We start from the raw sequence: 53,802 nt of genomic DNA, 5'->3' as shown, positions 1-53,802 counted from the left end.
GCCACGGGGGTCGGTCCGGTGCGGGCCGGTAGCGCGGCATCGACGAAGACCGAGCCGGTCACCCGACGGTCGAGCGCTGCGCGGATCGACGGGAGGAAGAGTCCCGCGTTGCTGTGTGCCACCAGAATGAGCGGTTGATCCCCCGGGATGCTCCCGACGCCGTCGCGGACGGCATCGGCGATCCGGGGCCAGAACGGCGGTTCGCCGGCGCCCACTTCCAGCAGGGACGGCACGCGCACCTGGTATCCCGCGGCGATCAGCTCTTCGGCTACCGGGTGCCAGGTGGAGGGTCCCACCGACGGACTGTGTACGAGAACGAAGATCGGCTGCACAGGCGGCACAGGTTGCATCGGCTCCATGCGAGCATCCTGTCCCCGCACCACCGGCGGTCGCGACCGCGTCGGCTGACGGCGAACACCACGGGGGCAGCTCGTCCGCGGGGACCGGCCCGTGATGATTGCGTGCGCTACTCGACCCGGCGGCGGATTGCCGAGAGGAGGCGCCGCATGCCGACCGCGTGGCCGCCGGTCCCGATGACGAGCCTTCGGTAGATGCCGCCGGCCAGGCCGGGAGAGACGGCTCGGCTCTCGGCGCGTAGCCGTGATCGACCCGGATCGATGTGTTCGAGGCGGAAGACCAGGGTGTACGACGAGAAGAAATGGCGCCCTTCGAGGGCCGGCTCACGTCCCGGGACCGCGGCGACCACGCGGAACCCGGGAAACGTCGAGCCCGTGGCAAGGGCCGCGGCCCGGGTGCCGTGCAGGAGGGGGATCCGACCAGTCTCGCTCAGCCGGCCGTACCAGGACGTGAGAACGACCGGTCCAGTGTTTCGCCCAGACTGCGCCAGACGTCGTCGGCCCCCGCCGCAACGACCGTCACGTGCTCATCGATGTACGGCAACGAAGCGCTCTGCATCACAGCCTCCCTGAGGTCCGATCGCGGTCGTCTATGGCACGACGGCAAGGGCGAGGGACGCAACAGCCAGACCCAGATAGCCGCCAGGAAACCCGATGTTGTGGTAGACGCGAGTACGGATATGTGCGGCGACCGCACCGATGAAGAACAGCACGAGTCCCGCCGCGGCGGCAACGCCGATGGCCGTGACACCCAGGAGCCCTAGCAGGAGTCCGGCGGCTCCTGCGGCCTTGAGCGCGGCGAGCCACGGGAGCCAGTTCTGTGGGAGACCCACTTCGGTCGAGTTGGCGACGACGAACTCGGCCCGCAGGAAGTCCGCCACGGCGATCCCGGCGTTGGCCAGGATCGTGATGACGGTGATGATCAGGTAGGCGGTGAACATGTGCCGCTCCTTCCGTTCTTCCAGCCGAGCGCGTCGTGCGGTCGGCGATCCCCGCGCGCTCGCTGCGGTATGCCTTGAGCCTTCCTCAGCCGCGGAATGACTTCCAATACCTGCGTCTATAACCTGGCGGCATGGATGTGGACACTCGGCTGCTGCGCTATTTCGTCGCCGTCGCGGAGGAGGGGTCCCTCACCCGCGCCGCGGAGCGACTCTTCGTGTCCCAGCCGGCGCTCACGAAACAGATCAAACAGCTGGAGGCCCAGCTGGGAGTGCGGCTGTTCACGCGGTCCCGCACCGGCATGGCTCTCACCGAACCGGGCCGGGCCCTGGGAGAGCGGGTGCCCACCCTGCTGGCCGGGTGGGACCGGGTGCTGCGGGAGACCAGGAGCGCCGCCGACCGCGCGGCCCGCGTGCTGCGGGTCGGCTTCATGGCCAGTGCCGCCAACGAGGCGACTCCGCGCATCATCGCGGAGTTCGCCCGCCGCCGACCGGGCTGGCGGGTGGACATGCGGCAGGCCGCCTGGTCACGTCCGAGCGCCGGGCTGGCCGACGCGGACGTCGATGTCGCCCTGCTGCGACTGCCCTTCCCCGGCCAGGACGCCCTGCGGACGAAAGTGCTGTTCACCGAGCCACGCTGGGTCGCCCTCCCCGCCGGACATCCTTTCGCCGCACGTGAGGTGATCCCCTTCCGGGATCTGTGGGACGAGCCGTTCGTGGCCGCCCCGCCCGAATCGGGCCCGTGGCGCGAGTACTGGCTGGCCACCGACGAACGCGACGGCCGGCCGGTCCGCATCGGCGCTGTCACCGACCGGCCGGACGACTGGCTCAGCGCAATCGCCAATGGCTACGGCATGGCCCTGGCCCCCGCATCCGCCGCCCGTTTCTACGCCCGCCCGGGGATCGTCTACCGCCCCGTCAGCGGCGTCAGCCCCAGCCAGGTCGGCGTCGTCTGGGCCTGCGCCGACGACACCGATCCCGTCGTCCAGGACTTCGTCCGCTGCTGCGTCGACAACGTCCCGCGGCCGGAGGAAACCGCCATTTGATCCCCCGCAACGCGTGATCGCGGCAGACGGCAGTTCGACGACCGGGCCTAGAAGTCGATCCGCATCACCGTGCGCCGGACAGTGGGGCGGGCGACCTCCGTCAGTCCGGCCTCCTCGAAGACCTGCTGGGCGCCCACATGGAGTTCGCCCCAGGTGATCTGCTTGCCGGGGTGGGTGATCATCGGGTAGGCCTCAAGAGCCCGAGCGCCGCGGTCGCGGGCGTGAGCGATGGCGGCCTGGGCGAGGGGGTAGGTCAGACCTCTGCCCCGGTAGCCCTTGCGGACCACGAGACAGGTCACCGCCCAGACCCCGTCGTCGTCCTTGTCCTCGTCCCGTCCGGCCCACACCACGCGCGAGGTGCGCAGTTTGGGGTAGGCGGTACGGGGCTGAACCGCGGCCCAGCCTGCGGGGTCGTCGTCGACGTACGCCACCAGGCCCGAGGTGTCAGCGGCGTCCGGGATGCCGCAGGCCGTCTGGGCCCCGAGCATCTCGGTTCGCTCCTGCTGGGTGGTGTCACGCCAGATCCAGCCGACGACTTTGAACCGCTGACACTGGCAGCGGCCCGCGTCGGTGGTGCCGAATACGGCGGCGATGTCGTCCCAGGAGGCCTCGTTGGCCGGGACGATGGTCAACTGCTCAGGCGATACGGGTACTTGGGACGTCACCGTGAACTCCTCGGATCCTGCGGCGGGTCCCGTGGCGAGCAGATCGGGCCGGTTGCCCTGGCCCGCTCCGGCCCGGCGGACCAGGTGCCGCAAAAATCCGCCGGGGCGATCATGCCTGGCTCCGGCGCCGCCGCACAATCCGGTTCGGCTCAGGGCCCCGCACCGGTTCCCACCGTGGGGTGTTGCCGTGCGGCGGTCAGCCGAGCCAGCGGCCGTCGCGCATGAGGGCGCGTCCCGGCAACTCGTTCGCCTCCCGCCAGGCGTGGATGCGCCGCGGCCGGATCAGGAAGTACTGGTAGGGCTCGTCGAGCTCGCGCGGGTCGAAACCGGTCCTGGTCGCGAATGCGTCGCCCCTCTCCGGGCCGAGGCCGGCGGTGTCCACCGGCTCGGCGGTGCCGTCGATGACGACGACGTCGCGTGTCGGCCCGAGGCCGAGTCGCACCCGGCCGTCCGCCAGCAGGTTGCGGCCGGTGACCGAGGCGCGTGGCGTCGCGATGAGGAACGCGGTCCCGTCCCAGAGGTACGAGAGCGGGATGAGGTGGGCGCCGCCCGGGAAGCCCGATGTCGCGACCCAGATGTCGACATCGCTCTCCAGTTTCGCCCGGGTCTCCCGCAGCCTCTCCTCAAGTCCACGCGGCGGCGCGCCCGTCATCGCGTGGGCACCGGCGATGCGGCCTCCCACGCAAACCCGTCCGGGTCGGTGAAGGGGCCGGCGTCGCCGCCGATCACGAGCCCGTGCGATCCGGTGCCGTCGGGGGAGACGCCGACATCCTTGGCAAGGGCACGGCGCCTGTACAGCGCCAGCTTGACGGGGCTCGCCCCGGCGGCGAACTCGACGTACACGCGGCTGAAGCTCTTCGCCACGGCAAGACCCTGGCCGACGTAGAACCGCTTGCTCGCGACCACGTCCTCGACTCCCAGCAGGAGCACGATCTCGTCGATCTGCCGGGTGGCGGGGCCGGTGTCCTTCTTCGCCGAGGTCGCGACCTTCCAGATCGTCCCGTCCGGGGCTTGTACGACGCCGCCGTAGCCCCAGAAAGACTTCGCGGCGGGCTTCAGCGACGTGGCGCCTGCGTCGAGGGCGGCGCCGATGAGGCTGTCGACGGTGCTCGGCTGGGACACCGTGAGCGCGAGCGTGAACCCACGGAAGCCGGTTGTGGCCGCCTCCGAGGCCCGCAGGCGCACCTGGGCGTCCAGGCCGAAGGCGGTGGTGCAGAAGTGGTGGGCGGCCGTGGGGTCGGCCACCTCCAGGGTGACGGTTTCGATGGATGCCATGTCCGTCACGCTAGTTGCGGCCCGGCGACCGGTGCTTCTCGATTCCTGATCGGTCCTGCCACCTGTTCCGCCGCACCCGACGGCGTGCCGATCACGCCGAGCCGCTGCCGAACGGCTCAGCGAAGTTCCTGGATGCGGACCAGGTTGCCCGCGGGGTCGCGGAAGGCGCAGTCGCGGATGCCGTACGGCTGCTCGGTCGGCTCCTGGACGACCTCGGCGCCGCCGGCCTGCACCTGGCCGAAGGTGCCGTCGAGGTCCCGGGTGGCCAGCAGGATCCAGCCGTAGGTGCCCTTGGCCATCATCTCGGCGATGGTGCGGCGCTCGTCCTCGGTGACCCCGGGGTCGGAGACCGGCGGTGCCAGAAGGATGGACGTGCTGGGCTGACCGGCCGGGCCGACCGTGATCCAGCGCATCTTGCCCTGCCCGACATCGCTGCGGACCTCGAAGCCGAGGACGTCGCGGTAGAAGACCAGGGACGCGTCCGGGTCGTCGTGCGGGAGGAAACTCGTGTGAATGGTGATGTCCATAACGATCATGCTAGGCGCGGTCCCGCGACCCGCACTTCGCGCGACCCGCTCGGCAATTGCGCCCCCGACCCCTTGACCTCAAGTTGACTTGAGGTCCCAGAGTGATCTCCATGAACACCGAAACCGCGGACATCAAAGCCATCGAGCACGTCGTGGCCACCGTCGAACGCGCTCAGCGCGCCAAGGACGTCGAGGGGTTCCTCGCGCTCTTCCATCCCGATGCCCTCTGGACGACCGCCCACGGCAAGGTCCTCATCGGCTTCGACGCAATCGCCGAATTCACCCGTACCGTCCTTCCCGCCGCGAGCTGGGCCGGCGAGGTGACGTACGAGGCAGTGCACATACAGTTCCTGCGGCCCGATGTGGCGGCCGTCAAGATCCGGCAGGTCTACCACTCGGCGGAAAACGACACGGAGAGCGACGCGGAGGGCTCCCCGCTGTACGTCATGACCAAGCAGGGGGACGGTACCTGGCTGCTGCACGCCGGCCAGAACACCGAAGTGCGGGCCGTCTGAGGGTCCGTCCGAGTGACCGTGTGCGGGGCTGGACGTACGCGAACGCGCTCCGGAGCAGGGAGGCGCTGCCGGGGGTTTCGCGGTCGGCGGTCTTGCGGTCGGAGGCGTTGTGGTCGAACAGGGCGAGGGCGGCGGTGATTCCGGCACCGGCGGCGGAGCCGGTGTGCCCGAGGCCGGTTCCGGCACGGGCTCAGGCATTCGGGCCGCATCGGGCCCGGTGTCGGGGTCGGGGTCGGGGTCCTTGACCGGCAAGGCCGTGACGAGGTCGCCCAAAGCGGCGGGAACACCGGCCCGCACCCGGCCCGGCGGCTCCGGGACGGTGTTCAGGTGTGCGGCCATCAGCGCGACCGGGTCGGTGGACCGGAAAGGAGCGCTTCTGGTGAGGAGCTCGGCGGTGGACACCTCGGGTACGCGATCGGCCATCCACGACGATCGGCCGATCCGGTGGGCCGTCCGTCAGCAGGGACGCCGCTCTCGCCCGGCTTGAGGCCACCACCGGTGGTGAACCAGCGGATGGAGCCGTCCGCCTCGTTCCGGGCAGAGCACAGCAGCAGACGATCAGCGCTGTCCAGCACCACCACGCGGGCCCTCGGGCGCGGGCGGCGACTGCGCAGGGTTCTCGGTCAGCAGGGGGAACAGTCTGGTGACCGCGGCCACGGCCATGGTGCCTGCCGGGCGCGCGGCGGGGCGCTGGTCCCGTTCGCGGTATCCGGCCAGCAGGAGGCGGACGGAGGCGGCGAGTTCGGTCATCTCCGCCGGCGTGAGGTGGACGACGGCGCTGAAGGATTCGTCGTGCTGCCACTCGGCCGGCGCCTGGTCCCGGTGGGCCAGCCAGTGCTGGTAGCTCTCGTCCTCCAGCCCGCGTGCGAGCGCGTCGAACTGCTCCGGCGCTTCCTGATCGGACGGCTGGGGGGACTCCCAACGGAGCCGCCACGGTCGTGCCCGGCCGCCTTTGTGCGGTGCTTCTTCGATGAGGCCGTGCCGGGCGAGCTGGCGCAGGTGAAATGAGCAGAGGCCGGAGCTGTGGCCGAGACGGGCGGCGGCCTGCGTGGACGTGACGGTGCCGACCTCGGCGAGGAGGTCCAGCAGGGCGACGCGTACGGGATGGTCCGGGAGTGACTGCCGGGCACGTTGCGACGGCGGTCCCGCGGATGCTGTTTGACGGTTTTCATCGCTCACTTTGCAAAGGGTGCTACTTTGCAAAGCGTTCGGTCAAGCCGGGCCGCCGCCGGCCGGGGGTCGGCCCCGGTCGGCTCAGGCATGTGCGGAAGGCGTTGACAATCCATGGCTGTTCGGTTCGGTGACACCTCTCACGACCGCCGGGTACGTGTGCAGGGCGAACCCGTCGAGTCCTATCCGCGGCTCGCGCCGGAGGTGGAACGGGGTGCGGTGCGCCGTATCACCGTCGTCGGGGAGGAGATTCTGCGCCGCCGGTGCCGGGAGGTCACCCGGTTCGGTACGCCGGAGCTCTCGCGGCTGATCGACGACATGTTCGCCACGAACCAGGTGGCGGAGGGCGCGGGTCTGGCCGCCAACCAGGTCGACGTGGATCTGCAGTTGTTCGTGTGGGACATCACGGACGATTGGGGAGTGCGTCATGTCGGGCACCTCGCCAATCCCGTCCTGGACGAGGTGCCGGCCGAGCATCGCAGGCTGGTCGAAGAATCCGAAGGGTGTCTGTCCGTTCCCGGCCCGTACCGTGTGGTGCCCCGCCTCGACCGTGCCGTCGTACGGGGCCGCGACAAGGACGGCGTGCCACTGGTGATCGAGGGCAGGGGCTACTTCGCCCGGTGCCTCCAGCACGAGACGGACCACCTGCGCGGTCATCTCTATCTGGACCGGCTTGCCCAGCGGGAACGGAAAGCGGCCCTGCGCGAGATGGCCGAGTCCAAGGACGAGACGTTCGCCCGGCGTGCCGCCCTGGCCACGAAGCTGGGCAAGTGACTCCCCCGCCGGCCACCTCCGTACGGTCCGATCACGACTCGACGACGCGGTCCCCCATGCGCACCTGGCGTACATAAGCGCAGGTCGGAGGGGCGCACTTGTGCATGCATGATCGGCCATCAGCGCATGACGGCCAGTCGTCCCGTACGGCGTCCCCGAGGGCCCATGGTTGGTTCACGGCGCCCCGCACTGCACGGTTCCCGCGGCTCGTCCCGGGACCGCTGGAGTCCGGGAAGACGCTCCGGGCTCCCGGGGCATGCCGGCTTCACCGACCCTCGAAGGAGTGACCACCCATGTCTGCGACCTCTCCCCTGCGTGCCCGTGCCGCTGTCATCGGCCTGAGTGCCATGGCCCTGGTGACCATTGCCGCCGCCACCGCCCCGAGCGGTCAGGCGGCTCCCGCGGCCGGCAGCCGTCCGGCTGCCGGCGCCGCCGTCACCACCCTGAAGTTCGTACGGAACGCCGGTGACCCTCAGAACTCGCGTCTGATGGTGGTACGCAACAACAAGACGCAGGCCGTCTTCCGCGCCGGCTCCGGGCTCGGCCGCGATCACGCCAAGGGACGCGACGAGTGCGCCTCGGGCAAGGGATGGCTGCCCGCCGGCACGTACACCGTCGGTGCCCGCCAGACCCGCTACAACGGCAACTTCATCAAGGGCTACGCCATCCCCCTGAGCAACAAGACGTGCAAGAACGGCCGGACCACGCGTACGGAACTCTTCATCCACAGCGAGATGACCCGCACCGGAGAGCAGGGCAGCACCGAGAGCCGGCGCTGGGACGGCGTGGGCGACTACAAGTCCGCGGGCTGCATCAAGCTCGCCCCGCAGGACATCAAGAAGCTGTTCCGCAACCTCAGCCGGGGCTCCGCCCCCAACCGTCTCGTCGTCGTCTGACACCGGGAGCGGTGGTGCCCCGGGCCACGGCTCGGGGCACCACCCGGGGCACGGCCGCCACACCGGTCCTCCCTGCCGGGGCGGGCGTTCACTCGTCGGCTGTCGGCGCCCCGGCCGCGTCTCCCGCAGGCGGTCGAAGACGATGTCGCAGTGCACTGCACCGCACCCGCACCCGCACCCGCCTCCGGCGCACGAGCAGCGCGCCGTGCGGCCGTTGGTCGTAGTGCGATGTCGCCGTGCGGGGGAGCCGGTTCCGCCCGCCGGGTGATGGCCGGTGCCCGGCGGCCGGGATCTTCGGATCCGTGCCGCTCGGCGGGCGGCCCACGAGCCCGTCGCCGGGGCGTACCCCGTCGCCGGCATCGGGGCCTCGGTCGTCGTTCTCGTAGCCGCCGTTCTGTTCCCCGTCTCCGAGATCAGGGGCACCACGATCGAGGGCGGTGACCTGCCGGCCGGTTCCCCGAGCCTGGCCGAGGGCTGGGAGGTCGCCTGGTACTACGCCTGCCACGTACCGGGGAGACCCAGGTCACTTCCGCCCGTGTCACAGAGGGTCGGGCTGCCTCGTCATAGGGGTGTAGCCACTGACGACCACGGAGGAGCACACCATGGACGCGCGACTGAACTACTTCGCCAGCCCGACCGCCGGCAAGGCCTTCAAGCACCTCATGTCGGCGGGCAAGGCGATCAAGGACTCACCGCTGCCAGCCGCGACGCAGGAGCTGGTGGCGTTGCGCGTGAGCCAGATCAACGGCTGCGCCTTCTGCATCGACATGCACACCAAGGACGCCGCCGCGGCCGGCGAGACCTCGGTGCGGCTGCACCTGGTGGCGGCGTGGCGGGAGGCCACGGTCTTCACCGAGGCCGAGCGTGCCGCGCTGGAGCTCGCGGAGCAGGGGACCCGGATCGCGGACGGGGCCGGCGGGGTCAGCGACGAGGTGTGGGCCTCTGCCGCCAAGCACTACGACGAGGAGCAGCTCACCGCCCTGGTGGTCCTGGTCTCCTTCATGAACACGGCGAACCGGCTCAACGTCATCGCCCAGCAGCCGGCCGGCAGCTACGAACCCGGGCAGTTCCACTGAGCGGCGTCAGCCACCGGCCCGGGGCCCGGCTGCGGGCCACCGGGCCCTGGGTTCGCGGGCATTACTCTGAGCTGCCGGTGGTCCGGCCGGTCACCGGACCCGGTCACGGAAAGCTGCCTGCGCCGACGAGCACGGCCCAAGTGGGAGAGCATCAGGGGGAGCTGAGTCGGTGTGAGCAAGGTCGAGGACTTCGAGGAGCTGCGGCCGCTGCTGTTTTCGATCGCCTACCGGATTCTGGGCAGCGTGAGCGAGGCCGAGGACGCGGTGCAGGAGACTTGGCTGCGCTTCGACGGTTCGACGACCCGGCCCACGTCGACCAAGGCCTTTCTGTCGGCCGCGGTGACCCGGATCTCGATCGATGTGCTGCGCTCCGCGCGGGTGCGGCGGGAGGAATACGTCGGGCCGTGGTTCCCTGAGCCGTTGCTGAGCGATCCGTATCAGGATCCGGCGCGGTCGGTGGAGCTGGCCGACTCGGTGTCGATGGCGGCGCTGTTGCTGCTGGAGCGGCTCAGTCCGTTGGAGCGGGCGGTTTTCCTGCTGCGGGAGGTGTTCGCCTTCGGGTTCGACGAGGTCGCCGCGGCGGTGGGACGTTCCGAGGCGGCGTGCCGGCAGCTGCTGGTGCGGGCGCGGCGGCATATGGAGGCCGGGCGACCGCGGTTCGCGGCGGACTCCCAGGAGCGGCGGGAGCTGGCGACGCGGTTCTTCGACGCGCTGAAGAACGGCGACGTGGGCGGGCTGCAGAATCTGCTGGCCGCCGACGTGCAGCTGGTCGGGGACGGCGGGGGCAAGGCCCCGCAGCTGGCGAAGGCCGTCATGGGCGCGGAGAACGTGGCCCGGGTGCTGGGCACGGCCTTCCCCTGGCTGCTCCGGATCGACGTGACGTTCGAGCCGCACGAGGTCAACGGCCAGCCCGGTGCGATCTTCCGCGACCGGGACGGCAAGATCCTGCACGCCATGGTCCTCGAAGTGCTCGACGGGAGGATTCAGACCGTCCGCGGGGTGATCAACCCCGACAAGCTCGGCCACCTCGGGCCGGTCGCCGACGCCTGGGCCGTCGACCGCGAGGTGAAGCGGGCCCGTCGACAGATGAACTGACCTCGACTGCGGCAGCGGCAGCGGCAGCGGCAGCGGCAGCGGCAGCGAACGAAGCCATCCGGCGTCCGCCGCCCGGCGTCCCCGCGCAATCAGCATTCGCACACAAGAATGTTCATTCGAACTCAAGCATGGTAGAAATTGAGGCATGGGTGTCGCCAATCGTTTGGACCTGACCCTGCGATTGGTGCAGGGCTCCGACCGGGTCTCCGTGTCGGAGCTCTCCCATCGCCTGGGCGTCTCGGAGATGACCGTGCGCAGGGACCTCGACGCGCTGGAGCAACAGGGCCTGGTGCGCAGGGTGCACGGTGGCGCCGTCGCCACCCGCCCGCGCGACGAGGACACGGGCTTCGCCGCGCGGGAGCCGTGGCAGGCAGCCACCAAGGACCGTCTGGGTGCGGCCGTGGCCGCGCTGGTGGAGCCGGGATCGCGTGTACTGCTCGACGCCGGGACCACGACCGTGCACGTCGCCGAGCACCTCGCCGCCCGTGCCCCGTTGACGGTCGCCGTGCTCAGCCTGCAGGCAGCGCTGAGCCTGGCCGACCGGCCCGGGATCGACCTGCTGGTGGTCGGCGGCCGCTCCCGTCCCGCCGAGCGCTCCCTCGTCGGCCCGCTGGCGCTGCGCACCCTGGAGTCCCTGGCCTTCGACTGCTTCGTGATGTCCATCGGCGGTGTGCACGCCGAGCACGGCTGGTCGGAGTTCTCGCTGGACGACGCGGCCGTCAAGCAGGTCGGACTCACCCGGGCCACCCGCACCGTCGCGGTGGCGGACGCGACCAAGCTGGGGGTCCGCGCGTTCAGCCGGGTCGCCCCGCTCGGCGCGGTACACCGCTTCGTCACCGACAAGGCAGCCGAGGACGCCGCCACACACCCCGGCGGCCCGGAGACCCTGGACGCCCTGCGGGACGCGGGCGTCGACAGCCTCCTGGTCTGAATCCGCCCATGCCCATGCCCATGCCCAAGGAGTCAACGGTCATGACCAGCGTTCCACGCGCACAGATGATTCTCGTCGCGGGCCCCTACCGGTCGGGCACCGGCGACGACCCCCGCGAACTCGAAGCCAACGTACGGGCGATGAACGAAGCCGCGCTCGTCCTGTTCCGCGCCGGGCACCTGCCCGTCACCGGCGAGGCGCTCGCCCTGCCGCTCCTGGAGACAGCCGGCAGCACGAGTCCTGGCGACACTCTCTTCCAGGAGATCTTCCACCCCGTCGCCGAGCGGCTGCTCTCCCGCTGCGACGCGGTCCTGCGGATCGGCGGCCCCTCCGAGGGGGCGGACCGGATGGTCGACCAGGCCCGTGCGCAGGGCAAGGACGTCTACGCCGGCCTCGCCGCCGTGCCGGCCGCCCGATGACCGCCGGCCTCGACACCCCCGACCGGCGCGGCCGCACCGGCCTGGACCAGCACGGCCTCGACCTCACCGGCAACCCGCGCGTGCGGATCCGCGAGGTGGAGCTGCTCTCCAGCGACTGGTACGTCCTGCGGAAGACCACCTTCGACTACCAACACAGTGACGGACACTGGAGCCGCGAGCAGCGCGAGACCTACGACCGCGGTGACGGGGCGACCATCCTGCTCCACAACACCGACCGGCGCACCGTGCTGCTGACCCGTCAGTTCCGCCTCCCCGCCTATGTCAACGAGCACCCCGACGGCATGCTGCTCGAAACCGCTGCCGGGCTCCTGGACGGCGACAGCCCGGAGGAAGCCATCCGCCGGGAGGCCGCCGAGGAGACCGGACACACCGTCGGCACCGTCGAGCACGTCTTCGACGTCTATATGAGCCCCGGCTCGGTCACCGAGCGCCTGCATTTCTTCGCCGCCCCCTACGACACGGCCGGCACCCCCGCCTCCGCCGGTGGAATCGCCGCCGAGGGCGAAGACATCACCACCGTGGAACTTCCGTTCACCGAGGCGCTCGACCGGATCCGCAACGGCACGATCGCCGACGCCAAGACCATCATGCTGCTCCAATGGGCCGCCCTCGACGGGCCGTTCGCATAATGAGGGCGAGGGTACGGACGCGCCGCCGTCGGAGTATCGTCCGGACAGCGGGCCGACCTGGTCGTGCGCGGCTTCGAAGCGGGGTCGGGCTTCACGGCCCCCGGGTGCGGGCGGCATGCTGCTGGCCTACGTACCGAACGCTCGTCACGTACCCAAGGATGAGGTATCCGTGTTCACTCTGCCGCTCGGCGACACTGCTCAGCTCCGCCCCCTGGAGCCTTGGCACGCTCAGGAGTTCCTCGCCCATATCGACCGCGCGCGGCCCTATGTGGACCCTTGGATACCCTGGGCGACGTTCAGTACCGACCTCGCCTCCGCCACGGCCGTCCTCCGGCGTTACGCCGACAAACAGGCCGAGGACACCGCCCGGATCTACGGGATCTGGCTGGACGGCACACTGGTCGGCGGCGTCATGTTCACGCGCTTCGACAGCGCCTCCGGAGTGTGTGAGATCGGCTGCTGGCTGGAGGCCGCCGGGGAAGGCCGGGGGCTGGTGACCCGGGCCTGCCGGGCGTTGATCGACTGGGCTTTCGCGGAGCGCGGGATGCACCGGGTCGAGTGGTGGGTCGCGGCGGGCAACACCCGCAGCATCGAGGTCGCGCGCCGGCTCGGGATGACCCATGACGGTGTGCTGCGGCAGCGCTCCGCGTACCGGGGCGTGCGGCGCGACAGCGAGGTCTGGTCGGTCCTCTCCGGGGAGTGGCCACCCGTGAGCGAAGTGCCTGCGGGCGAAGCGTCGGTGTCCGACGTCGAGGCCGAGCTCGACCGGCTGATGCGCGCCTTCCTGGGCGCGTTCGCCAACACCGGCGGCAGCGGGCCGAACCTCGACGTCGTCCGTGAGGTGTTCATCCCGCAAGGGATGATCATCTCGAACGTCGGGGACGAGCCCGTGATCTACGACCTCGACTCATTCATCGAGCCCCGGGAGAAAGTGCTCACCGACGGGACGCTGACAGAGTTCTCCGAATGGGAGGTCGCCGCGCGGACCGAGGTCTTCGGGGCCATCGCGCACCGGTTCAGCGAGTACCGGAAGTCCGGTGTCCTCGACGGCGAGTGGTTCGAGGGCGCGGGCCGCAAGACCACCCAGTTCGTACGGACGCCCGGCGGCTGGCGGATGAGCTCGATGGCCTGGGACGACGAGTAGGAGCGCCCGGCCCCGCCGACCGCCCCGGATGCTGCGGGCGGCCGGTGGGCGGAGCGACGGGCGAGCGAGGTCCCGTCGCGCAGCCAGGGCGTTCGGATCACACGGCGGGGAGCGCGTAGAGCCGCTTCCCGTGCATCACGGCCAGCCGGTCGCCCGCCGCCGCCACGTACCACTGCTGGATGTCGCCGGTTCTGTCGTTGTAGGTCCAGCGCAGCTTTCCGGTCGCCGCGTCGAAGGCGTGCACGCCGCCGTCCTCGTCGAACTCGGTCGCGCCGTACAAGGTGCCGTTCACCTTGGCGAACTGCCACGCCTGCGTAGCCGAGTCCCGCAGGTCGTCGTTGTGCCAGATCTGCTTGCCCGTACCGGGGTCCACCGCCCACATGCCGCGCGCACTGTCGGCCGCGTAGAGCACCCCGTCCAGGACATGCGGGTCGTTGAACGAGCTGAACTCCTCCGTCCGAAGCGACCAGCGTTCCTTGCCGTCGGCCAGGTCGAACGCGCGCAGCCGCCGGCCGTCCGCCACGATCACCAGGCCCTCGTGCACGGCGAAGCGTCGGTTGTTGGACCGGCTGATCTTCTTCGTCCACAGCTGTCGGCCGGTCGTCGTGTCCCGGACCGTCACGTTCTCCCGGTAGTCCGTGTAGACCAGGCGTCCGCCGACGGCCGCGGCGGTGATGCCGTACTCCTCTGTCCCCGCATCGCGCTGTTCACGCCAGGCGATCTTGCCCGAGGTGGTGTCGATCGCGGCGATCACGTTGTTCGGCGTCGTGTAGTCCTTCTCCAGGATTCCGGCGAGGACATACACATGGCGTTCGTCGGCCGCGATCGGGCGCGGCTGCTCGTACTTCTTGCCCAGGCGGCTGCGCCAGGTCTCCTTGCCCGTGGCCGGATCCAGACCCACCACGTCACCGTCGTACTCGGCGCTGGCGAGGTAGAGCGTGCCGCCGCCGACGATCAGTTTGGCGCCGGGCGTGGTGACGCCCTTGCGCGACCACTTCTCCTTACCGCTGACCGTGTCCCGTCCCACCAGCGGATCGCCCGACACCAGGGCCACGTCCCCGATCACCGCGAGCGCGTCGATGCCGGCCAGGCTGGTGTTCGCGGCAGCCGCCTTCCACAGCGGCTCGGGCGCGGTGCCCGGCGGCGGGGTGGTGAAAGTGTCACCGTTCTTCTCCCCGCCCGGCTTCGCGCTGCCGCCCGGTGCGACCGCCTCCTCCTCGGGGCCGCACCCCACGACCCCGGCCCCGAACACGGCCAGCCCCAGTCCCGTCCCGGCCAGCCTGAATATTTGCCTGCGCGACACCATGTGCCCGACACGACCGCCCATGCCTGTTTCCCACTTCCGTCCGACTGTTCCGACGTCCCCCAGGGACACCTTGAGCGCCGCCAGGCTAACCAGCGATTTTCGGCCGACCGCCGGATGGCACACAGTCGGGACATGGCCGTGAAGATCCCGTCACAGGGCAACCGTCGCGACCACCCGCTCGGGCCGGGGGCGCTCCGAGGTCTGTGCGGATGCGAATTCCGGGCCACTGCGCGGAGTTGGCCGTCCAGGGGAAGCGCGGGATCAGGTGTCCGAGCTCGGGGACGCTGAGCGGGACGGGTTCGGAGCGGCTGGTCGGGCACCCGGCGCGTGAGCACGCCGAGCACCGCCCCTGGCACCGGGCCGACCGCCGGCACCGGGTCCTGACCCGCCGCCACGTCACCCGGCCCAAGGAGATTGCCTCCTACATCGCATACGCACCGGCTCACCGCGCCGGGGTGCGAAGGTCATGCCGTGGTCCGCCGCAGCCCCGTCGCCCAGCCCGTGAGTGTGCCGAAGTCGTCCGGCCGCAGCCCGACGCGCGCGCTCACCCGGTGCAGAAGGGCGGGAGCGCCGTGGTGGCCGGCGATCCATTCCCTGTCCTGGGGCCCCAGTTCGTCGTCCACCCAGGCGAACGGGCGCCCGGCGGCGTACTCGGCCAGGGTGCGCGTTTTCCAGTGCAGCCCGGATTCGCCCTGCTGGGCGGTGGTCGGCCAGTTGACGACGGGGAGCTTCGGCAGACCCAGGTGAGGGCCTATCCAGTCGTTCGCCTCGTCCTGCCAGGTAGTGGCCCACACCAGGTCGTACGGAAGAGCGAGCAGCTGGTCGCCATGGCCGTGGTTGAGCCAGACCCGCAACGGCTTGTTCCACGGGTGGTCCCAGCCCGTCGGTCGCATGCGGTGGGTGCTGTACCCCTCGGGGCGTTTGTGCGGGGGCGCGTCATAAGGGTTCAGTGGGCCGTCCACGTCGAGGAAGAGCAAAGGGCGTCGGGTCTCGCTGTCCGGCATGATCCCTCTCGTCCTGGCAGTCGCCTGCAAGGGTCGTTGTTCATCAGTCGGGTCAGGGCTTGTTCAGGTAGGTGAGGACGGCGAGCACTCGGCGGTTGTTGTCGTCGCCATCGGTGATGCCCAGTTTGCCGAACATGGAGGTCGTGTACTTGCTGATGGCGCTTTCGCTGAGGAAGAGCCGCCGGCCGATGGCCTGGTTGGACATTCCCTCGGCCATGAGGCCGAGCACGGAGTGTTCGCGTTCGGTGAGCTGCTCCAACCGCCGGTTCGAGGAGCCGCTGGACAGCAGTTTGGCGATGACGGCCGGATCCATGGCGGTCCCGCCGCCGGCGACGCGCTCCAGCGCGTCGATGAACTGGTCGGCGTCGAACACGCTCTCCTTGAGGAAATAGCCGATGCCACCGGAACCGTCGGCCAAGAGCTCGCGGGCGTACAGCTGTTCAACGTACTGGGAGAGAATCAGGACCGGCAGTCCGGGCAGTTCGCCGCGCGCGGCCAGGGCCGCCCGCAGGCCCTCGTCCGACTGGGTCGGCGGCATGCGGACGTCGACGACGGCTACGTCCGGCCGCCACTTCAGCAGCGCATCGAGCGTCTCGGGTCCGGTGGTCGCCGTGGCCACCACCTGGTGTCCGTACGCCTCGATGAGGCGGACCATCCCGTCGCGCAGGAGGTAGAGATCTTCGGCTACAACGATTCGCATGGCACCACTATCCTCGCGCGGGTCGGGCCGCCTGCCGGGCTGGTGATCTCCAGGGTGCCGTCGAAGGCCGCGAGGCGGCGGCGCAGCCCCGCGAGTCCGCCGTCGGCGCGCACGCGGGCTCCGCCCCGGCCGTCGTCCTCGACGTCGACGACGAGGCCGGTGTCGTCCCGGGTCAGGGTGATCCGCGCCCGGGTCGCGCGGGCGTGCTTGACCGCGTTGGTCACCAGTTCGACGATCCCGAAGTAGACGGCGGACTCGACCGGCGGGTCCAGGCGCAGCTGGAGGTCGGTGGTGACGGCCGCTTCGAGCGGGCTGTCCAGGGCGAAGGCGCGAACGGCTTCGACGAGCCCCCGGTCGTTCAGCACCGGCGGGTTGATTCCCCTGACCAGGTCGCGGAGTTCGGTCAGTGAGGTGGCGGCACCGGCCCGTGCTTCCCGCATCAGGGCCTTGGCCCGCTCGGGGTCGGTTTCCATCAGCTTCTCCGCCGTGGCCAGGGAAAGTCCGAGCACGACCAGGCGGGCCTGCGCCCCGTCGTGGAGGTCCCGCTCGATCCGGCGGATCTCGGCGGCCTGCGCGACCGTCGTGTCCGCGCGCTGGGCCGTCAGCTCGTCCACCTGGTCCGCCAGCGCCATCGCGGGCGACGCCCGCAGAAAGCGGACGGCCACCGGCTCGACGGTCCGCCAGGCGTACGGGGCGCCGGCGACGGCCACGACCAGGCCGAGCACCCCGGCGGCGCGCGCGACGGGCCCCGACTCCCCGAGCCCGAGGACCGCCGCGGCCACCCCGGCCGGCGGGAGGGACGCGACCACGCCCGCGGTGAACGGCGCGATGGCCGTGAACCGCAGGTCACGCCAGTTGGCGGGGTCCTTCCACCGAACTCGCCACTTCTGGTCCATGAGGGCGTCGCGGCTGGTGCGTTCGTAGCTGAAGCCGTTCCACCAGTACCCGGTGGACATCCGCGTCACCGGCCCGGCCTGCCGGTATCCGGCGGGGATGAAGGTGGCGGTCCACCTCGCGACAAGGAAGCGGACCATCCGGCAGACCGGGCGGGAGAGGGCGAGCGTACCCACGCACACCAGCACGAACGGCGCCACCCACGACCACGGGTTTCCCGCCCCCCACCGGATCCCCAGCGCCACCGCAGCGGCCCACACCGCCGGAACCAGCACGCTGACGACCACCACAACGCACGCCCGTACGAACCCCACGCAGGCGCTTGCCACCCACGGCACCAGCTGTCGCATGACCGTCCCTTCTCACTTCGTGACTCCGGCCGCGGCACTCGCGTGTCCTGCACTGCGCGCCGATCCGGCCGGTACGGCTCGGTGTCTCACTCTGCACGGTACGGAGCCCGGTTCCCGCCGGATCGGCACCGGAGTAGGTCTGGCCCCACCCACCCGTACGGCCAGGCCCATACCGCGCCACCCGTGCGCTTCCTGACGTCGGCACCGCACCAGGAAGCACAGGAGAAGGAAGCGACAGGGAAAATCGCGCTGAGCGGGCTGCCGCCCGTGCGACCGGAGGCTGACACCGGTAGGTCTCACGGTTGAGGTGAGCGCGTCGGGGATTACGGATCGCGGCTGATGGGCCGGAGGGGACGGCCATGAAGGATGGACCACGTCACGACGGACCACCAACTCCCAGGAGAACACGGTGATTTCACTGTCCCCCCGCAAGACGATGGCCGTACTCGTCGCGCTCGCCGCCTGCCTGCCCCTCAGCGGCGCCTCGGTCGCTTCTGCCTCTCCTCCCTCGCCTGCCTCCTCCCCCTCTTCTCCCTTGTCCGCCTCGTCCGCCTCGTCCGCCTCGTCCGCATCTTCTGCCGGGCAGCGTGCGGGGAAGCCGGCGTACGCAAGTGTCACCGGAAGCGCGGAGTTCGTCCTGCCCTACTACAAGGACGACGACATCCGCTCGTTCAGCTTCGACGCGCACGCTGCCCCGTACAGCCGACCACTGCCCGGGATACCCACGGGTCTGCCGACCGATGCCCGGGGAACGATCAAGGTCTCCCACTACTCGGCCGAGCGGAACACCACCTACACGTCCGAAGGGCGGGTGGACTGCCTGGTCACGGGCCCCCGCACGGCGACGCTGACGGCGATCATCACCAAGGTCGGCCCCGGTGGGCCGCCCGACGTCGGGCGTCGGCTCGGATTCAGCGTCTACGACGGCGGCAGGGACCAGGGGCACTCCGACGACCGCGTGGGCTTCTCCTGGAACGGCGTGAATTTGATGCCGAACGGCGATGCCGCTCCCGAGGATGCCCCGGTCGGCACCTGCATGGCGCCCGCGCCGTACGCCCCGGTGACCAAGGGCGGCTACACGGTCGAGCACGCCGAACTGCCGCCGGTACCGAAGTCCTGAGGTCCCGTGCGGGACGCAGGCCGTGCGGCCGAACCAGGACCGGCGGGGCAACAGTTGGTGGTTGGCCCGCCGGTCGTTGTGTTGTTGAACGAGTGCTTCAGCCGACGGGGCATCCCGGATGCTTCATACGTGGAGAACTTGTTCCGCCATGTCCCGGATGGCGTTGGCCAGTGTGTCAGGAGCGGTGAGGTGGGCGATGTGTCCCTGGTCGGCGAGCGTGACGGTCCGCGCGTTCGGCAGGGTTGCCGCCAGATCGGCCAGGCGCTCGCGCAAGTGGGCGGGGCTGAGGTCTCCCTCGATCAGGCTCGTCGGCGTTTCGATGTTCGCGAAGCGATCGATACCGACGCCGAGTGCGTCGATTGCCTCGTCGTCCGCGATCTGGGCCGGCGCGTAGGCGGCGAACGCCGCTTGCACTTGCCGGTCGGCGAACATCGCATCGACCGTGTTCGCAGGCATGCGGACGATGTCGCGCATGTGGATACGCATCGCCTCGACCGGGTCGCCCGCGTCGAGCGCGGCACGCGCACGTGCTCCCGCCTCCCCGGCGAGCAACTCCCGGGTGGGCATGGGAGGTTCATAGAGGAACAGTCCGGCGAACGCCGTCGGGGCGAGCAACGCTGCTTCCAGCGCGGCGACGGCGCCCGAGGAATGCCCCACGAGAAGCACCGGTGAGTCGAGGAGTTCCGCGACCGCGACGATGTCGGCTGCCTCGACGGCCATCGAGTGGGGTAGTGCGATCTCTGCTCCGGGAGCGTAGATCCGTCGGTGGATCCTGACGACGCGATAGTCGTCGGCCAGGTGGCGGGTGACACTGTTCCAGGTGGTCGCGTCCCCACCACCCGGGTGGACCACCAGCAGGTTCGGCCCGGATCCGTCGTCGAAAGCGGTGATGGGGCGGAGGTCATCGGACGATGCGAGAAGCTCAGTCATGCGCACAAGCGTGCACCTGTCTGCCGACACAGCACCGACAGGCTGCCGACGCCCCGTGCTGCCGACGCCCCGTGCTGCCGACAGCGGTCGGCCGCCCCGGCGGCTGCCTTTCTCGCTGCGGCCGGCCGGATCCGGTGGCGGCCTGCCGGATCCGGTGGCGGCCTGCCGGGCGGCGTTGTCAGTCCGGTTTCCGGGCGAAGTCGACGGCGGGCTCGGTGGCGTAACGGCTCATCACCTGAATGCTCGCCTGTGGGGTCGGCGCCCGGCCACCGGCGAACATCTCCTGCAGGTCCCGGAAGTACTGCACGTACAGGTCCGGCGTGAAGGTGCTCAGCATGACGGCCGGCTGGTCGGTCGTGTTGGCGAAGGTGTGCGGGGCTCCGGGCGGGACCATCACGAGCGTGCCCGCGGTCGCGTCGTAGTCCTTGTCGCCGACCGTGAAGCGCACCGTGCCGGAGATGATGTAGAAGCCCTCGTCGTGCTGGGCGTGGCGGTGCTGGGGTGGTCCGGGCGTGTGCGGCGCGAGGACGGACTCGGCGAGGCCGAGACGGTGCCCGGTGTTGCTGCCGTCTTCCAGGACACGCATGCGCGTGCTGCCCAGGAGGATCGTCTCGCCGTCGCCCGGACCGACCACCGATACGGCGGGGTCGGCCATCGGCTCGCTGGTCTTCGGTTCGTCAGTCATGCGTCGATTCCACCGCCGGGGCAACCCGGAAGTCCAAGACCCATTCCGTGGAGTCGATACCGTACGGGTATCGTCGCACCATGGAGCTACGCACGCTGCGCTACTTCGTCGCGGTCGCCGAGGAGCTCCACTTCGGCCGGGCCGCCGCCCGGCTGCACATGAGCCAGCCGCCGCTGAGCCGGGCGATCAAGCAGTTGGAGACCGAAGTCGGCGCCGTGCTGTTCGACCGATCGTCCGCCGGTGTCACGCTGACTCCGGTGGGGGCGGTACTGCTCGATGAGGCGCGCTCCCTGCTCGACCAGGCCGACCGGGTACGCGTACGCGTGGCCGCGGCGGCCGGCGCCGCGACCCTCACCGTCGGCTTCCTGGGCGACAGCACCGACCCGGGCGCATCCCGGCTGGCCCGCGCCTACCACCGGCTGCACCCGCACGTTGAGGTCCGCATCCGCGAGGCCGATCTGACCGATCCCACCTGCGGGCTGCACGCGGGACTGGTCGACGTCGCCCTGACCCGCGGCCCCTTCGACGAGACCGGCCTGACCGTGCACGCGCTGCGCGCCGACCCGGTGGGAGCACTGCTGCGCGCCGACGATCCGCTGGCCCGCCGCGGCAGCTTGAAGCCGGCCGACCTGGCCGATCGCCGCTGGTTCCTGTTTCCGGAGGGCACCGACCCCATCTGGCAGTCGTACTGGAACGGCGGGGAACCTCGCGAGGGCCCGGTGGTGCGTACCGTCCAGGAGTGTCGGCAAGCCGTTCTCTGGAACGGCACGGTCGGCATGACCCTCCTGAACCACGAGCCGACAGCGGGGCTCACCGTGGTGCCACTGATCGACATGCCGCCAAGCCGCGTGGTTGCGGCATGGAACGAGGACGACAGGAATCCCCTGATCCGCTCGTTCGTCCAGACCGCAATCGCCGCCTACCACGGCTGAGATCCTCACCGCCGGTACCGAACACAACCTGTACGACACGCCCCGATCCCCAGGCCCAGGGCGCTACGGGCTCATAGGAACCTCCGCTGCCGAGCAGGTCGAAAGACCGGACCGTGCCCCATTTTCGCTACGGTCTGCCGCACGCCTTTACCGCCGCCGGCCTCGCGGGGCCGCCTGGGCATAGGAATCGTGGCCGTGGCGCCTCCAGGACTGCCTGGCCCTGTTTCCCCCTCGGGACGTCGTCCTCGTCGGTGTGCGTTGCCCCCTGCCGGAGCTGGAGCGCCGGGAGCGGGCGCGCGGTGATCGTCCGGCGGGGCTGGCTGCCCGCCAGTTCGACCGGGTCCATGCGCACGGCGTCTATGACATCGAGTGCGACACCGGCGAATCGAGCCCGGCCGAGTGTGCCCGGGACATCGAGGAGTTCCTTCGCCGGCGGACGACCCCCACCGCGTTCGAACGCATGAGACCGGAAGGCCCGGAAGCCGGAGGGGAGTGGTGCGGAAGGGCGTTGAGCGGAAGGCCGTAGGTGCGGTGCCTGAACTGCCCGCTCGGCCCAGGCCGCCTGGTCCGGTACGTACGCCCCCGCTCCGTACGCAAGTCGGCAGTGTGGCGGGCCGGAGAGCTGCCGGACATCTCACAAGAAGGTGCGGCCCGGCCGGTGGCAGGATTCCGTGCATGCGCGATGTCCAGGAAGTGACCTGCCCCCCGTTCCGGAAACGCCCCTTGTGGTTCCTTGTCGGGCTCGGGGGTGCCGGGGCGTGCCTGGCCGTGGTGCGCCTGGCGTACCGGGGCGGGCTCCTGGACGTGTGGCTGAGCGTCGGTCTGCTGCCCGCGCTGTTGGGTGTCCTGGCGCTGAGCATGGTCACCACCCGGGTGAGCGCCGACGCGTACGGCGTGCACACCCGGACGCTGCTGCGCCGCCGGAGTGTGCCGTGGCGCGACATCGCCGGTCTGCGGATCCTCCTGAAGCACGAGAACAACTCCCGGGTGCCGGAATCCCGGCGCGTCGGTCTGGCGCTGCGCGACGGGCGCAGGCGGCTCCTGCCCCTGCCGCAGAGCTGGTCGCCCGACGACCGTGCGGAGTTCGACGCGGAGCTGGAGGCGCTCCGCGCGCTGCACGCTCGCCATGGCGCCCCGGAGTCGGACCACATCCCCGTCATCTCGCGCCGCACTGCCGGGCGCCCTTCGGCCGGTCCGCTGAGCCTGTGCGTGCTGCTGCTCGCGGTGGCGGCCGCGACCGCGTGGTTCCTGCCGAACACCTCCTCGTACGCACGGGCGTGGCAGTCGGCCGTCCCGTGCACGACCGCCGGGACGACCGCAGGAGCGACCGCGACGGAGCGCCGCGACTGTCTGACCACCGTGCCCGCCGTGATCGCGAGGACCGAGGTCCGCCGGCCCAAGAGGCCCAGCTGGCTGTACTTCGCCGACCGCCGCCCACTGGAGCGGCTCGCGGTCTCGCAGGAGGGCGCCCAGGGCTTCGGGCCGGGCGACAGCGTCGAGGTCACCCTCTGGCGCGGCGAGGTGATGAAGGTCGCCGGAGAGCATCACGAATGGCGCGAGCACGTGACCGCCGCCGGGGATACAGCCGCCCTCGTGGCCGCGTTGGCCCTGGCCGCGGGCTACCCCGGGGCCAGGGTGCTGCTGCGGCTGCGCGGGCGCCGGCTGCCCGACGACGAGGTGCTTCCCTCGGCGCTTCCCTTCGCGGGCGTGCTCGTCGGTACGGCCCTGTGGCTGCTGCCGCTCTGCTACCGGTACCCCACGAACCTGCTCACCTCCCCTGCGGCGGTCACCTGGGCGGTCGTGGGGTCGGCGGGCACGCTGGGTCTGTTCGCCCTGGCCTGGCGGGCCACCCGGGTGCGTACGCCCCGAGCGGCGGCGGGATCCGCCGCGGCGGAGGGGAAGGAGAGGGAGGCGGGGGAGGTGTTCGTGCCCGCCCGTTTCCTGGAGCAGACCGACTACAACCCGCACCTCTTCGGTACCCACATCGTCCTCGGTGACGGCCCGCCCGCGGTGACGCCCCACCCCGGCCCCGGCCGCTTCGCGGCGAAACCGATCCCGGTGGACCGGCTCACCGTCAAGGGTGTGCGGCGGGTCCGGGGCGGCGACGGCGACACCGTCCCCGGCAGCTGGCACATCGCCGAACTCGACGACGGGGGCAGACCGGTCCGCCTCGCGGCCGCGCCGGCCGACCTGACCCGCATCATCCGCGAGCTGCGCCCCGCGGCGGGGTGAGGTCCGGGGGCGGCGCCTCGGTGGACGGTGCCTCGGTGGGGAACAGGATCGGGCTGAGCAGGTGTCGGGTGCGTTCCGGTGACGGGGCATGGCTCATCCGGGCCACGATCACCTCGCGCAACTCGCCGATCATCTCGATGAGTTCGTCGCGACTGAGCCAGAGCGTGTGCTGGCGGAAGCCCACCAGGTCGGCGGTCGGATCGGCGTCCTCGCGGTCGAGGTACGCGTTGAATTCGGCCAGCAGGGTGGCCATGGCCACGGCGAAGCCCCGGCGGTAGTCCTCCGGCGACATCGCCGCGATCGTGCCGGGGTCGATCACCGCCCGGGTGCGGTGCAGCCGGTACCGGCGCTCGACCGAGCCACGCACCCGCTGCTCCCCCTCCACCGCGAGCAGCCCCCCGTCGGCCAGCAGGCCGACATGCCGGTAGACGGTGGCCTTCGAGACGTCGGGCAGCAGGGCGCAGAGTTCGGTGGTCGTACGCGTCCGCCCGTCGTGCATGGCGTGCACAAGGCGCATCCGCACCGGGTGCAGAAGCAGATCAACCGTATCCATGGACGAATGTTCTCACCTTCGATACTTTTCTCAAAGATGAGAACAGTGAGAGTGAGGACACCGGTCATGCCCCATCCGTCGCCCGAAGTCGGCTCGGCCGGCCCCGAGGAAACGTGCTCCCGGCCCCCGCTGGGTCGCCTGTACGCCGCTGCCGGACGGAAGTTGATGCTGCACCGCTCCGGCAGCGGGGGCCCGGCCGTGGTGTTCCTGCCGGGAGCCGGGCAGGTCGGCCTGGACTATCTCAACACCCACGACCGGGTGGCGGAGTCGACCACCAGCGTGCTCTACGACCGTGCCGGTACCGGCTGGAGCGAGCCGGCCGACCTGCCCCGCACCGCCGCCGAGGTCGCCGGCGAGCTCCACGATCTGCTGCACGCCGCCGACGTACCCGCCCCGTATCTGCTGGTGGGCCATTCACTGGGCGGCGCCTACGCGCGTCGCTACGCGCAGCTCTTCCCCGACGAGGTGTCCGGGCTGCTCCTGCTGGACCCCTTCCACGAGGATCTCCACGCGCACGGACCTGAGGAAGCGCGGGAGAAGCTGGCGCGGCTGCACAGCCGGGACATACCGGAGCTGACACAGGAACAGCTCCGGCAGGCCCGCGACCAGGCCGCGCCGCTCTTCGCGAACTGGCCGGAACCCGTACGCGAGCCGCTCGTCGAACACCACGCCACCACCGCGTGGCGGGCCGGTCTGCACGAGGACCGCAACCTCTACGACGTGGTCGCAGACGAGCTCCGCACCGGACCGGAGCTCCCGGACGTCCCGCTGATCGTCCTCACCGTCCTGGGCCACGACGACGTGCAGGCCCAGCTGTGGTCCGCGGCGGTGCTGCGGCGGATCAACGACGCCAAGACCGCGCTGCACGCCGGGCTGGCCGCTTCGGTCCGGGACGGTGAGCACCGGATCCTGGCTGACGCCGGGCACGGCTGGCTGCACGAGGAGCGCCAGGACGCCGTGCTCCGGGCGATCGACGACCTGCTCCGCAAGGCGGACCGACACCCCCGGCGGAGCCGGGAACCCGCCTTCAGGGACCGGTCGGTGGCCGTGCCGCCGTGACCAGTCCGCTCTCGTACGCGACGATCACCAACTGGGCGCGATCACGGCAGCCGAGCTTGGTGAGCAGATGGCTGACGTGGGTCTTCACGGTGGCGATGCCGAGGTACAGCCGTTCGGCGATCTCGGTGTTGGACAGGCCCCGGGCGATGAGCGCGAGGACTTCGCGCTCGCGTCCGGTCACACCGTCCAGGGTGCGCGACAGCGGTTGCGAGGGCTCCGGGCGGTGGGCGAACTCCGCGATCAGCCGCCGCGTCACGGCCGGTGCCAGCAGCGCATCGCCTCCGGCGACGATCCGTATCGCCGCGATCAGCTCGGCGGGCGGTGTGTCCTTGAGCAGGAAGCCACTGGCGCCGGCCCGCAGCGCGGCGTAGACGTACTCGTCCAGGTCGAACATCGTCAGGATCAGCACCTTGACGTTCGCGGTGCCGGGAGAGCCGCAGATCTGCCGGGTCGCCTCGATGCCGTCCGTTCCCGGCATCCGTACGTCCATCAGGACCACGTCCGGCGGGTCCTGCCGGGCGCAGCGCACCGCCTCCGTGCCGTTCGCCGCCTCCGACGTGGTCACCAGGCCGGGCTCGGCATCGACGAGCACCCGAAGGCTGCCGCGCAGCAGCGCCTGGTCGTCGGCGATGAGGACCCGGACCGGATCGCCGGAGTCGGTGGGCGGGATCATGTGCTCTCCTCGTAGGGCAGGGACGCGTGCACCGCGAAGCCGCCCTCCGGACGCGGTCCGGCGGTGAAGGTGCCGCCGTACAGGGCGACGCGTTCGCGCATGCCGACGATGCCATGACCGCCGGTCGTCTCCGTCGGGGGTACCCGGCCGCCGCCGTCGTCGGTGATGTCGATCCGGACGTCGCGGCCGTTCGCGGCGACCTCCACCCGGCAACGAGGTTCCGGGCCGGCGTGCTTGGCGACGTTGGTGAGCCCCTCCTGAACTATCCGGTAGACGGCCAGCGCGACTCCTTCGGGCAGGTTCTCGACACCGCGCGCCGTCAGCTGCGCACCGGCCTGCCCGACGAGTTCGGGAAGTGCGACCGCGCCGGGAACCGGTCCGAGCGACGCCGGCTGCCGCTCGCCGTCGGGGGTGCGCAGCACACCGAGCATCCGGCGCATGTCGTTCAGCGCGGTGCGGCTCGTGCGTTCGATGACCTGCAGAGCGTCGTGCGCCTCCTGCGGCCTGACGTGCAGGACGTGGTTGGCGACGCCGGCCTTGACCGCGATCAGGCCCATGCTGTGGGTGACGACGTCGTGCAGTTCGCGGGCGACCCGCAGGCGTTCCTCCGTGACGGCCCGCTGAGCGAGCTGCTCCGCCGCCCGGACGGCGAACGCCCGCCGCTGCCGCGCGGAGCGCCCCAGTTGCCAGGCGCCGAGCAGCGCGGTGGAGCCGAGCAGCAGCAGCCCCGGGCCGCCGCGCCACCAGTACGCGTCGCCCGCGTGCGTCGCTCCGGCGGCGCCGGCCAGGGCCAGGGCCGCCAACGACAGTCCGGGCAGCCATCGTTGCCACCAACGGTGCGACGGCATCGTGAGGGCGACGGTGTACATGGCGTACGCCGCCGACAGGAACGGATCCCACGTGGCGTCCCGTACGACGGCGACGACGGTCACCGCCAGCACGGACAGGAACACGGGCAACGGCCGGATCCTTCGTACGGCGACGGGCACGGTGGCCGCGGCGATGAGCACGAGCCGCTCCCACGGCACCGGGGCCGGGGTGGCCGTCGCGGACGACGGCGCGTCGGCTGTCGATCCGGTCAGCAGCAGCGCGACCGCGTAGCCGAACACGAACGCACAGTCCAGGCCGATCAGTTGGCGTCGGCTCAGCCGCCGGGCCAGGATCGGATGATCGTCCGCGTCCACCTCAGTACCTGCTCGCACCGCTCGACCCTATCCAGGCGCACGGCGCGCCACCTCCGTCCGGCGGTTGTCCCGGGCGCTCCCCCCGTGGTCGGACGCGCGGCCTCCTGCGACGGCCCGTCTCCACCCGTGGGTGGAGAAAGAGCGGTCGGCCCCGGGCCTGATGCGGCGGGGGCTTCGCGTCGCGGACCATCGCCGACATGATCGAAGTGACCAACCTGACCAAGCGCTACGGGAACACCACCGCGGTGGAAGGGCTCGGCTTCCGGGTACGGCCCGGTCTGGTGACCGGGTTCCTGGGCCCCAACGGCGCCGGAAAGTCGACCACGATGCGGATGATGCTGGGCCTGGACCGGCCGACGGCCGGCGAAGTGCGCATCGACGGCGCACCGTACCGGCGGCTGCGTGATCCGCTGCGTACGGTGGGCGCGCTGCTCGACGCCGGGGCCGTGCATCCCGGCCGGACCGCGCTCAACCACCTGCGGTGCCTGGCCCGGAGCAACCGGATCCCGGCCCGCCGGGTCCATGAGGTGATCGAGCTGGCCGGGCTGGCGGGCGCCGCGCACCGGCGGACGGGGACGTTCTCGCTGGGCATGGGCCAACGGCTGGGAATCGCCGCGGCGTTGCTCGGCGACCCGGCCGTCCTGGTGCTCGACGAGCCGGTCAACGGGCTCGATCCGGAAGGTGTCCGGTGGATCCGGCACCTCCTGCGGGACCTGGCGGCCGAGGGGCGCACCGTCCTGATCTCCAGTCACCTGATGAGCGAGGCGGCACTCACCGTGGACCACCTCGTCGTGATCGGCCGCGGCCGGCTCCTCGCGGACACCGGAATGGCCGCGTTCATCGACAGGCACACGGAAGCGGGGGTGCGGGTGCGCACGCCGGAACCGCAGCGGCTGCGCGAGGTGCTGGCCGGTGCGGGGATCGAGGTCACCGACTGCGCCGACGGGACCCTGAGCGCGGCCGCCGGCGCGGAGCGGATCGGCGCGCTCGTCGCGGCACACGCGGTGCCGGTGCACGAGGTGACACGGAGCACCACGTCTCTGGAGGAGGCGTTCATGCGGCTGACCGCCGACGCGGTGGAGTACCGGGCGGAGCAGCCGGGAGGAGCACAGCGATGAGCAGCAACTCGCCCCGGGCGGTTCTCGCCGCCGAATGGACCAAGGTGTGGACCGTGCGCTCGACCGGTTTCACCCTGCTGCTGGCCTTCGTGCTCAGCACCGGTATCGGCACCCTCGTCGCGTTCAACTGGCGCGGCGACATCGAGCATGTCGCCAACTTCGATCCGCTGGTCGCCGCCCTGTACAGCGTGACGCTCGGGCAGCTCGCCCTCGTCGTGCTCGGCGCCCTGCTCGTCGGTTCCGAGTACGCGTCCGGATCGATCCGGACCTCGCTGTCCGCGGTGCCGGGGCGCGGTCTGCTCTACTGCGGCAAGGTGCTGGCCGGCACGGTGACCGCCCTCGCCGGCTCGACGGTGACCGTCCTCGCCACCTTCCTCGCGGCACAGGCGGCGCTCGGCCCGTACGGCACGAAGCTCACCGCGGACGGAGTCCCGGCCGCGCTCGCCGGGGCGGTGGTCTATCTGACGTTGATCTGTACCTTCTCCATGGGCATCGCGACCGTCGTGCGCAGTTCGGCGATCTCGATGGGCATTCTGCTGCCGCTGCTGTTCCTCGGCTCCCAGGGGCTCGGCAACGTCCCCGCGCTGAAGCCCGTCCTGCGGTATCTGCCCGACCAGGCCGGTCTGCAACTGATGCACATCGCCGGGCCGTCCGGCGACGGACGCTTCGGCCCCGGCTACGGGACCGGGGCGGCTCTCGCCATTCTGCTGGCCTGGACGGCCGCCGCCCTGATCGGCGGCTATCTGGTCCTGCGCGGGCGGGACGCCTGACGGCCGGGTCAGGCCGTCGAGTGCGGCGAGTACGTGCGTCAGCGGTACGTCAGCCGGACGTCATCGGAACGACAGCGCGGAGGTCAAAGCTATGAGCGGACCGGCTACCGCACCCGGCGGCAGGCACCGACCGCATCGCACACGGGAAGCCCCACCTGCGTACCGCCATCCGCCGCCCCACGGGGCGAGTCGGCACACAGGCAGCAGCGCCCCGGAACACTCCCCCGTTTCCGGGGCGCTGCGACATCGTGAGCGGCGTCAGGTCCGCGGCGCCGGCATGCCGCCGCCCGTCCGGGGACGGTACGTCCTGCGGGGCCGGAAGGGCCCGTCCCAGGCGGGCGAGCGGGACTGGGCCATCAGGGCGACGGCACCGCCCGACCTGGTGGCGGCACTCGACGTGGATCCCGGGGCCGGGAAGGCATTCGAGGCTCTCGGCAGGTCGGAGCGCTACCAGCTGATCCTGCCGTTGCTGCAGGCGCTCACCCCGGAGACCCGGAAGGCCCGGCTCGACAAGGTCCTGCACCGGCTCGTCGGCGGCGACCCGGCGGGATGAGCCGAGGGCGGTGTCCGGTCGCGGAGCGGCGTCGCGGATGATGGCGGGATGTTGGTCCGGACAGAGGCGGTGCGGCAGGCCCCGTCGGGGCCCGCGACGGTCCGGGTGCGCTCCGCGGTGGGCACCGCCGTCGTGCTCTGGCACGGCGCCCCCGAGGAAGTGGGCCACGAACACCATGTCGAGTGGACCGTCGACGAGGACATCGCCTGGTCGCGGAACACCTGGCCGGCCGCTTCCGCCACCCCGGGATTCCGGGAGGACGGCGACCGCATCGTCTTCCGGGGGCGGCTGGGTCTCACCGGGGACGGCATGGCGCTGCTGGACGTGGGCGGCGCGCCGCTCCTGTTCGAACTCGGGGTTCCGCCACCGCCGGACAGCGCCGATGCGATCTGGGTCGAGGTCCGCGTCGGAGGGGAGAGCGTCGGTGTGTGGCCCTGTCGGCTCTGAGGTGATCCGGCGCGACCGGGGCGAAACCCGGTGTCCATGGCCAGGGCGAAACTCGGTGTCCATGGCCGGCCCGTCGGCGTTAGCGTGCGCCGCATGACTGAAACCGATCTTCCGCCGCGTCTGACCCGGCTCACATTCCACGGCCCCTTGTCCGAGGCGCGGGCCGCGCGGATCGTCGACCGGCTCGGCCGGGCCGCCCCGGCACGTGTTCTGGACATCGGTTGTGGCTGGGGGGAGTTGATGCTCCGCGTCCTCGACGCGGTGCCGGGAGCGACCGGGACCGGAATCGACCTCAACGGCGAGGACATCGCCCGGGGACGCGTGAACGCCGAGGCCCGTGCGCTGACCGGACGCGTGAAGTTCGTCGAGGGGGCCGCCGAGGAGGCGTCGCACGGGTCCGCCGACCTCGTCCTGTGTCTCGGGGCCAGTCACGCCCTCAGCGACGCGGAACCGCCCGAGCACAGTGCGGGCGCGCTGCGTGCGCTGCGCCGGATCGTCGCGCCCGGCGGGCGGGTCCTGCTCGCCGAGGGCTTCTGGCAGCGCTCCCCCACCTCCGCCGAACTGGCCGCGATGTGGCCGGACGCCCGCGCCGACGAATTCCATGACCTGGCAGGACTCGTCGACGTCGCGGTGTCCGCCGGGTTCCGGCCCGTCTGGATCGAGACGGCCGGCGACGACGAGTGGGAGGACTTCGAGTCCGGCTATCAGTCGGACGTGGAGGAGTGGCTGGCCACTCACCCGGACCACCCGCTGGCAGAGGAGACACGCGAGCGCGTCGACCGGCACCGGTCGAGCTGGCTGAAGGGCTACCGGGGAGTGCTCGGGATGGCCTACCTCACGCTCGTTCCTGTGGGCTGAACGACTCCGGAGCACCTGCCGCCCCGACGGCAGCGCGCGATCACTCCCATCTCGCGGACTCCGGGTCGACGCCTCGCGCCCCGGCGTTCGCGAGGATCACCTCGCGCAGCCAGACGGTCAGGCCCGGCGCGAGGGCGTCGTAGTGCTCGGCGTACCCGGGCTCGTCGACGTACATCCGCCCGATGCACACATGCATCGCGGGTGTGCAGTCGAAGTGCGCCGAGATCATGGCACGGTGCCGCTCCGCGAGGGCGTTCGCCGCAGCGGAGCCCGGTGCGACTCCGGCACGCCTCGCGGCGGCGAGGTCGGCGTCCAGGGCCTCGGTCGCGGACGCGGTCTCCTTCCAGTCCTCCGGTGTCATCGCGGCGGCCCGCTCCGCGTACTGGGCCCACTGTTCGCTGTCGCCCCAGCGGTCCTCGGCCTCCTCGACCCAGGCGGGCCGCCAGTCGGCGCCGAAGATCTCGACCTGTTCCTCGGGCGTCAGCCGCATCCCGGGTTTCGACGCCTCCATCATGCGGTCGACGGCGCCCACCATCCTCTGGAGACGGGCGATGCGTTCCACGAGCTGTGACCGCTGCCGGCGCAGGTGGTCGTGCGCGTCGACGTCCGGGGCGTCGAGGATCCGGCCGATCTCGGCGAGCGGGAAGCCGAGCTCCTTGTAGACGAGGACGCGGTGGATCCGGGCGATGTCGTCGCCCGAGTACACCCGGTGCCCGGCCCAGGTGCGTCCGCCGGGGCGCGCGAGACCGATGGCGTCCCAGTGGTGCAGCGTCTTCACGCTGACTCCGACGAGCGCGGCCGCCCGTCCGACGGCAAGGCCGCCGGCGCCGGGCGCCCCGGCTCCCGCCTCGGTGGTGGCCGGTTCCTGCTCGGGAACGTCACTGGTCATCCGCCCAGTGTCGCCGAGCTCGCCGGGGCGGGGGCTTCGGGGCCCGCTGTTCCGGGAGGCCCCTCGGTCGCCGCCCCGGTGGGCACGCCCGCGTTCGCGAGGATGTCGTGCGCGGGCAGCGCGGTGCTCCGGGCCGCGGTCAGGCCGGAGGCCGCCAGGTGGGCATCGACGATCCGGAGACCGGCCGCGTATCCGGCGAAGTCCGGCAGTCCGACGGGCTGCTGCCCCATCAGTCGCGCGGTGGCGTCGCCGTACACGTACGCGGGCAGGTTCTGCATCCCCGCCACGTCGATCCCGGCCACGATCTTCCTGTGGGCATCGTCCAGTTCCGTGCCGGACAGCGCCGTCGCCCAGGGCCCCATGGCCCGCTCACCCGCCAGTTCCCGTACGAACGCCTCGGCCAGGCCTTCGGCCACGACCTGCTCGCCGACCGTGACCGTCATGGGGTTCCAGGCCACATTGGCGTAGCGCACGTTGTGGTGGAGCTCGTGCGCGGCGGCGTGGCCGATCTTCGCCAGGCTGGTCCCGGTGGGCCACATCGTCAGCTGGATCGCGCCCGGGATTCCGCCCATGCCGAAGTAGCCGGCGTTGCGGACCGTCAGGTGGTCGTCGTCGGGGTCGCCGAGCACCAGGACGACATGGACGGTCCCGGCGCTCCTGGCTTCGGGCACGGCACCGCTCAGCCGCTCCCACGCGGCGGCGAGGCAGTGCTCGATCCGGTCCCACACTCCCGCGTCCCGCATCTGTCGCAGGGCTGTCAGATAGCGCGGGTCCTCACGGTCGATCCGGAAGCCACTGCCCGTCGTGTGCATCTGGAACGTGTCGATATCACCCACCGTGGACATCACGCTCTGCAGCGGGCCGAGCATGTCCCGCAGGGCGTCGGGCCGTTCCTCCAACGGGCTGTGCAGGAGATCGAACATGGCGGACGCCGTGTCATGAACAACAATCTTCATGCCATGGGAACGTAGGACCTCCTGTTGCAGGAGGGGCAAGCCGTGCGGCGGCGGAACGCACGTCTACGCGGCGAAGCCGATGTTGGTGACGTACTCGTACTGCCCCCACTGCGACCCCAGGTCGACGATCGTGTCCTCCCAGGCGTCGTCCAGGCCCTGTTGGTCGCCGGACGCCCAGGCCTCGACGATGCGGTCCCAGCGGCGGACGTTCATCGTGCGGTACTCCACCACCCGCTGGAGCGGGCGCGGTACCTGCGACTGGTTCAGCGGGTGGATCTCGACCCGCGTGCCGCCGCGGGCATTCAGGCGTCGCAGGAGATGCCGGGCGACGTTCTGGCGGCGCACCTGGCGATAGGCGGCGTCGATGCGCTCCAGGTTGGCCTTCGACGGTCGGCGCCTCTCCTCCAGCCACGCCTTCAGCGTACGGTCGGTCACCGTCAGCCCGGCGTCCCTGGCCGCCCTGCGGCTGTGGTCCGTCCTGGTCAGGTAGTGCAGGCGCGCCATCAGACCACGCTTCACGGTCACCGGAGTGACGATGCCGCCCGACAGCTCGTCGAGTTTGCGTGCGACGGCGTCGCTGCCCTTGATGCCCCGGGCGCCGAACTTCCCGAAGTCGATGGTCCTCTCGGGCATCTACTCCTCCTCCCCCGACATGTCCTCGGTGTCGCCGCTGCCCGCGGTGTAGGTGTCCTTCATCTTGACCTCGGTCACGCCACGGCCTTCGGGAAAGACACGGTGCCAGTCGCCGATGACGTGGAGCTCGTCGGTGCCCATCGCGCGTACGACGGTGAGGCCCTCGTCGTGGGCCTTGAGGGCTTTCATCCAGAGGTTGGCGAACGCCTGGCTGCGGATGATGTGCATCCAGTCCGGGCGGTAGAGCTCCCGGTTGTAGTTCGACTCCCCCATCGTGGAGACGAACTTCGAGTACATCGCCTTCACGTACTCCAGGGTCACCTCGTCGTCCTCGGTGATCGCCGTGTCCCGGGCGTCCTTGAGGGCGACGCGGAACTTCTCCAGCAGGTTCTCCGTCGCGCCGGACGTGTAGGACTCATGGATCTCCGGGGGTGCGCACAGGGCGTGCTTCGGGCCGGAGAGGCGCAGCAGGAGGCGCAGGGTCGGCTCGGTGACCCACAGCGGGCCGGGCTCGTCCCGGTTGCCGATCGGGTTGGGCAGCACCGCCCCGTGTTCCCATTCGGGCGGGGTGATCAGGTGGACACCGGCGCGGCGGCGGTCATGGGCGAAGCCCGTGGTGTGTTCCAGCTGGCCGAGCGGAAGGTGGGTCTTCAGGGCAGAGAGGTAGGCGCCGTTGACATCGAGCGCGGTCACCTCGTGGCGGCCGGGCGGCAGTTCGTGACGGGTCCACTTCGGACGCGCCTCCCAGATTTGGTCCGCGCCCTTGGAGGTCTGCTTGCGCAGGATGTCCGGGATCCACGGGTGCGCCACGATGTCGTACCGCGCCCCCTTGCGGGTCTCGTCCAGCAGCCGCATCGCGTCCGGGATCGCCCGCTTCAGCAGGGCCGCGAGGGCCGCGTCGACGTCGCCCCGGTGCTCGGCGAGCGCCGCCCGGACCGTCCGGCCGATCAGGTCCCCGGGCCCGGACTCCTCCTGGAACGCCCGCTTGGCCGGGCCCCGGGAGCGCTGCGCGGGGCGCGCGGCGGCCCGGGACGGCGCCGCCCCGGGGGCCGGGGGCTCGGGGGTCCGAGAGGCCGGGGGCTCGGGCGACGTGGCGGTGGGTGACGTGGCGGTGGGCAGTGTGGCGGTGGCGGGTCGGCAGTCGACCGGGTCCAGGTGCTGGGCGAAGCCCGCCACCCGGTGGCCGGCCGGTGATCCGCACAGCACGCACGGCTCGGGGGCGGCGAGGAACTCCACCTCGTCCCCGGCGTCGTCCGCCGTGTCGTCCCCGATCTCGTCCCCGGCGTCATCCCCGGCCTCGTTCTCCCCGGTCACCGGAGACGGCGGGGAGACATCGGGCGCCGAGGACGCCGAGGACGCCCCTTCCCGCTCCGTCCCGGTGGTGAACTTGGCGGCCAGCCCGTCCAGCAGATACGCGTACTTGGCGCGGATCTCGTCCGCCGGGTCGCGGCCGCTCTCCCACCCGCCGACCGTGCTGGGACTCACGCCGAGCGTACGGGCCACCTGGGCCTTGGAGAGCCTGGCCCGCTCCCGCAGCTCCCGGCGGACGTCCGCCGGCGGGAGTGCGGCCTGCGGGCCGACGGCCGCGAGCAGCGCGTCGATGGCGTCGAAGTCACTCACCGGAGCGCTCCCTTCGCGGTGTCGCCGCGGCCTGTTTGGACACGCGGGGCGGCTGGAGTGTCATGAGGCCCGTCAGATGTAGGTGACGGGGTTACGGGACAGATGCGGGCTCCTGGTGGGGCGGCCGACGCGGGGGTCGTCACGCAGGAGTTCGCCTTCGAGAGCGTAACGGTCACCGTGCTTGGAGATGCCGATGATCCTCGCGACCGCGAGAACCGTGCCTTCGGTGTTGATGATCTGCACCTCGTCCTGCGACAGGGCCCGGTCGGCGTTGAACTTCCAGATGCCGCGGCCTGCTTCCCATGCCTCGTCCTCGCTCATGCCCCGGCGCCACCCGAGGGTGGTCCGCATCAGGCGGTCGTCCGCGTCCGCCGCGCGCTCGGGGCCGATCTGGATCTGCAGCACCCGTCCACCTCCCGGGGAGTACTGTCCAACTTGTTGCGAAGTTACCACTCGCATAACTTCGCAACAAGTTGGACAGTATCCGGTCCGCCGGGGGGACCCCGGGGCGACCGCGTCGGTGATGCCCCGTCAGGGAGCCACGGGCACGCCGTCGGAGTGGGGCGCGGCGGGCTGCGGTGAGCCCTTCGGCGCGTCACGAAGGAGCCGGACCACCACCCGGAGAAACTCTCACCATGACCGACGCACCGAAAGTAGTACTCGAAGGCGGCCCGGACGATCTCCCCGACCGGATCGTCCCCCTCACCGCACCTGGGCCCGACATCAAGATCTCGTTCCGTGGCGGGTACGAACACTTCAGGGCCACGTCGCGCCACCAGGAGACAGCCGAGGGGACGTTGCCCGTCTACGAATGGTGGGAGCGTACGGAAGTCCCCGGGTGAAGACGTTCCCGCCCCGGTTCTCCCGCCCTGCAGTTCTTCGACACGGCCTTCGCCCGGCCCCGCGCTCCGGCCGGCGAGGCACTTGACCCAGGCGAGACCACTCGGCGAGACCACCCGGCGACATCGCGGTGGTCGAGTCGGCCGAAGGCCCGCTCGACCACTCGACGCCACCCGACGCCACGGGATGCCCCGGTGGCACCAGAGCCCCACCCAGATGGCGCCACGATGACATCGCATGGCGCCACCCCAAGCCGCGCCCCCATTCGAGCGGCGCCAAGTCGCACCAGAATTTCAGAGAAGTCCCAGCTCAGAGGCGTATGCGCCACGAAAGAGCCAACATGGCTCGTCATGGCGCCATTCGTGTGCCATGATGGCGTCATGGACCTCACGCCCTACGTCGACAACCTCCGCCAAGAACTCGCCGTCGCGGCGGACGCCGGCGGTGACGAAGCCCGCGCCCTGGCCGAGCGGCTCACCGCCCCCCTGGAGTCCGCCACCCGGCTCACCTTGCTCAACGCGCTGTCCGCAGCCATGGGCGAGGTCACCCGGGAGCTGGCGCCCGGCTCGGTCGATGTGCGGCTGCGCGGGCTCGACCCCGAGTTCGTGGTGACGCCGCCGCCCGCGCCCGAGCCGTTCCAGGAGACGCAGACGTCGGCCACGGCCCCCGTCGCACCCACGCCGCCCGCGGACACCGACGACGGCGCGATGGCGCGGATCAATTTCCGCCTCCCCGCCCACCTCAAGGGCCGCGCCGAGAACGCCGCGGCGGCGGAGGGCCTGTCGGTCAACGCCTGGCTGGTGCGGGCCGTGTCCACCGCCCTCGTCGGCGGGGAGCGCGCAACCCCGCCGGGCCGCGGCAAGGACTCGGGCGGGCGGGGCTTCACCGGCTGGGTCCGCTAGGGCCTTCCGTTCGGACCAGGCCGGATCAGGGTCGTACAGACCTTGGGGCCCCGGCCCGGCCCACCCCACTTTCACCGGCGGATCGCCGATCCGGCCGACGTAACTCTTCACCCGCCCCACCGGCGGGATCACTCAACCAAGCCACGAGGACGGGACAGCCATGCCTGCTTTCGAGACCCCCGAACCGATCTCCGCCACCTTCGAACTGGAGGTCGGCACCGCCCGCATCACCGCGGGCAAGCGCACCGACACGGTCGTGGAGGTGCTGCCGCGCAACGGATCCGACGACAACGACGTACGCGCCGTGCAGCAGACCCAGGTCACCTGCTCGGGCGGCCGTCTCACGGTCAGGACACCCAAGAAGCGGTCCCTGTTCGGCAAGCCGGGCGCCATCGAGGTGAGCGTCGAACTGCCCGCGGGGTCGGATCTGCGGGGCACCACGGCCATGGGCGGCTTCTTCTGCGATGGCCGCTTCGGGGAGGTCACGCTCAAGACCTCGCTCGGCGACCTCCAGGTGGACCAGGTGGCGGGCGCCGACCTCAAGACCGACCACGGCGACATCCGCCTGGCCCGCTCGACCGGGGACGTCGAGGTCATCGGCTCGGGCCGGATCGAGGTCGGCACGGTGGCCGGCGCGGCGACCGTCAAGAACGGCAACGGCGCGACCGAGATCGACGAGGTCACCGGCGGCCTGAAGACCAACGCGGCCAACGGCGACATCTCCGTGGGCATCGCGCACGGCAGCGTCGCCGCCAAGTCCGCGAACGGCCGGATCGAGGTCGGCGTCGCCCACGCCGGGGTCGACGCGATGTCCTCCAACGGCCGCATCCGCGTCGGCGACGTGACCCGCGGCCGCATCGATCTGCGCACCTCCGTCGGCGACCTCGAAGTGGGCATCCACGAGGGCACCGCCGCCTGGCTCGACCTGAACGCCAAGTACGGCACCGTACGCAGTTCGCTCGACTCCGCCGCCGGCCCCGAGGGCTCCGACGAGACCGTCGAGGTGCACGCCCGTACGTCGGTCGGCGACATCGTCATCCACCGTGCCTGACCCCGCTTACCCCCAACTCCCCGCCCTCGAAAGGAAAGCGGCATGACCACCACCCAGACATCCGCGCCGACCGCCAAGAACGCGACGGCGTCGGCGATCACCGCCACCGGACTGCGCAAGTCCTACGGCGACAAGGTCGTACTCGACGGCATCGACCTGAACATCGCCGAGGGCACCGTTTTCGCCCTGCTCGGGCCCAACGGCGCCGGCAAGACCACCACCGTGGAGATCCTCTCCACGCTCATCGACGCCGACGCGGGCGAGGCCCGGGTCGCGGGTCACCATCTGACCGGCGCCGCCGACGCGGTGCGCTCCGTGATCGGCGTCACCGGCCAGTTCTCGGCCGTCGACAATCTGCTGACCGCCGAGGAGAACCTGCTCCTCATGGCGGATCTGCACCACCTCGACCGGCGCGAGGGCAAACGGCGGGCCAAGGAACTGCTGCGCCGCTTCGACCTGACCGAGGTGGCGGGCAAGACCGCCGTCACCTTCTCCGGCGGCATGCGGCGCAAGCTGGATCTGTCGATGACCCTGGTCGGCGATCCGCGGGTCATCTTCCTCGACGAGCCCACCACCGGACTCGACCCGCGCAGCCGACGCACCATGTGGGAGATCATCCGGAGCCTCGTCGCCGACGACGGCGTGACCATCTTCCTGACCACCCAGTACCTCGACGAGGCCGACCAACTCGCCGACCGCATAGCCGTGTTGGACCACGGCAGACTGATCGCCGAAGGCACCCCCGACGAGCTGAAGCAGCGCATCCCCGGCGGCTACATCCGACTGCGGTTCGCCGACGCCCAGGAGCTGGACACCGCCGCGGAGATCTTCGGCATCGCCACGCGCGACGAGGAATCCCTCACCCTGCAGGTCCCCAGCGACGGTTCCGTCCCCACCCTGCGTGCCGTCCTCGACACCCTGGAGTCCACCGACGTCCGGGCCGAGTCGCTCACCGTGCACACCCCCGACCTCGACGACGTCTTCCTGACCCTCACCGGTCAGCCCCGCCCCGCCGACACCACCGCATCGCCCGAGGAGAACGTCTGATGGCCACCATGTCCTACGCCGCCAGGGACTCCCGGACGATGCTGCGGCGCAACCTCAAGAAGGCCCTGCGCTACCCGTCCCTGACGCTCACCGTCGTCATCATGCCCATCATGATGCTGCTGCTGTTCAACTACGTGTTCGGCCGCGCCCTGGGCACCGGCATCAGCGGACTGCCCACCGGCAGCGGCGAGTACATCGACTACCTGGCGCCCGGCATCATCCTGATGGCCGCCACCTCCGGCGCCCTGACCTCCGCGATCAGCGTGTGCGTCGACAAGACCGAGGGCATCGTCAATCGCTTCCGCACGATGCCGATCTCCCCGGCCTCGTTCCTGACCGGCCATGTCGTCGGGGGCGTGATCCAGACGATGACCAGCATCGCGCTCGTCATCGGCGTCGCCCTCCTGATGGGCTTCCGCCCCAGCGCGACACCCGTCGAGTGGGTCGCCGCCATCGGTCTGCTCGCCCTGCTCACGCTCGGACTCACCTGGCTGTCCGCGGGCATCGGTCTGATCGCCAAGAACGTGGAGAGCGCCAGCAACATCCCGATGCCGTTGACGTTCCTGCCGTTCCTCGGCAGCGCCATCGTACCGACGGACTCCATGCCCACCGGCCTGCGCTGGTTCGCCGAGTACCAGCCCTTCACTCCGATCATCGAGACGCTGCGCGGCCTGTGGCTCGGCACCGAGACCGGCTCCAGCGCGATCATCGGCCTCGCCTGGTGCGTGGGGCTCTCCCTGGTCGGTTACGTGTGGGCGCGCCGCGCCTTCAGGACCATCGGCAAGCGGTAGCCTCCGCTCCTTCGAAGCCCGACGCCGAGCGGTAACCCCCGCTCCTCTCAGGCCACTTCACCGATCCGCCCCAGCCGCACCTCGCCCCACGACCACGGAAGGACCCCATGTCGTACGACCCGACGGCCGCCGGCACCACCGCCGACGACATCACCGCCGAAGAGCCGCCCACCCTGCCCACCGACCGGCGCACCGGCTGCCCCTTCGACCCGCCCGCCGAACTCACCGCCCTGAGCGACGAGCCGATGCGCCGCATGCGCTACGCCGACGGACACGTGGGCCGGCTGGTCACCGGCCATGCCGCGGCCCGCGCGATCCTGGCCGACCCGCGCTTCAGCTCACGCTACGAACTCCTGCACCTGCCGATGCCGATAACGGGCGTGACGGGCGAGCTGCCGCCGGCGCCGGTCGGCGACATCATCGGCCTCGACGCCCCCGAGCACACCCGCTACCGGCGCCTGCTCACCGGCAAGTTCACCGTCCGCAGGATGCGCCGACTCACCGAGCGCGTCGAGCAGTTAACGATCGAGTGTCTGGACGCCATGGAGCAGGCCGGGCCCGCGGTCGACCTGGTGGAGGCGTTCGCGCAGCCCCTGCCCGCGCTCATGATCTGCGAGCTGCTCGGCGTGCCGTACACCGACCGGAAGCGCTTCCAGAGCCATGTGGCGACCCTCTTCGACCAGACGGCGGATGTCGAGTCGAAGGGCGAGGCCTATATGGCGCTGCTCCAGTTCCTGGGAGAACTGGTCCTCGCCAAGCGCGCCGAGCCCACCGACGACCTGCTCAGCGATCTGACCACCTCCGACCTCACCGACGAGGAGCTGGCCGGAATCGGCGGGCTGCTCCTCGCCGCCGGACTCGACACCACCGCGAACATGCTCGCCCTCGGCACCTTCGCCCTGCTCAGCAATCCCGACCAGCTGGACGCGCTGCGAGCCGACCCGGGCCTCGCCGAGCAGACCGTGGAGGAGCTGCTGCGCTACCTCAGCGTGGCCGACCCGCTGCTGCGGTCGGCGCTCGACGACATCGAGGTGGAGGGCCAACTCATCGGAGCGGGCGAGACGGTGACCGTTTCCGTGCAGGCCGCCAACCGCGACCCGGACAAGTTCCCCGACCCCGACCGGCTCGACATCCACCGCAAGGCCACCGGACACCTGGCCTTCGGCCACGGCGTCCACCAATGCCTGGGCCAGCAGCTCGCCCGCGTCGAGATGACCGTCGCGCTCCCGGCGCTCTTCGCCCGCTTCCCCACCCTGCGCCTCGCGGTGCCGCCGCAGGAGGTGCCGCTGCGCGACCGCTCCAACATCTACGGTGTGATCAGCCTGCCCGTCACCTGGGACAAGGAGTAGACCCATGAGCGACCCACGAGATCTGTTGCGTCTCAGCGTCGACCGTGACCGCTGCGCCGGTGCCGGTATGTGCGCCCTGACCGCTCCCGAGGTCTTCGACCAGGACGACGAGGAAGGCCTGGTGGTGCTCCTGCACCCCGCGCCGGCCCCCGAGCACCGGGCCGCCGCCCGGATGGCCGTCGGCCTCTGCCCCGCCGGAGCCATCACCCTCGACGCCCCGGACTCCACGGGCTCGTAGCGACCGTGGCACCGCCCGGACCGGGAACCCCGGCCGAGACCCCGGACCGAGAACCCCGCACCGCGCACCGGTGGGGGGCTCTCGCGTGTGCGGACCCGTCGTTCGGGAGCAGATACCGATGGACACCTGCGCCACCGCCGGACGGTCAGTTCGGGACACCGGCCCATCCGCGGCCCTGCAGTCTCAGGCAGTGCGCCAGGCAGCCCAGGGCGGCGGTGCACAGCAGGGTGCGCATGATGTTGGTCGTTTCCCAGACCCCCTTGAACTTGTCGACGAGCGACAGGTCGCGGGCCTTCGCCGGATCACCGATCGCGGCGAGCTCGTTGTTCAGGGGGATGTTGACGGAGAACGTGACCAGCAGCGCCACCACGTAGAGCGCGGCGGCGACACCCGCCCACAGGGCGACCGTACGGCGTCCCTTGCGGTACTCGATGACGGCAACGGCCACCGTCACGGCGAGCGCGCCGAGGAAGATCAGCACGAACAGGCCGCTGGTGTCTATCACCTGGTTGAAGTTCTGCATGGCCTCCGCGTACAGGCGGTCGTCGGTACGGGCGAGGCCGGGCATGACCGACACGTCGAAGGCGAAGAACAGACCGGCCATCAGACCGACGGTGATGACGGACATCACCAGCAGAATGCCCGCGGCTCTGCTCGGCCGGGACGACGGCGCCTGCGGCGTGTGCGACGCGTGCGGCACATGGAGGCCGGGAGCGCTGTGGGAATGGAGGGAATCGGTGGTCATCGGAGCGTCCTCACTGTGAAATTCGGTCGTTCGCCCGGCGCGCGAGCGCGGGAATCATGGCGGGAATCATGGGTGGCTGCCGACCGGAGCGGTCCGGCTCGTTCGGCTCGTTCAGCTCGTCCGGCGAGGTGTGACGCGTGCGGCCCGGACCGTCAGCCGCCCAGCACCACCGTCCGGGACGGTGTCGCCGGGGGCAGGACGATCTGCGAGGCGCCGCTCCTCCGGTACTCCTGCGGACTGACTCCCCGCACCCTCTTGAAGGCCGAACTCAGCGCGAACGCACTGCTGTAGCCGACCTGGTGGGCGACCGCGGCCACCGTGGCGTCCGGTTCACGCAGCAGGTCGGCGGCCAGGGTGAGACGCCAGGTGGCCAGGTAGGTCATCGGCGGCTCCCCCACGACCTCGGCGAAGCGGCGGGCGAGGCCCGCCCGGGAGACGCCGACCTTGCGGGCCAGCGACTCCACCGTCCACGCGTGGGCCGGATGTTCGTGCAGAAGACGCAGTGCGGGCCCCACCCTGGGGTCGGACCGGGCGCGGTACCAGGCCGGCGCGCCGGCGTCCGGCTCGGCGAGCCAGGCGCGCAGCACACTGACGAAAAGCAGGTCGAGAAGGCGGTCGAGGACCAGTTCCTGGCCCGGCTCGTCGCGGTCGATCTCCTCGGCCAGCAGAGGTACGAGCGGGGAGTCGCCGAGGGCGGCGGGCCGCACCAGGAGGGCGGGCAGGGCACCCAGCAGACGGCGGCCGATCTCGCCGGGCCCCTGGTACGTGCCGCTGAGCATGACGGACGAGCCCTGGCCGATCGGGTCCCCCCAGGTGCGCACCCCCAGAGCCATGCTGTCGGTGACGTCCTCGCCGTCGTCGGTGCCGCAGCGCTGATCCGGGCCGACGGTGATCTGGACGGGGGTGTCCTGCGCGTCGGCGATCGTGTACGGGTCGGGGCCCCGCAGTACGGCGACGTCGCCGGGGCCTATGCGGGCCGGGACTCCGCGGTCGGGCATCACCCAGGCCTCGCCGTGGACCATGGTGGCCAGGGAGATCGGGGCGCGGTCCTCGACGCGGAGCGACCAGGGCGGGTTGAAGACGGACTTGAGCAGGAAGGCGCCACGCGCCTTGGGCCCGTCCAGGAGCCCGGTGAGCACGTCCATGTGGTGATCCCCATTCGGCTAGAGGGCGTGGTGCCGGGTCGAATCCGTATCAGAAGTCCCCGGACGTCCCCCGACGTCCCTCAGACGCTGTCAGACGTTGCCGGGCGTTGTCAGACGTTCCAGATGCCGGTGGCGGCGGCATCCTTGGCGAAGGCGGAGAAGTCACGCGGCTCGCGGCCGAGGGCCTCCTCCACACCGTGGACGACGCGGGCGTTGCGCCCGTCGAGGATCAGGCCGAACAGGTCGGCGAACTCGACCGGCAGCCCGTTCTCCCGCAGGACCGCCCGGTAGTCGTCGAGGGTGACCGGGATGTACGTGATCTCCCGGCCGGTGACCTGCGACAGCTCGGCGGCCACATCGCGGAAGCTGAGCGACCGGGGCCCGGACAGCTCGTAGGTCCTGCCGATGTGCTTGTCGTCGGTGAGGGCCGCGGTGACGACGTCGGCGATGTCGTCGGCGTCCACGAACGGCTCCACGGCCTCGGCGGTCGGCAGCGCGAGCTCACCGGCCAGGACCGGCTCCAGGAAGAAGCTCTCGTTGAAGTTCTGGTTGAACCAGCTGGCCCGTACGACGGTCCAGTCGGCGCCCGACTCCTTGAGCCTGTTCTCGCTGATGACCGCTCCCGGTTCACCGCGTCCGGAAAGCAGCACCAGGCGGCGGGCGCCCTTCTTCACGGCGAGCTCGGAGAAGGCCCCGACGGCCTCGGCGGCCCCCGGGAACCCGAGGTCGGGGTAGTAGGTGACGTAGACGGCTCCGATGCCCTCGACCGCCGCCTCCCAGGTGCTGGGGTCCTCCCACACGAAGGGCGGTTCGCCGCTGCGGGATCCCACACGCACCGGCAGCCCCTGTGCGGTGAGCCGCTCGGCCACACGGCGCCCGGTCTTGCCGGTACCACCGATCACCAGGGTCGTCCTCGTTCCGTTCTGCTGAACGTTCGGCTGGTTGTTCTGCTGGTTGTTCTGCTGGTTGTTCTGCTGGCTGTTCTGCTGGCTGTTCTGTGTGTTCGTCATGCCGATCAGTCAACTGCCGCCCGGCGAGACGAACCATAGCCACAACGCTCAACTCCATACGCGTGCGTCTACCGGAGGATCGGGCTGCTGCGCGATCAGGCGTCTTCCCTGAGCCGGTCGCGCTGGATCCGGTGTGCGAGGGCGCGGCGCGCGGAGGCCGATGCGGTGGCGGTGGCGGTGGTCTTCGGGGGGACGTCGAGGCCGCGGCTGATCCTGTCGTACGCGTCCTGGTAGCCGGCGGGCATCGTCGCCCGGTGCAGCCTCAGGTCCTCCTCGACGAGGCGGCGCAACTCGTCGACGTTCTCGGGCGTGAAGCGCTTCCTCCCCCGGGCGATGGCGTCGACGCAGCGGGTGCAGCGGGCGGTGTCGCGGAGGGTCTCCGAGATCTCCTCGGCAAGGGCCCACAGTCGTCCTTCGAGCCACGGGACGTCCTGCTGGTCCAGGGAGAGCTCCATCGGAGGCGGCGGGTCGTCCATCCGGTACTTCGCCACCTGCTTGGACACGGCGGGCTGACTCATGGCCGCGAGCCGGGCAATCCTCTCCTGTGTCCAGCCGAGGCCGATGAACAGCTTGATCATTTCGGCGCGCAGCCTCCGCATCTCCTCACCTGCGCGGATGACTTCGTTCATGCCGGCGAGCATCCGCCCGGCCTGTTCCTCGGTCAGCGCTTCGGCCGGCTCCTCGCCGATCCGGTGCGCGCTCTCTTCGCCTGCCATGAATCGGTTATATACCTCCGGGCCCTGTCAGTCATAACCAGGTTGTACAACCCAGTTATGACTGACAGGATGCATGCCATGCCCACCTTCTTCGCACCTGACGGAACCCGGCTCGCCTACCGCGTACACGGCGACGGGGACGGCGACCCGCTCGTCTGCGTCCCCGGAGGCCCTGCGGACTCCCGCTACCTCGGTGACCTCGGCGGCCTGTCGGCGCACCGCCGGCTGATCGTCCTGGACCTTCGCGGCACCGGGCGGTCCGCGATCCCCGAGGACGCCTCCTCCTACCGCTGCGACCGCCTCGTCGAGGATGTCGAGGCCTTGCGCACACACCTCGGACTCCCCCGGATCGACCTGCTCGGCCACTCCGCCGGAGCGAACCTCGCGACGCAGTACGCGGCGCGTCACCCGAAGAACGTCGGCAGGCTCGCCCTGATCGCCCCCGGCACCCGGGCCCTCGGAATCGCGATCACCGGGGAGATGCGACGTGAGCTCGCACAGCTCCGCAGGAACGAGCCGTGGTTCCCGGCGGCGTTCGCCGCCCTGGAGGCGATCACCGAGGGCACCGGCAGCGACTGGGAGGCCATCAGCCCCTTCTTCTGCGGCCGTTGGGATGCCACGGCGCAGCAGCACCGAGCGGCGAGCCGACCGGACAACGAGGAGGCTGCCGCCCTCTTCGCGGCCGAAGGGGCCTTCACGCCGGATGCCACTCGTGCGGCGCTCGCGGGCTTCGAGGCCCCCGTCCTGCTGCTCGCCGGTGCGTTCGACGTGAACAGCCCCCCTCGGTCGGTGGCCGAGGCCGCCGAACTGTTCCCCGATGCCGTACTCACCGTTCAGCCAGGGGCCGGTCACTGCCCCTGGGTCGACGACGCGGACCGGTTCGTGGCAACCGTTGGCGCGTTCCTGGGGTGAAGCCCGTACTGCTGCGTCCCACGGCTTCGCGAAGCTACTGCCGCGCGAAGCGCTCGAACGCCGCGTACACCGCCGCGCTCATGGCGGCACTGCCCTTGTGTCCCGAGTCCTCGATGACCACGAGTTCCGCGCCGGGCCAGGCGTGGGCGAGTTCCCAGGCCGTGCCGAGCGGTCCGCTGATGTCGAGGCGGCCGTGGATCAGGACGCCGGGGATGCCTGCCAGGCGTCCCGCATCGCGGATCAGCCGGCCCTCCTCCAGCCAGGCCCCATGGGCGAAGTAGTGCGAGCAGATCCGTACGAACCCCAGCATGGCCCGGGGCGGCCTGTCGCCGTACGGGTTGGGCGAGCCGTTCGGCTCCGCGGAGAGGACCGCGTCCTCCCAGGCGCACCAGTCGGTCGCGGCCTTGGCCCGTACGTCCGGGTCGGGGTGCTCCATGAGGCGCGCGTACGCCCCGACGAGGTCGCCGTCCCGGTCCGCCTCGGGGACACCGTCCCGGAATCGCTCCCATGCTTCCGGGAAGAACCGGCCCGCGCCCCGGTAGAGCCAGTCGATCTCGTAGCGACGGGTGCTGGTGACCGCGGCGAGAACGATCTCGGACACCCGCTCCGGGTACCGCTCGGCGTACGCGAGGCTGAGCGTGGAGCCCCAGGAGCCGCCGAACAGCAACCATCGGTCGACACCGAGGTGTTCGCGCAGTCGCTCCATGTCGGCGATCAGATGCTCGGTGGTGTTGAGCTTCATGTCGGTGGTGGGGTCGGCGGCATGGGGCGTACTCCGGCCGCATCCGCGCTGGTCGAAGAGGATGATCCGGTAGCGCTCCGGGTCGAAGGACTTGCGCGGGCCCGTCGAGCAGCCCGAACCGGGGCCGCCGTGGACGACGAGAGCGGGCTTGCCGTCGGGGTTTCCGCAGGTCTCCCAGTAGATGAGGTTTCCGTCGCCGGTGTCGAGCATGCCGTGGTCGTAGGGATCGATCGGCGGGTACGGGGCTGCCATGTCCGGTTCTCCTTCATCGAGTTCGTCTCAGGCACAGGCCGAACACCCTACGCGCGGATCGCATGCGTCACCTGTCTGACCGGTGACGTCAGCGGTGCGACGCTCGTATCGGCCCAGCGCCACGGCGCGATCCGCGACCGACAAACCATCAAGCGGAGGTTGACCGTGAGCATCAAGAACACCGTCAACATCGAGAACGCCTAGAACGCCGAGAAGACGACGGACAGTGCCGCAGCGGCCCGGCACGAGCGGTTCGGGAAGCTGCCGAGCGCGTCCCCTACCAGGACATGGTCGAGGTGAAGCCCGCCTCGCCGAAGGAGTCCGCAAGGGACGCATACGCCCCGGAGGGCTCGTGGATGTCCTTCTCCTGCCCGGCCGCCGACCTCGGCCTGTAGGGCCTTTCCGACTCTGATCCGCCTAACAGGCCCCGGGGCCTGTTAGGCTCGCGAAAGCATTGATCACATATCGAGTCGATCATGCATTGAGGAGACCAGACATGGTGGGTGACGACGACATCTCGGGGTGATACCCCGATCTGTCAGGCCACCGGCGGATGCCCAGGAGCATCGCCGTCGTGGCCGTTCCGTCGTCCCCTTCTTCCATGCCCCGGGCACCAGTCTCTGTCTGCCCGTATCTCATTCGAGGTCTCTCCATGTCCGACGCCTCCGTCATCTGCTCCAACCTGTCCTTCGCCTGGCCCGACGACACCCCGGTCTTCGAGGACCTGTCCTTCACGCTGGGCAGCGGCCGGACGGGCCTGGTCGCGCCCAACGGCTCCGGCAAGAGCACCCTGCTCAAGCTGATCGCCGGTGAGCTGCGGCCCGGCACCGGGTCCGTGTCCGTGGGCGGCACGCTCGGCCATCTCCCGCAGACCCTTCCCCTGACCGGTGATCTCTCGGTGGCCGAGGTCCTGGGCGTCGCCGCGGTGATCCGGGCCCTGGACGCCGTGGAGTCCGGGGACGTGAGCGAGGAACACTTCACGGCCATCGGTGACGACTGGGACATCGAGGAACGCACCCGGGCCCAGCTGGACCGGCTCGGCCTCGCCGATCTCACCCTCGACCGGAGCCTGAGCACGCTCAGCGGCGGCCAGGTCATCTCGCTCGGTCTGGCGGCCCAGCTGCTGAAGCGGCCCGACGTACTGCTGCTCGACGAGCCGACCAACAACCTCGACCTCGACGCCCGTCACAAGCTCTACGACGTACTGGAGGACTTCAGCGGCTGCCTCCTGCTGGTCAGCCACGACCGGGCGCTGCTCGACCGCATGGAACGCATCGCCGAGCTCGAACGCGGCGAACTGCGCTTCTACGGCGGCAACTTCACCGAGTACGAAGAGGCCGTGCAGGCCGAGCAGGAGGTCGCCGAGAAGAACATCCGCAACGCCGAACAGGAACTGAAGCGGGAGAAGCGGGAGATGCAGCAGGCCCGCGAACGCGCCGAGCGCCGCGCGAGCAATGCCGCTCGCAACCTCAAGAGCGCGGGCCTGCCACGCATCTTCGCCGGGAACATGAAGCGAGGCGCCCAGGAGTCCGCGGGCCGGTCGGGGCAGCTGCACGCCTCCCGGGTCAGCGAGGCCAGGGCCCGGCTGGACGAGGCGGGGCGCGCCCTGCGCGACGAGCAGCGCATCACGCTGGATCTGCCGGACACCGATGTGCCCGCCGGACGCACGCTCGTCCTCGGCGAACACATGCAGGTCCGCCACGGCGGACGGGCCGTGTTCGCCGAGCCGGGCGTCGACCTGACCGTCCGGGGCCCCGAACGCATCGCGCTGACCGGTCCCAACGGCTCCGGCAAGACCACACTGCTGCGGCTGCTCAACGGCGAACTCGGCCTGGACAGCGGGCAGATCAAGCGGGCCGACGGTCGGATCGCCTACCTCTCGCAGCGGCTGGACCTGCTGGACCCGGACCGTACCGTCGCCGAGAACTTCACCGCGTTCGCGCCGCACCGGCCGGAGGCGGAGCGGATGAACCTGCTCGCCCGCTTCCTCTTCCGGGGTCCCCGGGCCCATCTGCCCGTCGAGGTGCTGTCCGGCGGCGAGCGGCTGCGCGCCACCCTGGCCTGTGTTCTGTGCGCCGAACCCGCTCCGCAGCTGCTGCTCCTGGACGAGCCGACGAACAACCTCGACCTGGTCGGCGCGGGCCAGCTGGAGAGCGCGCTGGGCTCGTACCGGGGGGCGTTCGTGGTGGTCAGCCACGACGAGCGTTTTCTGGCCCGGATCGGTGTGGCCCGGTGGCTGCGGCTGGCCGGCGGTGAGCTGGCGGAGACGGGGGCGCCCGAGGTGTGAGCCGCTGACGTGCCGACCGGGCCCGCGCCCGAGGTGGGTCACCACCCGGCGGGCCGAACACTGATCACGTCAGGTGGACCACCATGTCTCGACCGGCCCTGCTCGCATCCGACCTCGTCCGCACCCTGGGGAGCAAACGGGTCCTCGACGGCGTCTCCCTCACTGCCTCCCCCGGCCACCGCATCGGGCTGATCGGGGAGAACGGCGTCGGCAAGTCGACGCTGCTGCGCCTGCTCGCCGGCGTGGACGAACCCGATGCCGGGACCGTCACGCGCCCGGCCGACCTGGGCTTCCTGCACCAGGAGATGCCGTTCGACGACACGTCGACGATCGCCGACGTGCTGGACGAAGCGCTGCGCGAGGCCCGCGACGATCTGGCCGAGCTCGAACGTCTCACCGAGCGGCTCGCCCACGTCCCGCAGGACTCCCCCGGCTACGCCGAGCTGCTCGACGCGTACGGCCGGCGGCTCGAACAGGCCCAGGAGCGGGAGGTCTGGGACGCGGACCGGCGTGCCGCGATCGTGCTCGACGGGCTCGGCCTCGGTGCGTTCCGGCACGACCGGGCGCTCGGTTCTCTCTCCGGCGGGCAGCGCGGTCGCCTGGCGCTGGCCGCTCTGCTGGTCCGGCGCCCTTCGGCACTGCTGCTGGACGAGCCGACCAACCATCTCGACGACGGCGCCGCCGCGTTCCTGGAGGAGCAGGTGCGCGGCCTGCCCGGGGTCGTCGTGGTGGCCAGCCACGACCGGGCCTTCCTCGACGCCGTGTGCACGGATCTGATCGACCTCGATCCGGCCATGGACGGCCCGGTCCGCCACGGCGGCAACTACAGCGCCTACCTGGCCGAGAAGCGCGCCGAGCGGGAACGCTGGGAACGGCGGTACGCCGAGGAGCAGGAGGAGCTGGCGGCGCTGCGCCACTCGGCCGGGGTGACCGCGCACCGCGTAGCGCCCGACCGGGAGCGGCGCGACAACGAGAAGATGGGATATGGCCACCGGGGCGGCCGGGTGCAGAGCCAGATCTCCCGGCGGGTGCGCAATGTCACCCGCAGGCTGGACGGACTGGAGCGCAGGCGGGTCGGTGAGCCGCCGCAGCCGCTGCGTTTCCACGGCACCGTGCTGGCCGTCACCGCGCTCGGCGGGAAGCCGCTCAACGGGGAGCCGGTGGGCGGGGAGCCGGTGGACGACGCTCTCGTCTCCCTGCGCGATGTGCGGGTGCCGGGCCGGCTGGCCGTCGCGTGCCTGGACGTACCGGCGACCGAGCGCCTCCTCGTCACGGGAGGCAACGGTGCGGGCAAATCGACCCTGCTGTCCGTGCTCGCCGGGCGGCTCGCGGCCGAGGGCGACGTAAGGCGGCGGCCGGGGCTGACGGTGGGTCTGCTGGCCCAGGACACCGTGTTCGGCCGGCCCGACCGGACCGGGCGCGAGACCTACGCGCGCTCGCTCGGCGCCGAGCGGGCGGAGGCGGTCCCACTGGGCTCGCTGGGTCTGCTGCACGAGGCGGATCTGGACAAGCCGGTCGGACGGCTGTCGGTCGGTCAGCGCCGTCGGCTCGCGCTGGCGCTCCTGGTGGCGCGTCCACCGGAGCTGCTGCTGCTCGACGAGCCCACGAACCACTTGTCCCCGCGACTGTGCGACGAGCTGGAGGCCGCCCTGGGCACCGGGCCCGGCGCGATCGTCCTGGCCAGCCACGACCGCTGGCTGCGCAGCCGCTGGCAGGGCCGCGAGATCCGGCTGCGCTCCGGCCGGGAGCACACGGGGGAGCCTTGCTGACGCGATAGTCACCTGCCGGATTGGTGATGTGAATCTGGATCATGTCTTCGTATGCGGAAACCCGGCGCTCGACTTCGCCGCGACACTCCGGGCACGGCGCTCGGTGCGGTTCGACATGTTCGTGACGCCGGAACGGCTGCGGGCGTGGTACCTGGAATCCGGCATCGTCGACGCGGTCTCCCCCCGGCGACCAGGCCGACGTCGATCGCACGAAGGCCGTACGGGAGGCCGTCTACGTACTGGTCACGGCCCGTCGACTCGGTGAGGAGTACGCCGACGAGGCACTGGAAGTGCTGAACGGCGCGGCGCGCAAGCCGCCCGCGGCACCCCTGCTCACCGCCTCGGGAGCGCTGGACGGAAGCGACGCCGGACGAGGCCCTGTCCACCGTGGCGCGCCATGCGGTCGAGCTCCTGAGCGGGCCGGACGTACCCCTGCTCAAGGAGTGCGGCAATCCCGAGTGCACCCGTATCTACATCGATCGCTCCCGGGGCATGCGGCGGCAGTGGTGCGGCATGGAGTCCTGCGGCAACAAGATCAAGGCGGCCGCTACCGCGCACGCAAGAAGAGCGCTCACGCCGCGGCCGTCGCACAGTAGGGGCGGCCGGAGCGGAGCGGGCGCGGCCGCCCGCACCCTCCTCCGTGCCGGTCCGCACTCCGGTCCGTGCTCCGGTCCACACTCCGATGCGTGCGGGCCTCAGACGGCGAGGGCGGCGGGCACCTCCCGGGGCTGGGCGATCGGGAGCACCCGAGGGGCGGCAAGTCTCAGATAGTCGGCCGTGGCCAGGGCCGCCGAGCGGTCGAGGCGGGCGGCGTTGAAGTAGATCTCGTCGTGGGCCAGGAGGGCCGGGTCGGCGAGCAGTTCGAGCTCCGGGTGGAAGGCGAACGGGATGACGGTCCCGCTCACGCTGCCGGCCAGGTCCTCGGCGACATCGCGGGCGGCGAAGGACGCCTCGATGCCGCCGTACAGATCGCGCAGGCCGTCGAGGTCGACCCTGCGGTCGCCGGGTATCACGGCCAGCACGTAGCGGCGCGCCTTGCGGCCCAGGGCCACCCGTACGACCAGGCACTTGGCCGCCTGGGCGAGGGGATGGCGGCGGAGCACGCTGGCCGGGCCGGTGCGGCCCTCGGGGGCGTGGTCGATGAGGCGGTAGCGGGCGTGGCTCTCGCCCAGCAGGTCGATCAGCCTCTGGTAGGTCGTGGTGGTCATGGCCACTGAGTGTGTGAGGGTGCGCTCAGCTCGCGGTGGTGACCAGCTCGGGACGTCGGCTCACCGTTATCCGGACACTCCCGGTCCGGCGTAACCGCCCGCCGCCCCCTCTCCTCCCTCTCCCTTCTCTCCTCCCACTCCCCTCCTCCCTCTCCCCCTCTCCTCCTGGTCTCGAACGCTGCTCCAGCGTTTCCTGAGACCGTGCCGTGGTCATTGGGTCCAGGTACCACGGGAGGCAGTTCATGTCCGCGTCTGTGTCCGAGTCCCCGCTGGAGGTGCCGGTCGCCACGCCGACGGAACCCGGCCGGCGGCCCAGGTCCGGGCCCAGGCCCAGGCCCGGACTCGCGCTCGCCGTCATCGCCGGCTGCAACGCGATGATCCAGCTCGACGACCCCATCATGAACATCGCGCTGCCGGGGATCCGGGCCGATCTGGGACTGTCGGCGCTTGTCTCGTCCTGGGTGATCGGCGCCTATCTGCTGAGCTTCGGCGGACTGTTGCTGCTCGGTGGCCGGGCCGGAGACATCCTCGGGCGGCGCCGGATGTTCGTCGCGGGCGTGGGCCTGTTCACGGCCGCGGCCGCCGCACGGGCCGGGGTCACCGGGGGCGAGATGCTCATCGCCGTACGCGTGGTGGAGGGGGCGGGGGCCGCGTTCGCCGCGGCCAATGGCTTCGTACTGATGCTCGCCACGTTCCCCGAAGGTCCCGCCCGTAAGCGGGCAATCGCTCTCTGCACGGCGGTCGGCGCGTCCTCCACGGCCGGCGGCCTGCTGCTGGCGGGTGCGCTGGGCTCGGTCGGCTCCTGGCGCTGGCTGGTGCTGCTGAACGTGCCGGTGGGGCTGGCGATCGTGCTGCTCGCACCGCGCGTCATCGCGGAGACGGAGCGGGTCCGTGGACGCTTCGACCTGCGCGGCACACTGCTTTCCGCAGCGGGTTTGGGCGCGGTGGTGTACGGACTGTCGCAGGCCGGCGAACACCCATGGAGTTCCGCGCGGGTGGCGGGGCCGCTGCTGGCCGGTCTGGCGCTGCTGTCGTTGTTCATCGGTTCGCAGCGGCGTACGGATCAGCCCATCGTGCGGCTCGCTCTGTTCAAGGACCGGAACCGGGCGCTGGCGTTCGGCAGCATGCTGGTGCTGCCCGGCGCCCTGATCGGCGCGTATTTCTTCCTCAGCCAGTTCTTCCAGCAGCACCACGGCTGGTCGGCGCTCACGGCCGCCTTCGCGCTGCTGCCGGTACCGCTGGCGATGGCCGCCACCGCGGCGTCGGCCCCGCGGATCGAGCGGGCCCTGGGACCGAAGCCGATGATGGCCATCGGGGCCACCGCGCTCGCCGTCGAGAACCTGTGGCTGGCGCAGCTGCGGTACGAGGATCCGTATCTGACGGGTGTGCTGCCCTCGTTGGTCCTGCTCGGCGCCGGTATGACGTTCTGTGTGGTTCCGGCGACCGTGCTGGCCACCTCCGGGCTGCGGCCCCAGGAGCTCGGTTCGGCAGGCAGCGTCCTCAACGCGCTCCAGGCCATCGGCGGTTCGCTGTGCATCGCGCTGCTGGTCACCGCGTCCGCGGGGTACGCCGACTTCGCCGACACCATGTCCGCCGGGTTCACCACCGGCGCCGGGTTCGCGGCAACGGGGCTCCTGATCGCCCTCGCCCTGCGTCCCGGCCCCACGAAGCCCTCGGGGCGGTCCAGGGCTTCGCGCGTGTCCCGGTGACAGATGGCGCGCGGCAGAAGCGAAAGCAGCGGGGGAAGCGGGGACTGCTGCGGCCCCCCCGCCCCCCCTTTCCCCCCACCCGCCCAGCGCAGTGTCCGCCGTTCCACCCCCCCCCCCAACCGGGACGAACCAAGAACGGCTGACAC

General features: G+C 71.0%; 58 protein-coding genes and 2 pseudogenes (1 of these 60 only partly in view). 32 read left to right on the top strand and 28 right to left on the bottom strand.

All coding sequences use genetic code 11. The annotated features are described in order from the left end of the window. The 3 genes from ACFV8T_RS01170 to ACFV8T_RS01160 form a co-directional block, all read right to left on the bottom strand. Positions 1 to 296, bottom strand: the 5' end (the start) of a protein-coding gene (locus ACFV8T_RS01170; RefSeq protein ID WP_385323153.1) for an alpha/beta hydrolase. It extends 367 nt beyond the left edge of the window; the window shows 296 of its 663 coding nt (coding positions 1-296); the start codon lies at positions 294 to 296; its stop codon lies beyond the left edge, outside the window. Between the two features lie 170 nt (positions 297 to 466). Beyond that, positions 467 to 706, bottom strand: coding sequence for a hypothetical protein (locus ACFV8T_RS01165; RefSeq protein WP_385323151.1), 240 nt, complete (start codon positions 704 to 706; stop codon positions 467 to 469). A 240-nt stretch (positions 707 to 946) separates the two neighbouring features. Continuing rightward, on the bottom strand, positions 947 to 1,297 hold the full coding sequence (locus ACFV8T_RS01160) for a DoxX family protein (RefSeq protein WP_385323149.1): 351 nt from the start codon (positions 1,295 to 1,297) through the stop codon (positions 947 to 949). A 131-nt stretch (positions 1,298 to 1,428) separates the two neighbouring features. Here ACFV8T_RS01160 and ACFV8T_RS01155 point away from each other — a divergent pair, with 131 nt between their 5' ends. Next, complete coding sequence (locus ACFV8T_RS01155) at positions 1,429 to 2,340, top strand: LysR family transcriptional regulator (protein ID WP_385323147.1); 912 nt, start codon at positions 1,429 to 1,431, stop codon at positions 2,338 to 2,340. A gap of 47 nt (positions 2,341 to 2,387) precedes the next feature. On the opposite strand, the gene ACFV8T_RS01150 is transcribed toward ACFV8T_RS01155, so the two are convergent. The 4 genes from ACFV8T_RS01150 to ACFV8T_RS01135 all read right to left on the bottom strand — a co-directional run bounded on the left by ACFV8T_RS01150 (position 2,388) and on the right by ACFV8T_RS01135 (position 4,807). Beyond that, the gene (locus tag ACFV8T_RS01150) at positions 2,388 to 3,005 is read right to left on the bottom strand and encodes a GNAT family N-acetyltransferase (RefSeq protein WP_385323145.1); all 618 of its coding nucleotides are present in this window, start codon (positions 3,003 to 3,005) and stop codon (positions 2,388 to 2,390) included. Between the two features lie 196 nt (positions 3,006 to 3,201). Next, entirely contained in the window at positions 3,202 to 3,657 is a 456-nt protein-coding gene (locus ACFV8T_RS01145) for a pyridoxamine 5'-phosphate oxidase family protein (protein ID WP_385323143.1), read from the bottom strand. After that, entirely contained in the window at positions 3,654 to 4,280 is a 627-nt protein-coding gene (locus ACFV8T_RS01140) for a glyoxalase (RefSeq protein ID WP_385323141.1), read from the bottom strand. Before ACFV8T_RS01140 ends, ACFV8T_RS01145 begins: the two co-directional genes overlap by 4 nt. Before the next feature lie 116 nt (positions 4,281 to 4,396). Next, positions 4,397 to 4,807 carry a VOC family protein gene (locus tag ACFV8T_RS01135; protein WP_385323139.1) on the bottom strand — a complete coding sequence of 137 codons (411 nt, stop codon included), beginning with the start codon at positions 4,805 to 4,807 and terminating at the stop codon, positions 4,397 to 4,399. Positions 4,808 to 4,917: 110 nt separating this feature from the next. Between ACFV8T_RS01135 and ACFV8T_RS01130 the strand changes: the two genes are divergently transcribed. Next, positions 4,918 to 5,322: an SgcJ/EcaC family oxidoreductase gene (locus ACFV8T_RS01130; RefSeq protein WP_385323138.1), complete on the top strand. Its 405-nt coding sequence runs from the start codon at positions 4,918 to 4,920 to the stop codon at positions 5,320 to 5,322. 558 nt (positions 5,323 to 5,880) lie between these two features. Here the strand turns inward: ACFV8T_RS01130 and ACFV8T_RS01125 are convergent. Next, positions 5,881 to 6,501 carry a helix-turn-helix domain-containing protein gene (locus ACFV8T_RS01125; protein WP_385323136.1) on the bottom strand — a complete coding sequence of 207 codons (621 nt, stop codon included), beginning with the start codon at positions 6,499 to 6,501 and terminating at the stop codon, positions 5,881 to 5,883. A gap of 105 nt (positions 6,502 to 6,606) precedes the next feature. On the opposite strand from ACFV8T_RS01125, the gene def reads away from it, so the two are divergent. The 8 genes from def to ACFV8T_RS01085 all read left to right on the top strand — a co-directional run bounded on the left by def (position 6,607) and on the right by ACFV8T_RS01085 (position 13,477). Beyond that, the gene (def, locus tag ACFV8T_RS01120; protein WP_385323134.1) at positions 6,607 to 7,266 is read left to right on the top strand and encodes a peptide deformylase; all 660 of its coding nucleotides are present in this window, start codon (positions 6,607 to 6,609) and stop codon (positions 7,264 to 7,266) included. A 293-nt stretch (positions 7,267 to 7,559) separates the two neighbouring features. Then, a complete protein-coding gene (locus tag ACFV8T_RS01115; protein ID WP_385323132.1) occupies positions 7,560 to 8,162 on the top strand; it encodes a L,D-transpeptidase family protein in 603 nt (200 codons plus the stop codon). Positions 8,163 to 8,764: 602 nt separating this feature from the next. After that, positions 8,765 to 9,238 (top strand): carboxymuconolactone decarboxylase family protein, encoded by a 474-nt coding sequence (locus tag ACFV8T_RS01110; protein ID WP_385323130.1) that lies wholly within the window; start codon positions 8,765 to 8,767, stop codon positions 9,236 to 9,238. Between the two features lie 171 nt (positions 9,239 to 9,409). Beyond that, on the top strand, positions 9,410 to 10,333 hold the full coding sequence (locus tag ACFV8T_RS01105; protein ID WP_385323128.1) for an RNA polymerase sigma-70 factor: 924 nt from the start codon (positions 9,410 to 9,412) through the stop codon (positions 10,331 to 10,333). Between the two features lie 145 nt (positions 10,334 to 10,478). Continuing rightward, positions 10,479 to 11,264, top strand: coding sequence for a DeoR/GlpR family DNA-binding transcription regulator (locus ACFV8T_RS01100; protein WP_385323126.1), 786 nt, complete (start codon positions 10,479 to 10,481; stop codon positions 11,262 to 11,264). Between the two features lie 41 nt (positions 11,265 to 11,305). After that, entirely contained in the window at positions 11,306 to 11,683 is a 378-nt protein-coding gene (locus ACFV8T_RS01095) for a DUF4406 domain-containing protein (RefSeq protein ID WP_385323125.1), read from the top strand. Continuing rightward, entirely contained in the window at positions 11,680 to 12,333 is a 654-nt protein-coding gene (locus ACFV8T_RS01090) for an NUDIX domain-containing protein (protein WP_385323123.1), read from the top strand. The genes ACFV8T_RS01095 and ACFV8T_RS01090 overlap by 4 nt, the downstream gene beginning before the upstream one ends. Positions 12,334 to 12,502: 169 nt before the next feature. Beyond that, positions 12,503 to 13,477: a GNAT family N-acetyltransferase gene (locus tag ACFV8T_RS01085; RefSeq protein WP_385323122.1), complete on the top strand. Its 975-nt coding sequence runs from the start codon at positions 12,503 to 12,505 to the stop codon at positions 13,475 to 13,477. A gap of 97 nt (positions 13,478 to 13,574) precedes the next feature. On the opposite strand, the gene ACFV8T_RS01080 is transcribed toward ACFV8T_RS01085, so the two are convergent. The 4 genes from ACFV8T_RS01080 to ACFV8T_RS01065 form a co-directional block, all read right to left on the bottom strand. Beyond that, a complete protein-coding gene (locus tag ACFV8T_RS01080) occupies positions 13,575 to 14,804 on the bottom strand; it encodes a PQQ-binding-like beta-propeller repeat protein (RefSeq protein WP_385323120.1) in 1,230 nt (409 codons plus the stop codon). Between the two features lie 443 nt (positions 14,805 to 15,247). Beyond that, positions 15,248 to 15,787 carry a hypothetical protein gene (locus ACFV8T_RS01075; protein ID WP_385323118.1) on the bottom strand — a complete coding sequence of 180 codons (540 nt, stop codon included), beginning with the start codon at positions 15,785 to 15,787 and terminating at the stop codon, positions 15,248 to 15,250. 52 nt (positions 15,788 to 15,839) lie between these two features. Then, the gene (locus tag ACFV8T_RS01070; RefSeq protein WP_385323116.1) at positions 15,840 to 16,487 is read right to left on the bottom strand and encodes a LuxR C-terminal-related transcriptional regulator; all 648 of its coding nucleotides are present in this window, start codon (positions 16,485 to 16,487) and stop codon (positions 15,840 to 15,842) included. Beyond that, positions 16,472 to 17,731, bottom strand: coding sequence for a sensor histidine kinase (locus ACFV8T_RS01065; protein ID WP_385323114.1), 1,260 nt, complete (start codon positions 17,729 to 17,731; stop codon positions 16,472 to 16,474). The genes ACFV8T_RS01070 and ACFV8T_RS01065 overlap by 16 nt, the downstream gene beginning before the upstream one ends. A gap of 409 nt (positions 17,732 to 18,140) precedes the next feature. On the opposite strand from ACFV8T_RS01065, the gene ACFV8T_RS01060 reads away from it, so the two are divergent. Continuing rightward, positions 18,141 to 18,851 carry a hypothetical protein gene (locus ACFV8T_RS01060; protein WP_385323113.1) on the top strand — a complete coding sequence of 237 codons (711 nt, stop codon included), beginning with the start codon at positions 18,141 to 18,143 and terminating at the stop codon, positions 18,849 to 18,851. 123 nt (positions 18,852 to 18,974) lie between these two features. On the opposite strand, the gene ACFV8T_RS01055 is transcribed toward ACFV8T_RS01060, so the two are convergent. After that, positions 18,975 to 19,781: an alpha/beta fold hydrolase gene (locus ACFV8T_RS01055; protein ID WP_385323111.1), complete on the bottom strand. Its 807-nt coding sequence runs from the start codon at positions 19,779 to 19,781 to the stop codon at positions 18,975 to 18,977. 178 nt (positions 19,782 to 19,959) lie between these two features. Beyond that, positions 19,960 to 20,466 carry a cupin domain-containing protein gene (locus ACFV8T_RS01050; protein ID WP_385323109.1) on the bottom strand — a complete coding sequence of 169 codons (507 nt, stop codon included), beginning with the start codon at positions 20,464 to 20,466 and terminating at the stop codon, positions 19,960 to 19,962. Positions 20,467 to 20,546: 80 nt separating this feature from the next. Between ACFV8T_RS01050 and ACFV8T_RS01045 the strand changes: the two genes are divergently transcribed. From ACFV8T_RS01045 to ACFV8T_RS01035, 3 genes and pseudogenes are all read left to right on the top strand, one after another. Further along, positions 20,547 to 21,398 carry a LysR family transcriptional regulator gene (locus ACFV8T_RS01045; RefSeq protein ID WP_385323107.1) on the top strand — a complete coding sequence of 284 codons (852 nt, stop codon included), beginning with the start codon at positions 20,547 to 20,549 and terminating at the stop codon, positions 21,396 to 21,398. Positions 21,399 to 21,585: 187 nt separating this feature from the next. Next, positions 21,586 to 21,924, top strand: a pseudogene (locus tag ACFV8T_RS01040) (hypothetical protein); the annotation flags it as partial. Between the two features lie 149 nt (positions 21,925 to 22,073). After that, positions 22,074 to 23,630, top strand: coding sequence for a PH domain-containing protein (locus ACFV8T_RS01035; RefSeq protein ID WP_385323105.1), 1,557 nt, complete (start codon positions 22,074 to 22,076; stop codon positions 23,628 to 23,630). On the opposite strand, the gene ACFV8T_RS01030 is transcribed toward ACFV8T_RS01035, so the two are convergent. Beyond that, complete coding sequence (locus ACFV8T_RS01030; protein ID WP_385323104.1) at positions 23,599 to 24,183, bottom strand: helix-turn-helix domain-containing protein; 585 nt, start codon at positions 24,181 to 24,183, stop codon at positions 23,599 to 23,601. The two genes, ACFV8T_RS01035 and ACFV8T_RS01030, sit on opposite strands and share 32 nt — an antisense overlap. A gap of 66 nt (positions 24,184 to 24,249) precedes the next feature. On the opposite strand from ACFV8T_RS01030, the gene ACFV8T_RS01025 reads away from it, so the two are divergent. Then, a complete protein-coding gene (locus ACFV8T_RS01025) occupies positions 24,250 to 25,242 on the top strand; it encodes an alpha/beta fold hydrolase (protein WP_385323102.1) in 993 nt (330 codons plus the stop codon). Here ACFV8T_RS01025 and ACFV8T_RS01020 read toward each other — a convergent pair. Continuing rightward, positions 25,211 to 25,915 (bottom strand): response regulator, encoded by a 705-nt coding sequence (locus ACFV8T_RS01020; protein ID WP_385323100.1) that lies wholly within the window; start codon positions 25,913 to 25,915, stop codon positions 25,211 to 25,213. The genes ACFV8T_RS01025 and ACFV8T_RS01020 overlap by 32 nt on opposite strands. Next, complete coding sequence (locus ACFV8T_RS01015) at positions 25,912 to 27,117, bottom strand: sensor histidine kinase (RefSeq protein ID WP_385323098.1); 1,206 nt, start codon at positions 27,115 to 27,117, stop codon at positions 25,912 to 25,914. Before ACFV8T_RS01015 ends, ACFV8T_RS01020 begins: the two co-directional genes overlap by 4 nt. A 179-nt stretch (positions 27,118 to 27,296) precedes the next feature. On the opposite strand from ACFV8T_RS01015, the gene ACFV8T_RS01010 reads away from it, so the two are divergent. From ACFV8T_RS01010 to ACFV8T_RS00990, 5 genes are all read left to right on the top strand, one after another. Continuing rightward, entirely contained in the window at positions 27,297 to 28,217 is a 921-nt protein-coding gene (locus tag ACFV8T_RS01010) for an ABC transporter ATP-binding protein (RefSeq protein ID WP_385323096.1), read from the top strand. Next, entirely contained in the window at positions 28,214 to 28,987 is a 774-nt protein-coding gene (locus ACFV8T_RS01005; RefSeq protein ID WP_385323094.1) for an ABC transporter permease subunit, read from the top strand. The genes ACFV8T_RS01010 and ACFV8T_RS01005 overlap by 4 nt, the downstream gene beginning before the upstream one ends. Positions 28,988 to 29,264: 277 nt before the next feature. Then, the gene (locus ACFV8T_RS01000) at positions 29,265 to 29,540 is read left to right on the top strand and encodes a YdeI/OmpD-associated family protein (RefSeq protein WP_385323092.1); all 276 of its coding nucleotides are present in this window, start codon (positions 29,265 to 29,267) and stop codon (positions 29,538 to 29,540) included. A 48-nt stretch (positions 29,541 to 29,588) separates the two neighbouring features. Next, complete coding sequence (locus ACFV8T_RS00995) at positions 29,589 to 29,987, top strand: hypothetical protein (protein ID WP_385323090.1); 399 nt, start codon at positions 29,589 to 29,591, stop codon at positions 29,985 to 29,987. A gap of 93 nt (positions 29,988 to 30,080) precedes the next feature. Beyond that, the gene (locus ACFV8T_RS00990; RefSeq protein WP_385323088.1) at positions 30,081 to 30,845 is read left to right on the top strand and encodes an SAM-dependent methyltransferase; all 765 of its coding nucleotides are present in this window, start codon (positions 30,081 to 30,083) and stop codon (positions 30,843 to 30,845) included. Positions 30,846 to 30,885: 40 nt separating this feature from the next. Here ACFV8T_RS00990 and ACFV8T_RS00985 read toward each other — a convergent pair whose 3' ends face one another. From ACFV8T_RS00985 to ACFV8T_RS00965, 5 genes are all read right to left on the bottom strand, one after another. Beyond that, positions 30,886 to 31,734 (bottom strand): MerR family transcriptional regulator, encoded by an 849-nt coding sequence (locus ACFV8T_RS00985; RefSeq protein WP_385323086.1) that lies wholly within the window; start codon positions 31,732 to 31,734, stop codon positions 30,886 to 30,888. Then, a complete protein-coding gene (locus ACFV8T_RS00980; protein ID WP_385323085.1) occupies positions 31,731 to 32,690 on the bottom strand; it encodes a DUF2268 domain-containing protein in 960 nt (319 codons plus the stop codon). Before ACFV8T_RS00980 ends, ACFV8T_RS00985 begins: the two co-directional genes overlap by 4 nt. A gap of 63 nt (positions 32,691 to 32,753) precedes the next feature. After that, positions 32,754 to 33,323: a transcriptional regulator gene (locus ACFV8T_RS00975; protein ID WP_385323083.1), complete on the bottom strand. Its 570-nt coding sequence runs from the start codon at positions 33,321 to 33,323 to the stop codon at positions 32,754 to 32,756. Next, entirely contained in the window at positions 33,324 to 34,943 is a 1,620-nt protein-coding gene (locus tag ACFV8T_RS00970; protein WP_385323081.1) for a helix-turn-helix domain-containing protein, read from the bottom strand. A 72-nt stretch (positions 34,944 to 35,015) separates the two neighbouring features. Then, positions 35,016 to 35,348: a hypothetical protein gene (locus tag ACFV8T_RS00965; RefSeq protein ID WP_385323080.1), complete on the bottom strand. Its 333-nt coding sequence runs from the start codon at positions 35,346 to 35,348 to the stop codon at positions 35,016 to 35,018. 230 nt (positions 35,349 to 35,578) lie between these two features. Between ACFV8T_RS00965 and ACFV8T_RS00960 the strand changes: the two genes are divergently transcribed. The 7 genes from ACFV8T_RS00960 to ACFV8T_RS00930 all read left to right on the top strand — a co-directional run bounded on the left by ACFV8T_RS00960 (position 35,579) and on the right by ACFV8T_RS00930 (position 41,161). Further along, complete coding sequence (locus tag ACFV8T_RS00960; protein ID WP_331748586.1) at positions 35,579 to 35,785, top strand: DUF5988 family protein; 207 nt, start codon at positions 35,579 to 35,581, stop codon at positions 35,783 to 35,785. A gap of 378 nt (positions 35,786 to 36,163) precedes the next feature. Beyond that, positions 36,164 to 36,685, top strand: a complete 522-nt coding sequence (locus tag ACFV8T_RS00955) for a hypothetical protein (RefSeq protein WP_385323078.1) — start codon at positions 36,164 to 36,166, stop codon at positions 36,683 to 36,685. 160 nt (positions 36,686 to 36,845) lie between these two features. Then, positions 36,846 to 37,736 (top strand): DUF4097 domain-containing protein, encoded by an 891-nt coding sequence (locus ACFV8T_RS00950; protein WP_385323076.1) that lies wholly within the window; start codon positions 36,846 to 36,848, stop codon positions 37,734 to 37,736. 42 nt (positions 37,737 to 37,778) lie between these two features. Further along, positions 37,779 to 38,783 carry an ATP-binding cassette domain-containing protein gene (locus tag ACFV8T_RS00945; RefSeq protein ID WP_385323074.1) on the top strand — a complete coding sequence of 335 codons (1,005 nt, stop codon included), beginning with the start codon at positions 37,779 to 37,781 and terminating at the stop codon, positions 38,781 to 38,783. Continuing rightward, positions 38,783 to 39,574 (top strand): ABC transporter permease, encoded by a 792-nt coding sequence (locus ACFV8T_RS00940; protein WP_385323073.1) that lies wholly within the window; start codon positions 38,783 to 38,785, stop codon positions 39,572 to 39,574. Before ACFV8T_RS00945 ends, ACFV8T_RS00940 begins: the two co-directional genes overlap by 1 nt. Positions 39,575 to 39,681: 107 nt before the next feature. Beyond that, positions 39,682 to 40,923 carry a cytochrome P450 gene (locus ACFV8T_RS00935; protein WP_385323072.1) on the top strand — a complete coding sequence of 414 codons (1,242 nt, stop codon included), beginning with the start codon at positions 39,682 to 39,684 and terminating at the stop codon, positions 40,921 to 40,923. Between the two features lie 4 nt (positions 40,924 to 40,927). Continuing rightward, entirely contained in the window at positions 40,928 to 41,161 is a 234-nt protein-coding gene (locus tag ACFV8T_RS00930) for a ferredoxin (protein ID WP_385323071.1), read from the top strand. A gap of 145 nt (positions 41,162 to 41,306) precedes the next feature. On the opposite strand, the gene ACFV8T_RS00925 is transcribed toward ACFV8T_RS00930, so the two are convergent. The 4 genes from ACFV8T_RS00925 to ACFV8T_RS00910 all read right to left on the bottom strand — a co-directional run bounded on the left by ACFV8T_RS00925 (position 41,307) and on the right by ACFV8T_RS00910 (position 44,777). Next, positions 41,307 to 41,906: a DUF1772 domain-containing protein gene (locus ACFV8T_RS00925; protein WP_385323069.1), complete on the bottom strand. Its 600-nt coding sequence runs from the start codon at positions 41,904 to 41,906 to the stop codon at positions 41,307 to 41,309. Between the two features lie 152 nt (positions 41,907 to 42,058). Continuing rightward, positions 42,059 to 43,051 (bottom strand): AraC family transcriptional regulator, encoded by a 993-nt coding sequence (locus tag ACFV8T_RS00920; protein ID WP_385323067.1) that lies wholly within the window; start codon positions 43,049 to 43,051, stop codon positions 42,059 to 42,061. Between the two features lie 110 nt (positions 43,052 to 43,161). Next, positions 43,162 to 43,953 carry an NmrA family NAD(P)-binding protein gene (locus ACFV8T_RS00915; protein ID WP_385323625.1) on the bottom strand — a complete coding sequence of 264 codons (792 nt, stop codon included), beginning with the start codon at positions 43,951 to 43,953 and terminating at the stop codon, positions 43,162 to 43,164. Positions 43,954 to 44,156: 203 nt separating this feature from the next. Continuing rightward, positions 44,157 to 44,777: a sigma-70 family RNA polymerase sigma factor gene (locus ACFV8T_RS00910; protein ID WP_385323065.1), complete on the bottom strand. Its 621-nt coding sequence runs from the start codon at positions 44,775 to 44,777 to the stop codon at positions 44,157 to 44,159. Positions 44,778 to 44,855: 78 nt separating this feature from the next. Between ACFV8T_RS00910 and ACFV8T_RS00905 the strand changes: the two genes are divergently transcribed. Beyond that, positions 44,856 to 45,689: an alpha/beta fold hydrolase gene (locus tag ACFV8T_RS00905; protein WP_385323623.1), complete on the top strand. Its 834-nt coding sequence runs from the start codon at positions 44,856 to 44,858 to the stop codon at positions 45,687 to 45,689. Between the two features lie 34 nt (positions 45,690 to 45,723). Here the strand turns inward: ACFV8T_RS00905 and pip are convergent, their stop codons facing one another. Beyond that, positions 45,724 to 46,683, bottom strand: a complete 960-nt coding sequence (gene pip, locus ACFV8T_RS00900) for a prolyl aminopeptidase (protein ID WP_385323064.1) — start codon at positions 46,681 to 46,683, stop codon at positions 45,724 to 45,726. A gap of 652 nt (positions 46,684 to 47,335) precedes the next feature. Between pip and ACFV8T_RS00895 the strand changes: the two genes are divergently transcribed. The 3 genes and pseudogenes from ACFV8T_RS00895 (at position 47,336) to ACFV8T_RS00885 (ending at position 51,335) form a co-directional block, all read left to right on the top strand. Then, positions 47,336 to 48,970, top strand: a complete 1,635-nt coding sequence (locus tag ACFV8T_RS00895; RefSeq protein ID WP_385323062.1) for an ABC-F family ATP-binding cassette domain-containing protein — start codon at positions 47,336 to 47,338, stop codon at positions 48,968 to 48,970. A gap of 83 nt (positions 48,971 to 49,053) precedes the next feature. Beyond that, on the top strand, positions 49,054 to 50,739 hold the full coding sequence (locus ACFV8T_RS00890; RefSeq protein ID WP_385323060.1) for an ABC-F family ATP-binding cassette domain-containing protein: 1,686 nt from the start codon (positions 49,054 to 49,056) through the stop codon (positions 50,737 to 50,739). 28 nt (positions 50,740 to 50,767) lie between these two features. Then, positions 50,768 to 51,335, top strand: a pseudogene (locus tag ACFV8T_RS00885) (CGNR zinc finger domain-containing protein). Between the two features lie 99 nt (positions 51,336 to 51,434). Here ACFV8T_RS00885 and ACFV8T_RS00880 read toward each other — a convergent pair. After that, positions 51,435 to 51,947, bottom strand: a complete 513-nt coding sequence (locus ACFV8T_RS00880) for a YbaK/EbsC family protein (RefSeq protein ID WP_385323058.1) — start codon at positions 51,945 to 51,947, stop codon at positions 51,435 to 51,437. A 242-nt stretch (positions 51,948 to 52,189) separates the two neighbouring features. On the opposite strand from ACFV8T_RS00880, the gene ACFV8T_RS00875 reads away from it, so the two are divergent. Next, the gene (locus ACFV8T_RS00875) at positions 52,190 to 53,656 is read left to right on the top strand and encodes an MFS transporter (RefSeq protein ID WP_385323056.1); all 1,467 of its coding nucleotides are present in this window, start codon (positions 52,190 to 52,192) and stop codon (positions 53,654 to 53,656) included. Positions 53,657 to 53,802 lie beyond the last annotated feature (146 nt).

This window comes from Streptomyces sp. NPDC059832, assembly GCF_042731715.1.
GTDB lineage: Bacteria > Actinomycetota > Actinomycetes > Streptomycetales > Streptomycetaceae > Streptomyces.
This window is presented reverse-complemented; position numbering and strand designations above follow the sequence as displayed.

Bases quoted from the DNA above. Each gene is read 5' to 3' on its own strand.
- ACFV8T_RS01055 (WP_385323111.1), bottom strand. From the start codon at position 19,781: ATGACTGAGCTTCTCGCATCGTCCGATGACCTCCGCCCCATCACCGCT.
- ACFV8T_RS01065 (WP_385323114.1), bottom strand. From the start codon at position 17,731: ATGCGACAGCTGGTGCCGTGGGTGGCAAGCGCCTGCGTGGGGTTCGTA.
- ACFV8T_RS00895 (WP_385323062.1), top strand. From the start codon at position 47,336: ATGTCCGACGCCTCCGTCATCTGCTCCAACCTGTCCTTCGCCTGGCCC.
- ACFV8T_RS00990 (WP_385323088.1), top strand. From the start codon at position 30,081: ATGACTGAAACCGATCTTCCGCCGCGTCTGACCCGGCTCACATTCCAC.
- ACFV8T_RS01020 (WP_385323100.1), bottom strand. From the start codon at position 25,915: ATGATCCCGCCCACCGACTCCGGCGATCCGGTCCGGGTCCTCATCGCC.
- ACFV8T_RS00890 (WP_385323060.1), top strand. From the start codon at position 49,054: ATGTCTCGACCGGCCCTGCTCGCATCCGACCTCGTCCGCACCCTGGGG.
- ACFV8T_RS01030 (WP_385323104.1), bottom strand. From the start codon at position 24,183: ATGGATACGGTTGATCTGCTTCTGCACCCGGTGCGGATGCGCCTTGTG.
- ACFV8T_RS00960 (WP_331748586.1), top strand. From the start codon at position 35,579: ATGACCGACGCACCGAAAGTAGTACTCGAAGGCGGCCCGGACGATCTC.
- ACFV8T_RS00975 (WP_385323083.1), bottom strand. From the start codon at position 33,323: ATGCCCGAGAGGACCATCGACTTCGGGAAGTTCGGCGCCCGGGGCATC.
- ACFV8T_RS00880 (WP_385323058.1), bottom strand. From the start codon at position 51,947: ATGACCACCACGACCTACCAGAGGCTGATCGACCTGCTGGGCGAGAGC.
- ACFV8T_RS00980 (WP_385323085.1), bottom strand. From the start codon at position 32,690: ATGAAGATTGTTGTTCATGACACGGCGTCCGCCATGTTCGATCTCCTG.
- ACFV8T_RS01075 (WP_385323118.1), bottom strand. From the start codon at position 15,787: ATGCCGGACAGCGAGACCCGACGCCCTTTGCTCTTCCTCGACGTGGAC.
- ACFV8T_RS01095 (WP_385323125.1), top strand. From the start codon at position 11,306: ATGACCAGCGTTCCACGCGCACAGATGATTCTCGTCGCGGGCCCCTAC.
- ACFV8T_RS00935 (WP_385323072.1), top strand. From the start codon at position 39,682: ATGTCGTACGACCCGACGGCCGCCGGCACCACCGCCGACGACATCACC.
- ACFV8T_RS01025 (WP_385323102.1), top strand. From the start codon at position 24,250: ATGCCCCATCCGTCGCCCGAAGTCGGCTCGGCCGGCCCCGAGGAAACG.
- ACFV8T_RS01010 (WP_385323096.1), top strand. From the start codon at position 27,297: ATGATCGAAGTGACCAACCTGACCAAGCGCTACGGGAACACCACCGCG.
- ACFV8T_RS00910 (WP_385323065.1), bottom strand. From the start codon at position 44,777: ATGGCAGGCGAAGAGAGCGCGCACCGGATCGGCGAGGAGCCGGCCGAA.
- ACFV8T_RS01070 (WP_385323116.1), bottom strand. From the start codon at position 16,487: ATGCGAATCGTTGTAGCCGAAGATCTCTACCTCCTGCGCGACGGGATG.
- ACFV8T_RS01080 (WP_385323120.1), bottom strand. From the start codon at position 14,804: ATGGGCGGTCGTGTCGGGCACATGGTGTCGCGCAGGCAAATATTCAGG.
- ACFV8T_RS01000 (WP_385323092.1), top strand. From the start codon at position 29,265: ATGCCGCCGCCCGTCCGGGGACGGTACGTCCTGCGGGGCCGGAAGGGC.
- ACFV8T_RS00955 (WP_385323078.1), top strand. From the start codon at position 36,164: ATGGACCTCACGCCCTACGTCGACAACCTCCGCCAAGAACTCGCCGTC.
- ACFV8T_RS01090 (WP_385323123.1), top strand. From the start codon at position 11,680: ATGACCGCCGGCCTCGACACCCCCGACCGGCGCGGCCGCACCGGCCTG.
- ACFV8T_RS01155 (WP_385323147.1), top strand. From the start codon at position 1,429: ATGGATGTGGACACTCGGCTGCTGCGCTATTTCGTCGCCGTCGCGGAG.
- ACFV8T_RS01100 (WP_385323126.1), top strand. From the start codon at position 10,479: ATGGGTGTCGCCAATCGTTTGGACCTGACCCTGCGATTGGTGCAGGGC.
- ACFV8T_RS00925 (WP_385323069.1), bottom strand. From the start codon at position 41,906: ATGACCACCGATTCCCTCCATTCCCACAGCGCTCCCGGCCTCCATGTG.
- ACFV8T_RS01050 (WP_385323109.1), bottom strand. From the start codon at position 20,466: ATGACTGACGAACCGAAGACCAGCGAGCCGATGGCCGACCCCGCCGTA.
- ACFV8T_RS01130 (WP_385323138.1), top strand. From the start codon at position 4,918: ATGAACACCGAAACCGCGGACATCAAAGCCATCGAGCACGTCGTGGCC.
- ACFV8T_RS01145 (WP_385323143.1), bottom strand. From the start codon at position 3,657: ATGACGGGCGCGCCGCCGCGTGGACTTGAGGAGAGGCTGCGGGAGACC.
- ACFV8T_RS01045 (WP_385323107.1), top strand. From the start codon at position 20,547: ATGGAGCTACGCACGCTGCGCTACTTCGTCGCGGTCGCCGAGGAGCTC.
- ACFV8T_RS00950 (WP_385323076.1), top strand. From the start codon at position 36,846: ATGCCTGCTTTCGAGACCCCCGAACCGATCTCCGCCACCTTCGAACTG.
- ACFV8T_RS00945 (WP_385323074.1), top strand. From the start codon at position 37,779: ATGACCACCACCCAGACATCCGCGCCGACCGCCAAGAACGCGACGGCG.
- pip (WP_385323064.1), bottom strand. From the start codon at position 46,683: ATGGCAGCCCCGTACCCGCCGATCGATCCCTACGACCACGGCATGCTC.
- ACFV8T_RS01110 (WP_385323130.1), top strand. From the start codon at position 8,765: ATGGACGCGCGACTGAACTACTTCGCCAGCCCGACCGCCGGCAAGGCC.
- ACFV8T_RS00920 (WP_385323067.1), bottom strand. From the start codon at position 43,051: ATGGACGTGCTCACCGGGCTCCTGGACGGGCCCAAGGCGCGTGGCGCC.
- ACFV8T_RS00985 (WP_385323086.1), bottom strand. From the start codon at position 31,734: ATGACCAGTGACGTTCCCGAGCAGGAACCGGCCACCACCGAGGCGGGA.
- ACFV8T_RS01005 (WP_385323094.1), top strand. From the start codon at position 28,214: ATGAGCAGCAACTCGCCCCGGGCGGTTCTCGCCGCCGAATGGACCAAG.
- ACFV8T_RS01135 (WP_385323139.1), bottom strand. From the start codon at position 4,807: ATGGACATCACCATTCACACGAGTTTCCTCCCGCACGACGACCCGGAC.
- ACFV8T_RS00875 (WP_385323056.1), top strand. From the start codon at position 52,190: ATGTCCGCGTCTGTGTCCGAGTCCCCGCTGGAGGTGCCGGTCGCCACG.
- ACFV8T_RS01160 (WP_385323149.1), bottom strand. From the start codon at position 1,297: ATGTTCACCGCCTACCTGATCATCACCGTCATCACGATCCTGGCCAAC.
- ACFV8T_RS00930 (WP_385323071.1), top strand. From the start codon at position 40,928: ATGAGCGACCCACGAGATCTGTTGCGTCTCAGCGTCGACCGTGACCGC.
- ACFV8T_RS00995 (WP_385323090.1), top strand. From the start codon at position 29,589: ATGTTGGTCCGGACAGAGGCGGTGCGGCAGGCCCCGTCGGGGCCCGCG.
- def (WP_385323134.1), top strand. From the start codon at position 6,607: ATGGCTGTTCGGTTCGGTGACACCTCTCACGACCGCCGGGTACGTGTG.
- ACFV8T_RS00905 (WP_385323623.1), top strand. From the start codon at position 44,856: ATGCCCACCTTCTTCGCACCTGACGGAACCCGGCTCGCCTACCGCGTA.
- ACFV8T_RS01035 (WP_385323105.1), top strand. From the start codon at position 22,074: ATGCGCGATGTCCAGGAAGTGACCTGCCCCCCGTTCCGGAAACGCCCC.
- ACFV8T_RS01140 (WP_385323141.1), bottom strand. From the start codon at position 4,280: ATGGCATCCATCGAAACCGTCACCCTGGAGGTGGCCGACCCCACGGCC.
- ACFV8T_RS00940 (WP_385323073.1), top strand. From the start codon at position 38,783: ATGGCCACCATGTCCTACGCCGCCAGGGACTCCCGGACGATGCTGCGG.
- ACFV8T_RS01115 (WP_385323132.1), top strand. From the start codon at position 7,560: ATGTCTGCGACCTCTCCCCTGCGTGCCCGTGCCGCTGTCATCGGCCTG.